Below are 57,671 nucleotides of genomic sequence, written 5' to 3'. Positions count from 1 at the left end.
GCTTGTTCCCGTGCAGTGATCGTAGAAGATGTTTACGATCAAGTATTAAACCGCGCTGTAGAATTAACAAAACAATTAACAGTCGGCAATCCAACAGAAAATCATTTCATGGGACCTGTTATCGACCAGGCTGCTTTTGATAAAATTATGAGCTATGTTGAAATCGGGAAAGAGGAAGGACGCATACTTGCAGGCGGAGAAGGAGACAGCTCAAAAGGCTACTTCGTGCAGCCGACAATTGTTGCTGATGTTGATCCAAAAGCACGTTTAATGCAGGAAGAAATCTTTGGACCAGTTGTTGCTTTTTCAAAAGCAAAAGACTTTGACGAAGCACTTGAAATTGCCAACAATACAGAGTATGGTTTAACAGGTGCTGTCCTTACGACAAACCGCTCTAACATGGAAAAAGCACGTGAAGACTTCCATGTCGGAAATCTGTACTTCAACCGCGGATGTACTGGCGCAATCGTAGGCTATCAGCCATTCGGCGGATTCAACATGTCAGGAACTGATTCTAAAGCAGGCGGACCTGATTACCTTCAGCTTCATATGCAGGCTAAAACAACATCTGAAACATTTTAATAGATAAAGAATCAGAGATTCCATATCCATTCTTACATTATTCATGTAAGACAAATCCAGATTCAATTTGAGGAAGTGACAAAAAAGGTTGCTTCCTCTTTTTAAAAAAAGATATATCTTGGTTCTGAAAGGGGTTCCTCTATGATTGATTACGCATTGGTTTTATCTATAAGCATTTATATGGCAGGCATGCTGATTATCGGTTATTTCGCCTATAAGAGAACGTCGAACTTAAATGATTACATGCTCGGAGATCGCGGTCTTGGAGCTGCGGTTACTGCTTTGAGCGCTGGTGCGGCAGATATGAGCGGTTGGCTGTTGATGGGGCTGCCCGGCGCTATGTTTGCGACAGGACTCAGCTCCATCTGGATTGTCATCGGTTTAACGCTTGGCGCTTATGCCAACTGGCTTTATGTTGCACCTAGATTAAGAACGTATACGGAAGTGGCGAATAACTCGATTACCATTCCGGCTTTCCTTGAGAATCGATTTGCGGACGGAACACGGATTCTGAGATTAATTTCGGCTTTAGTTATCTTAATATTCTTTACTTTTTATGTATCATCAGGGATGGTATCCGGCGGTGTTTTATTTCAAAGTACATTTGGGCTTGATTATCATACTGGATTATGGATTTTAACTGGTGTTGTGGTGGCCTATACATTATTCGGCGGATTTCTTGCGGTAAGCTGGACCGATTTTGTTCAGGGGATCATCATGTTTGTTGCCTTGATTCTTGTACCTATTGTTACACTTATTCATGTTGGGGGTTTTGGACCTTCCATTGACACAGCACGATCGATTGACCCTGCACTTTTAAATATTTTTACTGGAACGAGTTTTTTAGGAGTTATATCATTATTTGCCTGGGGACTTGGCTATTTTGGCCAGCCGCATATCATTGTCCGCTTTATGGCGATTAATTCAGTAAAGGAAATCAAAAAAGCCCGTAATATCGGGATGGGCTGGATGATTTTCTCAAGTATCGGTGCGATGCTGACGGGATTTATCGGAATCACTTATTTTTCTCAAAATGATATGAAGCTAGACGACCCGGAAACGGTTTTCATCGTATTAGGAGAAGTACTGTTCCATCCATTTATTACAGGATTCTTAATTTCTGCTATACTGGCAGCGATTATGAGCACAATCGCTTCACAGCTTTTAGTAACTGCCAGTTCATTAACAGAGGATATTTACAAAACGTTCTTCAGACGCTCTGCTTCAGATAAAGAGCTTGTCTTTTTAGGCAGATTGTCCGTTCTGCTTATCTCGGTCATTGCCCTTATTCTTTCTTGGGAGAAAAACGACACGATCCTTGGACTTGTCGGCTATGCATGGGCTGGATTTGGTTCTTCTTTTGGACCGCTGATTCTGCTTAGTCTTTTCTGGAAGCGAATGACGAAATGGGGAGCATTGGCTGGGATGGTCGTAGGTGCCGCAACGGTTATCTTCTGGTCGATGGCAGGCCTGTCAGAAACTCTTTATGAAATGATCCCTGGTTTTGCAGCAAGCTTACTTGCCGTTATTGTGGTCAGTCTGCTTACTGCTCAGCCTTCAAGAGAAGTAGAAGCACAATTTGAAGAGTTTGAGAAAATTGTAAAAGAATAAGTTTGAAGGGCCGGGGATTTTCCCGGTCCTTTTTTATGCGCTGACAAATCCTGAATGACTTATTTTTGATCTCTAATGCAGCCACTATTCCCTTCCTGCTGTTAAAAGTATTATAATTAGGTTCATCATTTATATTTGAAGCAGGAGGGCCATATATGTTGCTGGAAAAAATTCTGACACTGACAAACATTAATGATATTACAGATATGGTCAGCACTTACTTAAAAAAACCAGTTGTCATTGAAAATGATCAATTCTCGTTGCTTGCCTACAGCTCTTATTACACAGACCATTTCGATCAAGCCAATCAGCAGACCATTTTTACAAAGCATTGGCCAATTCCCATTCTTGAGAAATTCATGGATGAAGGCATTGTCGATCAGCTAAAAACAATTCCTCACCCGTTTCGGGTGAAACAGATAAAAGAAATCGGATTAAATCAGCGGGTTGTTGTAAGCGCAATCTACAGGGAACAGGTTTTTGGCTATATATGGGTTCAGGAAACAGAAACAATGACAGATTCAGATCTGAAATTCCTGCATGAAGTTTCGCGTCATATCGGCAAACTTCTTTATCAGAAAAATCAGATCAGCCTTAGAGAGAATGAAGAAAAAAATGAGTTCTATAAAAAAATCATCGGTGAGGCGTTCCAGACGGAAAATCAGATCAAGTGGGAAGCAGCTAATCACAGTATCCTGATTCCCGAAACGTTTCTTGTTAATATTTTTACTATTTCTCAAAATGATGAAGAACTGTTTGAAGAAGTAACAGAAACGGTTCGATTATTTGCAAATGCCTTAAATCATTTTTCCCAGGTTTTTACGGAACAGCTGAAGATTGTCGTCATAATCGGGAGTAATACAAAAGGCTTAAGCCAGCTTTCGGAAAGCGCAGAGGAATTAACGAATACGGTCCTCTCCCAATTTAATGGCCGAAAGGTGTATGCCGGCATTGGAAATGAGTATTCGTCCATTCTTCAATTGAAGAAATCTTATCTTGAAGCGCTTGAAGTAATCAATGCAGCCAAATTTATCGGAACACCTGAAAAGCTTCCTTTCATATACAGCAAGCTCGGAATTTTCCGTTATCTCGAAACGATCTCCAAGCATCATGGGATAACAGGCTACATCAATAAAAATCTTCAGATTCTGCAAAAAAAGGATCAGGAAAGCCAGACAAAATTACTTCAAACGCTTGAAATCTATCTTCTTAACAACTGCCGCATCAAAACGACAGCCGAACAGCTGTTTATACACACAAACACTTTAAAATACAGAATCAATCAAATTGCTGATCTTACCTCGATTGATTTTGATGATTTTCATGCACGCATCCAGCTTTATATTGATTTACAGCTCATTAAGCAAGAAAGATAATTCGTCTGAAAAAGCAGGGAGGAATCTCCCTGCTTTTTCAGGTGCATAAAGGGGTGGCAAAATGTTTTACACAATCTGTTTATTCTTGCTCGCAGGTCTTGCTGAAATTGGCGGAGGATATTTAATTTGGCTCTGGCTTCGGGAAGGTAAACCCATTTATTGGGCATTTTTTGGAGGTTTGTCATTAGCTCTTTATGGAGTCATTGCTGCCATGCAGACTTTCCCTTCTTTTGGAAGGGTGTACGCGGCATATGGAGGTATTTTTATTGTGCTTTCGGTTCTGTGGGGATGGGGAGTTGACCGGAAAACACCTGATTTCTATGATATATTTGGTGCAATCATTTGTCTTGCCGGAGTGTCAGTTATGCTATTTGGGCCAAGAAATTAGCACCTCGAGAGGTGCTTAATTTCTTTTAAATAAGAAGGTATAGAGTTTTGCGCATTGATGTATGGCTCCATCGCCCATCTCCTTGGCCAGAGCAAATCCTTCATGCCTGCGGTAAACGGGCGATTTCGCTTTTCCTATATCTTTGCATCAACGTCTGATGTATCAACCTGATCGCCAAACCATTCAACAAGCTTTTGTTTAGCCTGATCTTTTATATCCTGATCAATGTACATGGCTACTTGTAAAAGTGCCAGGCCGAGAGCTCCAAGGTCATCTGTGTAGCCGACGCCGACAGCTAAGTCGGGAATGAGATCAAGCGGCAAAATGAAATAGCCGAGGGCGCCGATAATAATCGCTTTTGTTTTTGCCGGAACTTCCGGTTTTTGAAGCGTGAAATATAAAAGCAGCACGGCATACACAACAGAGGATCCTGCCTTTTTTCCATACTTCTTTAATTTGCTCCAGAATTTCGTCTCTGAAAAGTGTTTTTCTGATTCCTTCAATTGCTCGAGTGTTTCCTGTTCCTGCTTTGATGGCATGTATTTCACCTGCTTTTCTTAAGGTTTAAGTAAATTTTTGCATGGATGGCAAGCGGAAGCGCCTAGATTCTCAGTCAGCACGGCTAAGGAAAAAAAGTCAGATCTTGGCGATTCCGCTTTTCTTAGTTGTCTAGCTTTACCTCCTAACTCCTCGATCAGAACAAATTCCCCAAAAAAGGCAAACCCGGCCTTTTCCGGTGAATTCTTATGTGTCTGTCGGAGCTGAACAGTCGGTTCCGCTTTTCTAAGTTGTCTAGCTCCACCTCCTAACTCCTCGGCCAGAACAAATTCCCCGAAAAAGGCAAACCCGGCCTTTTCCGGTGAATTCTAATCTGTCTGTCGGAGCTGAACAGTCGGTTCCGCTTTTCTATTGAACTATACCATTATTTTACTACAATCTCTGCCCTTCATGTTAAGACTTCGATGTTTAATATAAGCTGATAAACAAAATGGTTAAGAATGACTGCAAATTGCACATTGTTCACAAAAAATCCACACTGTCCGGTTTGGCTGGATAGTTTTACAGGGGATAGGATAAAAGGAAGGGGAAAACTAAGAAAAAACGGAACGCAGGAGGGGATCTAAAATGTTTTTTCATCCTATGGATATTTTAGTTTTTGCGGCATTTGGACTGGCGCTTTGGGCGCAGTTTAAAGTGAAAAGTAATTTTAATACATGGTCAAAGGTTCAGGCTTCTTCAGGAATGACAGGAATGGAAGTTGCACGCAGAATTTTGGACCACAACGGGCTTTATCATGTTCCGGTAGAACCTGTTAGAGGAAAGCTGTCTGATCACTATGATCCTTTAAAAAAAGCTGTGCGGTTATCTGAACAGGTTTATTACGGAAACTCCATTGCATCAATCTCAGTTGCTTCACACGAAGTGGGTCACGCCATTCAGCACAAAGAATCCTATGGGGCTTTAACTTTAAGGCACAAAATGTTCCCGGTCGTGAATATTTCCTCAGGTATTGCTCCCTTTTTGCTTATAGGAGGCTTTTTATTAGGGTCCTTCAATCTAATCGGGCTTGGAATTATCTTTTTTTCAGCGGCAGTTGCCTTTCAATTAGTCACACTGCCTGTTGAATTCAACGCCAGCAGAAGAGCCAAGGATTTCATCATTGCAGAAGGCATCATCCGCAATGAAGAAGAGCGCGGCGTAAACAAAGTACTTGGGGCAGCTGCGCTGACATATGTAGCGGCAGCTCTCATTTCCCTGTTTGAATTGCTGAAGTTTATTATGATTTTCAGCCAGGGGCGGGAAGAGTAGAAAAAGACAGCTGACTCATAATTTTGAGCCAGCTGTCTTTTTTGCTGAAATATAAAAGTGGAAAGAGGCATTAACAGAACATGACTCTAAAAAATGCAAACCAGCTTTAGGTGTTTAACAGCAACTGGTACAATAAATTTATTAAATACGACATTCGCAAGAAGACTCGGAAACCCTGGAAAAGCTTTTTTTTCCGGGAATGATACTGTTTTTTGCAAATTAATGAACTGCAAACCATTATAAAAGAATATAGAAAATCTTGGAGAAACAGGAGGAAAAAATTGCTTACTTTAATTAAAAACACAGACGTATACGCACCCCATTATTTAGGCCGCAAGGATGTTCTGCTTGCGGCAAATAAAATAGGCTATATCAAGGATACGATTAAACTGGATTCCTCATCTATTGATGTAAAAATAATTGATGGAACAGGGAAGCTCCTTGTGCCGGGATTTATTGATGCTCATGTACATTTAATCGGCGGAGGAGGGGAAGGGGGCTTTAAAACCAGAACACCTGAACTGAATTTAACAGATGCTACAACGGCGGGGATCACAACGGTAGTTGGAGTGCTCGGAACCGATGGAACAACAAGACGGATTGAAAGTCTGCTTGCTAAGGCCCACGCTTTGGATGAAGAGGGAATCACGGCTTACATCCACTCGGGATCGTATCAGATTCCGGTGAAAACCTTAACAGGGAAGATTGAAGAGGATTTGATTTTTATTGAGAAAATAATTGGTGTAGGCGAGATTGCCATTTCCGATCATCGTTCTTCTGAACCGGCTTTTGAAGAACTGGTTAAAATCGCAGCTGCAGCCCGCAATGGCGGTTTAATTACCGGAAAAGCAGGACTTTTGGAAATACATGTAGGAGATAGTGACCGAAAACTTGATCTTTTATTTGAGATTGCAGAAAAGACGGACATCCCCATACATCATTTTCACCCGACCCACATTAACCGAAACACAGAACTATTTGAAGAGGGCATCAGGTACACGGAAATAGGCGGATATGTGGACTTAACAACAAGCACGATTCCTCAATTTCTTGAGGAAGGAGAAGTGAAGTGCAGCAGAGGCTTGCGGCTGATGCTTGAGAGAGGCGTTTCAATCAATCAGATTACGTTCTCATCAGATGGGCAGGCAAGTCTCCCATATTTTAATGAAGATGGCGATTTTGCGGGTCTTCAAGTCGGAAGAGTGTCATCTCTTTTTAAGGAAGTCCGTTCATCTGTATTGGATGAAGGAGTTCCGCTTGAATCAGCACTTCAGGTCATCACCTCTAACCCGGCACGAATTTTAAAGCTTAAAAACAAAGGTGAAATCAGAGAAGAGAAGGATGCTGATCTCGTTTTGCTGGATAAAGAGACGCTGACGATTGATTCCGTTATTGCAAAAGGGAAAGTGATGGTTGAAGGAGGAGTCCCGATCATTAAGGGGACATTTGAAAACTAAATTACAGGGAGCTATGCTTGAACTGAAGTCAAACAGAAATTAATTATTCTGAACCTTTTAATATCCATTGTTCAATTGAACCAATTCCTATATACTCTAACTATTATTTTAATTTTTTATATTTCTTGTATAATTTCAGTTAAGATGGTCTGATCGTTTCTACCTGGCAGCCGCTAAAATGCCAGACTACAAGAAGGTATGAACAAAAAAAATGAGAAGATGTGAATGGTTTGATATGCTAATCATCGATTATCCTGTTTGCTTATGAGGATTATCTTTGAATTTCGTATTGAAAAGCGATTCCGTATGCACGCTCTTATTTTTTCGTACTTTCTGTCTTGCGGCTGAAGGTGTGAAAGAATAAGGGCTTTTTGGATATTGGAAAAGAATGAATGCCAGCTAATGTATAAATTCTTAACAGCCAGAGGAGAGAGACAGATGGAATTGATAAAAGGAACGGCGCTACTATTAATGGTACTTGGGTTATTTTCTTTATTCAGCTATAAAGCCCCAAAGGGTATGAAGGCGATGGGAGCTCTCGCCAATGCAGCAGTTGCAGCTTTTCTTGTTGAAGCCTTTCAGAGGTATGTTGGAGGAGATCTTCTGAAGATTGAATTTCTGGGAGAAGTCGGGGATGCTGCGGGCGGCATGGGTGGCGTAGCAGCAGCTGCGCTTGTGGCGCTTGCACTTGGTGTGTCCCCGGTTTATGCTCTGATGCTCGGCGTGTCTTGTGCCGGACTTGGTTTGCTTCCTGGCTTTTTTGCAGGGTATCTGGTTGCATTCCTGGTAAAGGTGATCGAGAAAAAAACGCCGGCAGGTCTTGATTTGCTGGTCACCATTATTGTGGCAGCCCCGCTTGTCAGATTAATTGGAAACACCCTTACTCCGGTAGTCGATGCAACGCTTCTGAACATTGGCGGTATTATTACTGAAACAGCCAACAGCAACCCGATTATAATGGGGATTATCCTTGGCGGAGTGATTACCGTTGTAGCAACGGCTCCTTTAAGTTCTATGGCTCTGACAGCCATGCTCGGATTAACTGGACTGCCTATGGCGATTGGTGCATTGGCCGTATTTGGTTCATCCTTCATGAACTATGTTCTTTTCAGCCGGTTGAAATTTGGAGACAGAAGAACGACAATTGCCGTAGCCATTGAACCTCTCACTCAGGCGGATATTATTACAGCTAACCCTGTCCCCGTTTATATAACGAACTTCTTCGGAGGCGCTGCAGCCGGTGTAGTCGTCTCCCTATTCGGACTTGTAAACAACGCAACTGGAACGGCAACTCCGATAGCAGGTCTTGCTGTCATGTACGGGTTTAATGACCCATTAACCGTTACCATTACAGCCGCGCTTTGTGCTCTTGCCGGAGGAATATCTGGACTCCTTGGATCGCTTGTGTTTAAAAATTATAAAATCAAAACGGTTTCTGATATTAGAGAAAGCAGCGATTTTAAGGAAGCTGCATAACGAAAAAAAGCTTCTGGAGAAATTCTTTTCTCAGAAGCTTTTTTCTTTTCTTGCTTCGATATTCAGCTTTTTCATTCTGTATTGCAGACTCTGGCGGCTTAGGCCCGCTTCTTCTGCGGTTTTTGAAATGTTGTACCCGTTCTTTTTCAGCATGACTTTTATATAGTGAGCTTCCGAACGGTCCATGTGTTCTTTTAGCTTGGATGATTCGATTGTTTCTTCATACAGCGGGTCTTGGGCAAAAGAAGCCGTTTGCACTTTTGACTTTGAGCGGAAATGCATGGGCAGATGGTTAAAGCGGATCGTTTCCTCATCGGCCATTAAATTCATTGCTCCCTCAATCATGTGCTGAAGCTCTCGCACATTGCCCGGCCATTCATAAGTATGAAGAGTTTCCATGACCTCCTGATCAACACGCTGAACATCCATATGGAAAAGCTCATTGTATTTGCTGATAAAACGCTGGATAAGAAGGGGGATATCTTCGGTTCTGTCTCTTAGCGGAGGGACAAAAACAGTTACTACACTCAGACGATAGTATAGGTCCTTCCTCATCCGTTCTTTCGTGATGGCTTCAATAGGATCTTCATTTATTGTCGCTATGATTCTTACATCGATTGGCGTATCTTTCGTATCGCCAATCCGCCTGATCGTTCTCTCCTGCAAAGCCCTCAGCAGCTTTGACTGCAAATGGGGATTCAAAGAGTTAATTTCATCAAGCAGCAGCGTACCTCCTTCTGCCTGTTCAAATAAACCCGGATGATCAATTGCCCCTGAAAAAGCTCCTTTTTTGGTGCCGAATAATAAACTCTCAATCAGACTGTCGGGCAGTGCAGCACAGTTCTGAGAAATAAAAGGAGCCGCAGATCGGCTGCTTCCGTTATGGATGCTCTGGGCAAAAAGCTCCTTTCCTGTGCCGGTCTCCCCGACAATCAAGACCGATGAAGCTGTCCGGGTCGCCCGCTTTGCACTTTCAATCACTTCTTTTATCGCGGGACCTTCTCCAATAATGCTTTCAAACGTATACCTTGTTCCTCCCTTTCTTTTAATAGTGTCCTTCATCAGCCTTTCTATCTTTGTAATATCTTTTGCAATCTCAACAGCACCGACAATCTCTTCTCCATCCCTGATAGGGAAAGTATTGTTGACGGTTGTGATTTCTTTTCCTTTGTTGTTGAAATAGGTCTGTTTGATATTCTTTGTTTCTGTACCGTTCTGAAGAGCCTGCACGAGCGTGCTGTCCCCGTCTTTAGAAAACATGAACACATCGAGGAGGTTCTTATTCATGACATCCCGGCTGTCCATTGACTCAATCTGCATCATTTTTTTATTGTAGAGGGATGGTGTGTCCTTTTTTATCAATCACATGAAGACCTACATCGATTTCATCAATGATGGCTTCCATAAACAGATGCAGATCTTCTTTTTTTAGATTCATAGTCAGCCCCCCGTTTTGACTCTTTTATTCTATTTTATCCTGTCGGCCGTATTGAAGGCAAAAAAAATTTGCGTCAAGGGTGCAAAGAAATTATGCATCGCAAAATAATTTTGCATATGGAAGCCTTTTACTGGAGGGATTATATGTTGGCACGGAACTTGCATTCTATATATCTGAAGAATCAAATTAGGAGGAATTGCCATGACCGTTCCATACAAACATGAGCCGTTTACTGACTTTGCAATAAAAGAGAATCATCAGGCCCTTCAAGAAGCACTTGCATACGTTAATACCCAGCTAAATAAAGAATATCCGCTGATCGTCGGCGAAGAGCGAATCACGACAGCTGAAAAAATAACATCGGTTAATCCAGCCAATAAAACAGAAGTAGTCGGAGTTGTATCCAAGGCTACAAAAGAATTGGCAGAAAAAGCAATGGAGAAGGCCGCAGAAGCCTTTGAAAAGTGGAAAAAACAGAAGCCTGAAGCGCGTGCATCCATTCTGATCCGTGCGGCAGCCATGCTCCGCCGCAGGAAGCATGAGTTTTCAGCCTATCTGATTAAAGAGGCAGGTAAGCCATGGAATGAGGCAGATGCCGATACAGCAGAAGCCATCGACTTTCTTGAGTATTACGCACGCCAGATGCTGAAGCTGAAGGACGGCGTTCCTGTACAGAGCAGAGAGGGAGAGCAGAATACGTTCAGCTATATCCCGCTTGGGGTAGGCATAGTCATTTCCCCGTTCAACTTTCCGCTTGCCATTATGGCGGGAACGGCAGCCGCCGCAATTGTTGCGGGAAATACCATCCTTTTAAAACCTGCAAATTCAACACCTGTTGTTGCAGCCAAATTTGCAGAGCTGCTTGAGGAAGCGGGACTTCCTGCCGGTGTCCTGAATTACATTCCGGGAAGCGGTGCTGAAGTAGGAGATTATTTGGTAGATCATCCGAAAACTAGATTTATTTCCTTTACTGGTTCGCGTGAGGTGGGGTGCAGAATCTATGAACGCGCTGCAAAAGTGCACAGCGGACAGATTTGGCTGAAACGGGTCATCGCTGAGATGGGCGGCAAAGACACTGTAGCCGTTGATAAGGATGCAGACCTTGATTTGGCCGCTTCTGCCATCGTTGCCTCTGCTTTTGGTTTTTCGGGACAGAAATGCTCAGCAGGATCACGTGCAGTTGTTCATCAGGATGTTTATGATGAAGTCCTTGAAAAAGCAGTGGAGCTAACAAGAAAACTTACTGTGGGGAACCCGGAAGAAGCAGGTACTTATATGGGACCTGTCATCGACCGGAATTCCTACAGCAAGATTATGAGTTATATAGAAATTGGCAAGGAAGAAGGCAGGCTCATGACGGGCGGAGAAGGGGACGAATCGAAAGGATTCTTCATCCAGCCTACTATTTTTGCAGATATAGGTGAAAAAGGCCGTCTCATGCAGGAAGAAATCTTTGGCCCAGTCGTTGCTTTCTGCAAAGCAGATGATTTTAACCATATCCTTGAGATTGCCAATAACACAGATTATGGACTGACAGGTGCTCTCATCTCGAATAACCGTGAACATATTGAGAGAGCGAAAGAAGAGTTTCATGTCGGTAATTTATATTTTAATAGAGGCTGCACAGGCGCAATTGTCGGGTATCAGCCGTTTGGCGGATTTAATATGTCAGGTACAGATTCTAAAGCCGGCGGTCCAGATTACTTGCTGCTTCACATGCAGGCGAAAACTACTTCAGAGACATTTTAAGGAGGAATACAAATGACAACATTGACAAAATCCCAAGAATTAATACAGCAGACATCCCAATACGGAGCAAACAACTATCATCCGCTTCCAATTGTTATTTCAGAAGCAGAAGGCGTTTGGGTAAGAGACCCAGAAGGCAATCAATACATGGATATGCTGAGTGCATATTCTGCTGTAAACCAGGGACACAGACACCCTAAGATCATTCAGGCGCTTAAAGACCAGGCAGATAAAATTACGCTCACATCCCGCGCGTTTCATAACGATCAGCTTGGATCATTCTATGAGGCTGTTGCAGCATTGACTGAAAAAGAAATGGTCCTCCCGATGAATACAGGTGCAGAAGCAGTAGAGACGGCGATTAAAGCTGCACGAAGATGGGCTTATGATGTTAAAGGAGTTGCAGAAGATCAAGCTGAAATCATCGCCTGTATCGGAAATTTCCACGGACGCACGATGTCTGCAGTTTCCCTGTCTTCAGAAGAAGAATACAAGAGAGGTTTCGGGCCAATGCTGCCTGGAATTAAGCTGATTCCATATGGAGATATAGAGGCATTAAAATCTGCCATCACAGCTAATACAGCGGCTTTCTTGATTGAGCCTATCCAGGGTGAAGCAGGTATCGTAATCCCTCCGCAAGGATTTTTAAAACAGGCGGCAGAGATGTGCAGAGAGAACAATGTTGTTTTCATTGCAGATGAGATTCAATCAGGACTCGGCAGATCCGGAAAGACATTCGCGAGTGACTGGGAAGATGTGAAGCCTGATATGTACATTCTCGGCAAGGCCCTTGGAGGAGGCGTATTCCCGATTTCCTGTGTGGCAGCAGGCAAAGACATTCTCGGTGTGTTTAATCCGGGCTCTCACGGTTCAACATTTGGAGGCAATCCGCTTGCATGTGCCGTTTCTGTTGCAGCCCTGCAGGTTCTCAAGGAGGAAAAACTGGCAGAGCGATCTCTTAAGCTTGGAGCTTATTTTAAAGAGAAGCTCTCTGAAATAAAAAATCCGCTTATTAAGGAAGTGCGGGGAAGAGGCTTGTTTATAGGAGTTGAACTCACAGTGCCGGCACGCCCGTACTGTGAAAAATTAAAAGAAGAAGGACTGCTGTGCAAAGAAACGCATGAAACGGTCATCCGTTTTGCCCCGCCGCTTGTCATTTCTGAAGAAGATCTGGATTGGGCGATTGCTAAGATCACACGCGTTCTATCAAACTGAGAAAGCTTGCACAGGGGTTTAATCTCTCTCAAAAAGAAATTGGTCACTTTTCAAATTAATTCGCGCTTTTCAAAAATAATTCAACATACATGTGAACAAGTGAAACTCACAAGTTAAAGTAAAACAGTTTATTATTCATATCAATGGGGTGGAATCATGGGGATTGTAAAGGACATACAGGCAGATAAAGAAAAAGAAAGCTTAAATTTATTTAAGTCCACGCAGACGATTATTAAAGAAGCATTGAACAAATTAGGCTATTCAGATGAATTTTTTGAGCTTTTAAAAGAACCGATCAGAATGCTCACTGTCCGGATACCGATTCAAATGGATGATGGTTCGGTAAAAGTATTCACAGGCTACCGCTCCCAGCATAATGATGCAGTTGGACCGACAAAAGGCGGCGTCCGCTTTCATCCAGAAGTAAATGAAGACGAAGTGAAGGCTCTGTCAATTTGGATGAGCTTAAAATGCGGAATTGTGAATTTGCCATATGGAGGCGGAAAAGGCGGAATTATTTGCGATCCGAGAGAAATGTCGCTGAAAGAATTAGAACGGCTGAGCCGCGGTTACGTCCGCGCAGTCAGCCAAATCGTAGGTCCTACAAAAGATATCCCTGCCCCGGATGTGTTTACGAATTCTCAAATTATGGCGTGGATGATGGATGAATACAGCAGACTGCGTGAATTTGACTCCCCTGGTTTCATCACTGGAAAACCGCTTGTCCTTGGCGGATCTCACGGAAGAGAAACAGCTACAGCCCGCGGCGTTACCATTTGCATAGAGCAAGCTGCCAAGAAAAAAGGAATTACCCTTGCAGGAGCTAGGGTTGTAATACAGGGTTTTGGCAATGCAGGAAGCTTTTTGGCTAAATTTATGCATGACGCAGGTGCAAAAGTCATCGGCATTTCAGATGCATATGGCGCACTGCATGATGCAGACGGTCTTGATATTGATTACCTGCTTGATCGGCGTGACAGCTTCGGCACGGTCACAACGCTCTTTAACTCAACGATTACAAATAAAGAATTATTAGAGCTGGATTGTGACATTCTGGTGCCCGCTGCGATCTCGAACCAAATAACAGCTGAAAATGCACATCAAATTAAAGCGTCCATAGTGGTCGAGGCTGCAAATGGACCAACAACCATTGAAGCCACCAAAATCTTGACGGAGCGGGGCATTCTGCTTGTACCGGATGTGCTGGCAAGTGCTGGCGGTGTTACCGTATCATACTTCGAATGGGTCCAAAACAATCAGGGGTATTATTGGTCAGAGGAAGAAGTCGCAGAAAGACTTCAAAAAGTGATGGTTGATTCTTTCGAGAATACGTTTCAAACGGCACTTATCCATAATGTAGATATGAGACTCGCAGCATACATGATCGGAAGCCGGAAAATGGCGGAAGCTTCACGTTTTAGAGGCTGGATTTAAGAGGCGGCCGTAACGTTCACAATTGTACGGAATTATTTTGGAAAGTCTCGGAATAAACTCCAAAAGTCTTGGAATAAAGTCTGAAAGTCTCGGAATTAACTCCAAAAGTCTTGGAATAAAGTCTGAAAGTCTGGCTGCCTCTATTTGCGCTATACAGGAAATAGGCATGATATTGAGCACCCCGCTGAAAATAGCCCGCAATCTAGCTGGCATTCGTAGATGTACAGTATTAATGCCAGCTATCCAATACAAAAAGAGCCTGGGGAACTTCTCCGGGCTCTTCTATATTTTAGCTTTAAACTTCAGGGCCACAATACAAATGACAAGCCACGCGCCTCCCGCAGCAAACCCTGCAATCACATCGCTTGGGTAATGCACGCCAAGGTAGATTCTGCTGAAGCCAATTAAAAAAACGATGAAAAAGAACAAGGCCATAATAAGTACCTTAAGGCTCTTCTTTTTGACCATTAGAGTTAATAAGTATGCAAGAATACCAATGAACGAAAAGGAAACCATAGAATGTCCGCTTGGGAAACTATAGCCGCTTTCTGTAATAAGAGGATTAAAAGTGGGGCGGTCTCTTTTAAACATCCATTTCAAATAATAATTCAAAAGAGATGAACCGGTTACTGCCACAATTAAAAACAGTCCTTCCCACCACTTTCGGTTGATGAACAGCAGAATGAGAGCGATAGACATTCCAATCATGATGCCGGTTACTGAACCAAGGGAAGTAATGCCAGACATGATTTGGCCAAGCAGAGGGGTGCGCAATTCGTGTATATATTGCATGATGGGGGTATCAAATGAGCGCAGCTCCATTTCGATGACGTCGTCTGCAAATTCAATAAAGATAAAGCTGAACGCCCCGATCATCAGGATGGAATACATGATAAAAGCCTTTGACATCTTTTCTTGTGAATCTTTCTTCATTGCAAAACTCCTTACCGTATTTAATAAAGAAAATACCACTTTTGATTATACAGCAAACATTATTGATCGTTTCAGGTTTTAAGAAAAAGATTTAAGGAAAAAGAATACTACAATTGGAGGTGTCGCAGATTGATTAAAGAACTTATTAAACGAATACAGCTGCATGAAACAGGAGATCAGGCAGCTGTGCTGTCCCACTTCTTTTTACTATCCTTATTTCCGCTTCTTATTTTCTTGGTCGCATTGCTTCCTTACTTTAATATTGAAACGAGCAGTATGGTTGATATTATAAACCAATATGCGCCTGCAGAAGTAGGAGGAATGCTTTCTGACCATTTAGAAGGGTTAATAAACGAACCTAACGGAGGCTTGCTGTCATTTGGTATTTTGGCTACTATTTGGTCAGCGTCTAATGCAACAAATGCCCTTATCCGGTCGTTAAACAAAGCGTTTATTGTGGAAGAATCCCGTTCTTTCTGGAAAATTCGCCTTCACGCAGTTATTATGACAATCGGTCTTGTCATTACGTTTGCTCTTACACTTGTATTGCCTGTGTTTGGAAGTGCAATTATCGGATTTGTTGGAAATTATTTTTCGTTTGTAAGTGACAATGAAATTATTTTAAATGTAATGAGGTTTTTAATATCTTTTCTAATGATGTGTGCTGTGCTGATGGTTTTGTATTATTTGGCTCCTAATGAAGAGATGACTTTAAAAGGTGTCTACTTCGGGGCAATCATCGCAACTATCCTTTGGCAGCTTGTATCGCTTGGGTTTGCATTCTATGTTTCTCAGTTTGGAAATTTTAATGCTACATACGGCAGTCTTGGCGGTGTCATCGTTCTCATAACCTGGCTTTATTTATCAGGATTTGCGATTTTGATTGGCGGAGAAATCAATGCCATCAAGGTTTGTGAGAGGAACGGAAAGAAATGTGTATAAGCCTTGATGGAAGCCCGACAGCTTTATAAATAAAAAAATAAAAAAACTATTGACATCAAATAATAAATGATGTTAAAATTAAAAATTTGATATATACACCTTCGTGTGGTATACTGTAAATAGATACCATATGGAGGTGTTTTTTTGTTCAAAATAGGCGACAAAATTATGTACCCAATGCACGGAGCAGGAATTATAGAATCTGTAAAAGAGATGGAGATACAAGGCAAGAAACAGGAGTACTTTGTTATTCAGCTGTCCATCGGGAATTTGCAGATTATGATCCCTTTGCAAAAATTGAATAAGCTCGGTATTCGTCCTGTTGAAAATCAAGGAAAGCTGGAAGAAGTATTGGTTGTTTTTCATGACGGAGAATCAGATGAGCTGCTGCCTTGGAAAGAACGATATAAAACCAATATGGATAAAATAAAATCAGGGGAAATCCAGCAGGGGGCTGAAGTAGTAAGAGACCTCATGCGGAAAAGTCTTGATAAAGCCTTAAACACAAGTGAAAAACAAATGCTGAACAACGCCAGGAATATCTTTGTCAGCGAACTTATCTTAATCAAAGGCTGCACGGAAAATCAGGCTAATGAAATGCTGATGACCAGAAAAATATCATAAGCTGTGACCAAAATAGTGAGAGCTATTTTTTTTTGCCTAAAATCAGAAAAAACATTAAAAAAGTGATCTCTCAGTATCACTTTTCCTCTCGGCAGCTTGATTTGAAAAGGCTGCATAATTCTTTTGAAAGAAGCTGATTCACTTCTCTTTTATTAAAAGAATAATAACTCCAGGTGCCTTTTGACTCTTTTAAAATCAACTCTCCGTCCAATAAAATTTTAAGATGATAGGATAATTTAGATTGGGGCATGTTTATCATTTCACTCAAATCGCAAACGCACACGGACTGGTGCTGACAAATGAGATGAAGAATTTCCAGGCGTTTTTGATCAGCAAGTGCTTTGAATTTTTTTTCATAGAGTGCGAATGTATCGTTATTTAGAGCTTGTTCCATATTTATCACCTTTCATCAAGATCGATTATCTTTCATCAAGGATTAAAGTATATTCGGTATGAAACGATTTGACAATATTTTAACAATAAAAGTTGATTAATTGCTCGGTTGAAACGGAAATAGGACAAAAAACGTTTATCAAAGCAGATAGACGTTTTTAATGTTAGATAATGGCTGCGATAACCCGCAGGTTCCGCATTTCTAATTGTTCAGTTCCACCTTTGGTCAAACAAATACCCCCAAAAAGTCAAACCCGGACTAATCGGGGGGTATTTTTATCTGCCTAGGGCTAACGAATCGGTTCCGCATTTATTTATTCCCACTTCACAAAAGCCTCAAGCAAAATTGACAGCAGAATTCCCATCATCAGACCGTTAGATAATAGCGGGGAAATATAGACAGATAAATCCTGAAAGACAGCAGGATCTGTGTTCATGATGCTCACGCCGAGCAATAAAGGAGCTGCAATCCGGAAAATGGTTTTTGAGTCAAAGTTTGTTCCTTGAATGCTTTTAAGTGCTGTGCCGAAAAGCTGCAGATAAGCAACGAAGAGGACAGCGTTTCCGACTGTTATCGGAAGTGTGACAAGAATGGCTACGAGCGGCGGGAAAATGCCCAAAAGGGTAATGAGAGCCCCGCCAATGAGAAAAGGCTTGCGCCTGAAAATTTGAGTGCTTTCTAGAAATCCGATTGTTGAAGTAAAGGGTGCATATGAAACAAGGCCAAGCAGGGAAGCACCTGCAGAATAAGAACCTGTTAAAAAAAACGATCTCCTGAAAGAAGCAGCATCAGGATGATCTTTGTATAGCTTTGCAGCAGCCTGTATTGATGCAATCGTATTGCTGAGGTTCATCATGCCTCCAAGAAAGGCAATCAGGATAATCCCCCATTCGAGATTTGGTTTTCCAAGCGGGAAGAAGATGGAGCCCTGCCCGTTAACTGCTTGCATGGACCCTTCCGAAGGAAATAAAAGCAAATATAGAATCCACCCGACGACAATTCCAAGGAGGATAGAGAAATTGCCCAGAAAAGCATTCCCTTTTATTTTTAACAAGCTGACGAAAAAAACAAGGACAATGGAAAATAAACTTACAGCAGCATTTATTGTTCCATCCGGTTCAATTTTCAGCATTCCTTTGAAAAAGGTTAAAATTAATTGAAAAGCAAGCAGGAAAAGATACACACTGGCAACCATCGGTGTGAAAATCTTCTGCACGGCGGAAGTTAAGTTTAAAGCAGCCAGAACAATCGTTACTATTCCTGCAAGAAGTATTCCTGTAGCAATTCCTCCGCCAATTTGCGAAAAGCTCATGCCGAGTGAAGAGGCTGACATGCCGAGGTTTAAAATCAGACCCCAAATAATTCCGGAATGTCCCTCCATTATAGGGTATCTGTGGCCAATCCACCCTTGAAGAAAGCATGCGAGACCTGTAAAAATCAGAGAGCTTCTGAGGGTTATGGCAATTTGATCTGGTGTAAGTTCAAATGCAGCGCCTACTGAAATAGGAACGACAATCGTATTTGCAAAAATAAAAAACAGCCACTGTATCGAGGCAAGCGGTGTTGTTAATCGGGATAATTTCATTATTTTTCACCTATTTCGATTATGCCTTAGAACAGAATAATAAAAAGAATATATTCTTAGTGGCGATATTTGGAAGACATGTGTAATATTTATGATCATAATAAACGATCCGGAATCAATCAATCCTTTTCATGTTTTTAATAGACTAATTCCCGTCTTCTTCTGGGTAAGTGGGTCGCCTATTGTTCACCTTTAGCTCCTCCCCATGAAGGTCAAAAACCACAAGAAGCATAATGATAAAAAGGATAACGGCAAATAAAAGTGTTTATGCAGCATGGTGTTCTCTCCATTTTTTTTCGTTTCCTATTATGCTATCATACGATTTAGTATATGAAAAATATTTATATAATTAAGAAACTATACGAATTTAATATACCAAAAAGGCAGGTTACATATGGATATCAGACAAATGAAGTATTTTATCGCTATTGCTGAAGAAGGCCAAATAACGGCGGCGGCCAATCGTTTGAGAATGGCACAGCCTCCTCTCAGTCAGCAGCTGAAAGCGATGGAAACAGAGCTTGGTTTACTCTTGGCGGAAAGAAAGGGGAAATCCCTTGAGCTTACTGATGCAGGACATAAGCTGTATCAGCATGCTCTTAAAATAACAGATGCCATGGAAGAAGCCGTGCTCGAAGTGATAGAAACAGGATCAGGTAAAAAAGGAAAGCTTTCAATTGGAGTGAATACGTTATCGAATTATGACTTGCCGAGATTTTTAAAAACATTTCAAAAAAGGTATCCAGGTGTATCTTATAAAATTCAGCAAAATGAATCCGCGCAGCTGTGCAAGCTTCTTAAAGAAAGAGTAATTGATCTCGCAATAGTGAGATTGCCGCTTGAACATGATGAATTTGACGTGATTTCGCTTAAACCGGAGCCTTTTTATTTCGTAACTGCTGATTCATCTAATACAATGTCATCTTCTGTTTCGTTTGAGGAGCTTACTGATGTTCCGCTCATTATCCCAAGTACAGAAGGGCTTGGTTTGTATAACAAAATTTCTTCTGCATTTACAAGCAGAGGGTTAAGTCCTGATATTATGTGCGAGTGCTCTGATATATCCATTCTTTTTGATTTGGTTTCCTCCAAATTCGGATCAACCATTGTCCCCGAAACAGTCGTGAAACTAAATTCGCTGAAAGATTTACATGTTTATCTTGTAGAGAACACAGAAGAGCTAGGGGAATCAGGTGTGATTTTCCTTAAAAATCACTACTTGCCAAAAACAGCTCAAAACTTCATTGAACTTGTACAAGGAGGGTAATGAAATTAGATTTAAAATCGTAAGGTGACTATAGGTTCAAACAAAAGGGAGTGGGAGAATGTTTCCTATATTAGAAACAGAACGGTTAGTATTGAGAGAGCTTATTGAATATGACGCCTTAGATATATTTAATTGTTTCTCTAATGAAGATGTATTACGTTATTATGGACAAAATCCATTAACAAGTCTTGATCAGGTGAAACAAATTGTCAGGAATTTTTCGAAGAATTACGATGAAAAACATGGTATTAAATGGGGAATTGAAATGAAAGGTACGGCTGGTATTATCGGGACAATTGGGTTTCAAGAGTGGTCTCCTGAACATAAGAGAGCAGAAATAAGCTATGCGCTTTTTCCTGAACATTGGGGCAATGGATTTGCAGCTGAAGCTGTTAGTAAAGTGATTTCTTATGGTTTTAAAGAGCTTGGTTTAATGCGTATTGGAGCAGTTGTTTTTGTTGAAAATAAAGCATCTAATAAATTGTTAACAAAATTAGGCTTTATAAAAGAAGGAATTTTGAAAAATTATATGTATCAAAATGATATTCCGTTTGATACGAATATTTATTCTTTGTTAAAGTGAAAACCATTGTGAACTATCAAATTGTAAATCGAACAAGCGGGAAGCCATCGGAAAAGTACCTAACCGTCAAACTTACTTACAAATATTGCAATCCACTGACCTTAAAGAGGTTGAGCTAGATAAAATTATAATGAAACGAAAAAGAGCTTTGATCATTTAGTTGATCACGCTCTTTTTTGTTATATTAGCAATTCCATCAGCTTCCAAAGAAAAACTCCATTCCGTTTTGCTGCTTACAGCTTAACGAAATGGAGCATTACGTAACAACAAAAATAGAAGTAATAAAACTTAAAGTAAAAAAGTATAAAATTTCTCCCTCAAAACGAACCATCCTAAATGGATATTCCTCATGTGAGACATCTCTTTTTGTTCAATTCAAGTTAAATCTCTTTTTAAAATTAAAATCTAATTCAAATAAATTGTATTCATCTGTTAAAAATCTATAATCGATATACGTTTTTTCTTTGTTTGGCATGTTATCGACAAATGGTGAATACGTACGGAAAAACAGTTTGTTTTTCTTTTCATCAAATTCTGCAAGTCTTAGCCAGCCATTTCCCCCTCGATAATTAGATTGGTAATTGACTAGCATTTGAATGACATCGTTCCCTGATGCGTTTTGTTTAACGTGGTGAGCTATTCCAAAATAATGTCCATTTACCGTCATGAACACTTGATTGTAATCATTTACAAGTTCATCCCAAATCAGCCGGCCGTTAGCCGACTCAGCGACAACAGTTTTATTCTTTTGAATCTCAGGATAAATAATATCATGAGAAGCGATAATTGTCGGTTTTTCTTTATGACGATTTAAAACATCTTTTGACCATTCTAAGTCTGTTTGAAGATTTTCCATATCAACTATTAATAATAAGTATTCATAGCTTCCTGCCTTAACTATTGCATAAGAGCCATATCCGGAAGGAGAAGATCCTTTATAGTATTCTTTATTCTCAAAACGCTGCGGTCCGTAATGGATTAAGAATGGATCTCCTTCAGCATAGTCATGATTCCCTGCCGCAATCATATAAGAAATATCTTTTTTATCTAAATACGAAATGGCTTCAAGGGAATTCTGCCATTGCTCTTCTGAATTACTATCGACAATGTCACCAACAAATGTATTCATTACTATATTGTTCTTCTTAGTGTTTTTAGCAATCCAATTCATTTGGCTATAAAAAATCTCTGGATTTTGACTTGAATATTTTTGTGTATCTGGGACAAAAAGAAAATTATAATTGTTTTTGTTTGTTAATAATGGAATGCTCTCGTTAGTTCCTTCGAATGGTTCATCGTCCCGAGCATCTTGCACAAGCCATTCTTTTTCAGGTAAAGGTTCATTAGCAATTCGTATTTCTTGAATGTTACCTGCAAATAGTGCATCTAATTCATTTCCCCACTCAGATGCACCAATGTTCCAGCCTTTACCTTCTAAAGCTGCAATGCCTACGACTTGTTCTGATTTTCCGTAATCGCTAACGCCATTAACAGTTAATGTTGTTGTTTGGCCGTCATTAACAACTGCTAAATGATACCACTCATCAGTATTTAAAGAACGAGACCAGTTGCTTACATTATAGTCTAGATTAGATGGATGGCTTGTCCATTGAATTTCTTGATCACTAGATACAGATAATGTTGTAAGTATTTCTTTCTCGCCTTCTGTTTTATTAAGATCAGCAGCCTGCCCTTGTCTTGTTAAAATTCCCATCCAGCTATGTAAACTACTATTAAAATTACTTGGTAATTTAAAAACTGCTTCAATGGTAAATCCATTTTCAAATTTCTCCGAATTGATCGGTGCATCATTGGTCGTTTTTAAATATCTTCCCGCAGGAGAATTTTTATAATTAGCGAATTGTAAGCTATCTACATTTGCTTGATTATTATCATCATCTTCTGACCATTTCATCATATTTTCCAATTCTGGTGAAGATGGATCTCCAATCGTTACTAGCTCTAATTCATTCCCGTTTTTACTTGCGTCTTCAATAATTAAATTCCCACTTTCAATCGTACCGCTTTTTACATGCTGTTTCGAAAATTTCCAATCCGCCACAATGCTATCGGATTCTTTTTGAACAACCAACCTAGAAGCCTCCGCAGGATAAGCAAAGATTGAAACCATCATACATACGAGTGATAAGGCCATTATTATATTTTTCATCCGCATAAATTGTTTCTCCTTTTTGATATGATATCAATAGGATATAAGTTATTAATTTACTTCATTTATGAAATAGGTAAATTTTATGTAAATCATTAAGATTATTAATCATTTTGCTTCAGCACTAATAATTCATTAAGGGCTTCTTTTTTAATTATTATTTATTCATCCTGGGATGTGACGAATTGCATTATCCTTTAATTTTTCTGTATCAAATGACCGAATGATAGAGAGTTCATCAATGGAAATCGCAGGTGTTTTCTTTTGGGCAATTTCTGACAAGACTTGCCCAACAGCAGGGGAAATTGTAAATCCATGACCGCTAAATCCAGTTGCTAATAAATATCCTGTAATTTCAGGGATTGGACCTAAAATTGGAATATCATCAATGCAGTGAGCTTCTGCACCGTAGTATGTAAAATCTACTTCATAATCTTTAATGGCTGGAATAATGGATAAAACAGTATTTCGTTGTTCTTTAAGACTTTCTTCATTGAATAAACCAGTGTATTTGTTTGGTCCAGGCTTAGTAGAATAACCTCCACCAGCTCTTATTCGTCCATCTATCGTTTGCTTAAGGGATATTTTCGTCCCTTTTGCACTAATCGTGGGACCCGGTAATATTAAAGGAGCAGCAAATGTTGCAGACATCTGATGACAGAAAGGCTTTATTTGTGGAAGGGAGAGACCTAAAGTCTCATGCAATTTTGGCGCCCATACCCCAGCTGCATTAATGACCGTATTACATGGCATAAAGCCAGAACTAGTGTTCACGCCTGTAACTGCATTATTCTGTTTCGCAATCGAGTGTACTTCAATGCCAGTTATTATTTCTGCGCCTAAACGTCGTGCTGCTGATGAAAACGCAATTGTCGTAAGTAACACGTTTGCTTGACCGCCGCTTGGATAAAAAATCCCCTTTGAAATTAAAGGAGAAATGAACGGAATTAAATCTTTTAAACCGTCCCGTTCAACAATTCGAGAGACAATCCCATATTTTTGATCTTCCTTTATCTGATCATAAAGATCCTCTATACTATAGCGATGATCAAATAACATGATTTGACCTGTCGGCAAATATTCTAAATCAGCTTCAAGCTCTTCTTCAAGTGATTCCCACCTAAGGATACTCGCTTTTGCCAATGATAATTCTCTTGGATCACGATTGTTTAATCTAATTCCACCTGCAGATGCCCTAGAAGCAGCACCTTGATTAGCAATGCTGCCCTTTTCTAATTGCTTAACGCTTATACCATCACGGGCTAAGTGATACGTAATGGATGAGCCAACGACACCGCCGCCTATAACGATAACTTCTGCCGACATTTAACCAACACCTTTCAAATATAGTACTATTTATTTCTTATAAACGGGTGGTTTATAGCCAATAGTCTAGGTATATGACCGTTGAAGGAGTAGTAGCAACCATCATAGGAATTAAAACCTGATAAGGTTTTATTCTATTAATTCTATCACTACACGAGAAAGTGCCTGACACTTTACTCTTCGGCGAAACTCTTTCCGTTAGAATAATAAGCAGACTCTAAAAATGCAGTAAATGCAACTTCTACTTCTGGTATACCAAGAGAATGAACATTTCTGGTCACAGCTTTGGCAAATTGATCCTGGATGTCTTGGCCGCGTTCAAACCATTTCACCTCAACAAAAGGATATCCAGGAACTTCATTTTGATCGAACACGAAAGTAGATTGTAATATTTCTAGAGTAAAGTTATCAGTCCCGCAAGTACAGAGTTCAGCTAGCTCCTGTACTAATGATTTACTTATAGTTTTGATCTGCTCAACTGAAATCCCTCTGAAAATTAAGTGGGGCATTTATATTCCTCCAAATTAAGTGTTTTTATAATAAACCTTTGATTAATACATTTCATACTCTCACCCAAATCTGCTAATCGAATACCGATCAATCGGAATAGACGTTTCTCCATCCAAAATTAATTCAGTTATTAGCGTTCCAATTAGAGGAGATAGTGTTACACCGCTGTGTGTAGCTGCAACATAAAGATTTTCAATACCAGGTACTTTTCCAATAATCGGGAAACCATCCTCTGGCATGGCACGAATTCCTGAAAAGGCACGTACAACTTTTGCTTTTTTTAATGAAGGTACATAGTGAACAGCCATATTGGCTGTTTCCTGAATGACATCAAGAGTTGTTGAGCGGTCAAAGTCTGCCTCCTCCATTGAATACCCCATTAATACTTCACCATTATTTGCCTGTCTTAGACCGCTTATCGTATAATTCAGGAATGGTTTTAAAGGTTCCGAAACAAGAATTTGCCCTCTTAACTGATTCACAGGAATATTGATTCCGAGCATACTTCCCAGCTCCTTTGACCAAGTTCCGCCAGCGAGAATGAGGTTTTTACATACATAGGTTTCCTTGTCTGAAACAACAATGTATTTTTCTTCTTGCTTTTGTATGTCTTTTACTTTGTTATAAGTAGAGTAATTAACACCATTTTTCCTTGCAGCTCTCATATACATGTCTATCAATCGAAATGGATTGACGTTTCCGTCGATCGAACTATAAGTCGCTCCTGCGACCTCAGGATTGATTGAGGGCTCCTTCTCCAGTACTTCTTCTCTTGATAGGACTTTAATTTTAATGCCAATCTTCCGGTATGATTCTGCAAGCTGCAATGCTTTTTCCCGGTCTTTCTCATTGAAAAATGGAGATAGGCCGCCTGTCCGTTTATATTCAACATCTCCAATTTTTTTAGATAAGTAGGGATAGAGTTCAGCACTGTACATATTAAACTCGGCATACCAGGAAGGGGTTTTATTATGAACCCACACCCAGGCTTGGGTAGATCCTGATGTTCCTGACATTGGATATTTCTTATCAAGAACTAGTATCCCTTCCTTATAGCGTTCAGAAAGGTGAAAGGCAATTCCATTCCCAACGACTCCTCCGCCAATAACAACTGTTTCGTAACGTGTTTCCATTTATCTCACCTTCCCATCCTCTAATTCCACCTCATCTAAAACAGATTTCACTGCGGAAAACGATGTGCTGTTAGTCGCTAATGTTTCAAGCTTTATGGGGGATAGGGGCATCCGCATCCGAGGTATAGGAATCTCATGAAATGGCCTGCCTGTTTGTTCATGAATCACATTTGCAACAAGGTTTGTGCATATTTTCGCCTGACATGGACCCATGCCGCACCGGGTCAGTCTTTTAACATCATCAAAGGTTCTTGCTCCATGTCCAATGGCTTCCTCAACTTCCTCATAGCTTATTTCTTCACATCGACAAATGATTGTTGTTTTATCCAACTAATTCACCTTCTAGTCACGTATTCAATTTATCTATGAGATAAATTGATCTTTAAGCATAGGGTTTGCAAAATTTTCAATATGCTGATTTCTTTCCTGCAAGATTTCCGTATTTAGTTTTGTTTCGAGTAGCTCTAACTCTTCCCAAAGGGAAAGCCTTATTTCCTCAGCAACCTCTTTGCTTATTGCCTGTAAGGCTTCACATACACTGACACCAGCTATCATACCGGTTACTAGCAGTACTCCTTGTGAGCTGATACCTGCTGCATTTCCGGCTAAAAAAACATCTTCGCGATCTGTTTGGAAACGTTTATTATATTGCGGGATCCAGCCGCCAAGCTTTTCCTGATAACTGAACGAACATCCTAATTGATAAAAAGAATCAAGAATCGGCGTTCTCCCGCCATCGATACAAGCCAAATCGATCTTTTCTGTTAAAATTCCATCCTGGAGCTGAATCTCAATTTCTTCAAGCTGCCCATTTCCTCTCGCTTCTTTTATAGAAGAGGTTAAATAAAATGGAACTCCGCATCTTTCCACTTGCTCTATTTTTTCCTTGTCTCTGGCAGTAACCTGAGGCTGACTTTCAACAATTCCCCTAATGTTCACGCCTGCTTCTAAGAGCTGAAGAGCAACTTCCATCGCAAAGTCACTTGAACCAACAATGACCGCTTCCTTGCCGGGCAGAACAAAGTCCCGGTTGATTAAGGTTTGAGCTGCACCAATAGTTATTACCCCTGGAAGGGTCCATTTCGGAAAAGGAACGGCGCTTTCAGCTGCTCCAGTAGCAACGATTATTTTCTTTGCTTTCACTGGAAAAACATTCTGTTCATCCGTAATACCAACACTTCCATCTGCATATAAGCCAATCACCCTATGTTCGAATAAATAACGAATAGGAAATTCCTTTAAATGTTCTTTTAATTTTTCAGCCAATTCAAAACCCCGCATTGGATGATAAGAGGAGGGCAATGATTGTATGATTTGCGTTTGCTGGATTAGCTGTCCTCCTGCTGAAATGGATTCATCTACGATGGTTACATCAATACCTTTTGATGCCGTTTCGTATGCGGCTGCAAGGCCTGCAGGTCCGGCTCCGATGATGAGAACATCAGTCTCCATGGTCATCACACCTTACCTCTGGGTCCTCTAGATTTGGATATATTTCCATTCCTTCTTCAACCCTTTTTAAGCAAGTGCGTACATGTTCCTCTCCATTCACAGTCATATAGCAGCTGCAGCATCTGCCCCGGGAACAAAAAAGGCCTCTTGCTTGGATTAGGTTTCGGCTTAGACCGAATTTTTTTACTCCATTAGCTATTAAGGCTGCTGCAACCGTCTGCTGTTTATATGCCTTAAATTCTTTATTATTAAAATAGATCGTTATAGGCTTTGTCAGTTGTTTCCCTAATACGGGATGATTTTCAATATGCATAAAAACACCCTTCTTATTGTTTTTTCGATGCAAAGACCTTTCCTACACCTAAAACCCTTTCAATGACAAGCATTAGCACGATGGTTAATAAAATCATAATACTTGATACAGATGTGATGATTGGATCATATTGGTATTGCATGTAAGTATAGATTCGAACCGGCAGCGTAACGACATCGGTACTTACAATAAATAACGCTACTGTTAAATCATCAAATGAAGTGATAAATGCAAAGATGGCACCTGCGATTACCCCGGATTTAATAACAGGAAGAGTAATTTGAAAAAACACTTTAAAATGCCCTGCCCCTAAATTCATGGCAGCTTGTTCTATGGAGCGATCAAAGCCTGCCAAACTTGCAACAACTAACCGCATAACGAAAGGTACTGTTAGAATAATATGTCCTATTATTAAAGCAAGAGGACTTGCGGCCAAACCTATCCAAGAATAAAACTGGAGAAGGGCCACTCCAAATACGACGGATGGTATTAAGAGAGGTGATCCAACTAATTGGACAATGGCTGTTTTCCCTTTAAATTGACGCCGGGCAACAGCGATGGATGCCAGCGTACCGATTGCAGTTGCGATAATTGAAGTGCCAACTGCCACAATTATACTCAGCACCAAAGATTGCATAAATTCGGGATGTTCGACAAGCTCAACATACCACTTGAGTGTTAATCCTTTCGGCGGAAAAACAATATATTCAGTGGTTGTTAACGAAGACATTAATACCACGACAATAGGTGCAAGTAAAAAGACATATACTATGAAACAAACAAAATTAAATAGAAATTTTGGCAGTTTCTTTTTCCTCATTGAATTGCCACTCCTTTTTCCGAACTGGCAAGAATTTTGCTATAAGCGATGATCGTAATCGTCGCAATAATGATTAATAGGAAGCCAATTGATGCTCCATATGGCCAGTTCAGCATAACGGCAACCTGCTCATATGTTAAATAGGACATTACTTTCACCTGTGGACCGCCAAGGATAGCAGGTGTAACAAATGAACTTACGCTTAAACTGAATACCATAACAGATCCGGCAAAAATTCCAGGTAATGTTAAAGGCAGTAAAACCGAAAAGAATGTTCTAAATGAGCTTGCCCCAAGATTTTGTGAGGCTCTTATAACGGATGGATCGATTCTTTCAAGCGAACCCATGATACTTAACACCATATATGGCAATAACACGTGTACCATTCCGATAATCACACTTAACTCCGTATACAGTAAAGTTAAAGGCTGGTCAATCCAACCCAGATTTATCAACGTATTATTCACCACACCGTTATTTGATAGTAAAATAACCCAGCCATAGCAGCGGATGACCATACTAATCAACAGTGGTGATAGTACAAGCAATGTTAAATAATTTTTTATTCTTCCACTTGCTCTTGAAATTTGAAATGCCACGGGGTAAGAAATGATGATTGAAGCCAATGTTGTCAGCAAAGCGATTTTTACTGTTCTCCAAACGACGCCTAAGTAAAAAGGGTCCGAAATGAATTTGATATAATTTTGGAAGGTCCATTCACTTCCAATACCACTGCCGGCATCGAACGTCTTAAAACTGGTGATAAAAAGGAAAAATAAAGGAAGTAAAAAGAAAAAGATGAAGATTCCAAGAGTAGGAACCAATAATAGCCACGTATCAAGGCGTTTCCTGGTTATATTCTTTTTCTTCTGTTTTAGTAATATATCTTGTTCCATTCCGATAGGGGTTTGCATTTGATCTGTCACCTCACCTTTCTGGAAGGTAATAAATCTTCTGGATTCCAAATAGCAAATACGTTGTTTCCCTCCTGAATTTGATTAGGATTTAATACTGTATTTGATATATCTGCAACTAGCTGTTTATCTTGTGCTTTTAAAATATATCTTGTCTTAGCACCCAGGAACATCTTCCTTTCGACTTTCGTCGGAAAACCCGCATTATCAGAGGGAACTACTAAAGAGATTTGTATTTTTTCAGGTCTGATAAAAAACTCAACCTCTGAATTCTTCTTTGAATTGACCGAAACAATCTGTTCATGACCGAAAAAGTGCATTTTGCATTTATTATCTTCATAGATTTCCAGCACTTTTCCCTGAATTTGATTTACTTCTCCAATAAATTGGGACACAAAATCTGTTTTCGGATGATTATATATTTCGGCAGGGGTGTCAACCTGTTCAATTCTCCCTTCATACATAACCGCTATCCGATCCGATATCGCAAGTGCCTCCTCTTGGTCATGTGTAACAAATATAGTGGTAATTCCAACCTTCTTTTGAATATCCACAATTTCTTCACGCATTTCCTGGCGAAGTTTTGCATCGAGATTACTTAATGGTTCATCAAGTAACAGTACTTTCGGCTTGATTACTAAAGCTCTTGCCAAGGAGACACGCTGCTGCTGCCCGCCAGAAAGCTCTTTTGGATAACGTTTTTCAAAGCCTGATAATCGGACCATTTCCAATGCTTCAAACACACGCTTATTCAATTCGCTTTTTCCGACTTTCCGAAGTTTCAGCCCATATGCCACATTATTGAAAACAGTCATATGAGGAAATAAAGCATAGTTTTGAAAAACCATGCCCATTTCTCTTTTATTTGGAGGAATCAGGTGAACGGGTTTCCCATCCACCTTGATCTTTCCGCCATCCACATCCAAAAATCCCGCAATCATATTTAAGGTCGTTGTCTTTCCACAGCCAGATGGTCCAAGAAAGGACATAAGTTCCCCTTTCTGGATCTCAAGACTTAACTTTTTTACCACTTCTGTTTTATTAAATGTTTTTAACACATTTTCAAGGCTTAAATAACTCATCGTATCACCTCTTCGTTAGTGGGCTACTTCAATTTCTTTGTTTGCCTTTTCAGTCCACTCCGCTCTTTTTTTATTAACAACTTCCCAATTCACCTTTATAAGTTTTGCAATTTGGTCTTCGCCATAAATGACCTTATTAGTAATATCTCCCTCTAATTTCACGTTTTTATTAACCGGACCATCAAACAATGAATTAGCAAATAAAGTCTGTGCTTCTTCATCTAAAATAAAATTGACAAATTTCTGCGCAAGTTCTGCATTTGGTGCATCCTTAATTACACTAATAGTTGGCATCAGTGCAGGAACACCCTCTTCAGGTACCACATACTCGATTGGAAAACCTGTGTCTTGCAGAGTGAATACACGGCTGCTGCCCCAAACACTTGCCACAGCCTGACCCTGCATAAAATAGTTGGAAACGTCTGCCGTCTTATCAAATGTGACTGCATTTTTGGCGATTTCTTTTAATTTTTCAAAACCCGGCTCAATATTTTCTTCACTGCCGCCGTTGGCAATAGCGGTCATGAGAAGCATATGAACCCCGTAAGTATTTGCAATCGAAGGAAGTACAAGTTTCCCTTTAAACTTAGGATCAGCCAAATCATTCCAAGATGTTAATGGCTCCCAGCCATTTTGCTCAAAGAATTCTTTGTTATATGCAAGGCCCGTCGAAATGATTCCAAAACCGACTCCAACATTATCTTTGTCCTTTGCGATGTCGTATACATTTTCTAAATTAGTAACTACTTCCTTATCTAAAGGTGCAAGTAAGCCAAAGGCTTTTGCTTGTGCTTGCGGACCATCATCTAAAAATGCAACATCAATTTGCGGATTGTCCTTTTGAGCTTGCAGCTTTGATAAAGTATCAACCGAACTTCCTGTAATATACTTAACCTTTACGTCATGTTCCTTTTCAAATTTAGGGATAAGAACCTCTTTCATCTTTTGTTCATAGCTACCGCCGTAGGCAGCCAAAACTAATGTTTGTCCATCTTTCTCTTTTGAGCCTTTATCTGAGGTTCCTGCTTGACTACTGCAACCAGAAGCTATGGCTAGCAATAAACAAATTAATACAGAAAAAAAGGTTTTTCTTTTCATCATTTTTCCCCCTCAACAATTTAACTTGCATTACCTGCACATAAAAAGCTGATCGTGATGAAGAATGGTAGATTTTCACTCCTTCTTGAAACTATTAATTTATATTATTATAATATTATAAATTATCAGACAATGATGATTAAAAAAATATAATATTATAACTTTATATTTTTGAAAGTGTATGTAAATAGAATTAACTTTTTTAAAAATGGACTTCTGTATAATAAGTTTCCTTATCTTGCCGTATATAAAATTTAGAGTACTCGATAATCTCTTCTTGTTTTGTATAGGTAAACCTTTCCCATTCAAAAACGGCGCTGCCAGGTTCAACATTCAGCAGTTTCGCTTGTTCATTAAGCGCAATGAACGGTTTAATAAAAGCCTTGGCTCTACCTAATGCAATATTAAATTTGCCTTTAAGTAAATTATAAATTAGTTCATTGTTTATATCATCTGGTGTAAGGCCGGGGCATTTTGCTGCTGGAAGATATGTATATTCAAGCGCTTGCGGTTCACTATTTTCGGTTTTTAAGCGTTTTATCTTAATCACTTGTGAGTCTTTTTGGAGATTCATTTTCTCTGCAATCTCGATTCCCGCATCCTCAATAGAAAAACTAATCAATTCATGCGGATGCTCTTCTTCAGAATCAGTTGTTAAAGAAATAAAAGAATTGATATCCTGTTCTTTTACAGCCCCCGAGACAAAAGTTCCCTTGCCTCTTTGCCTAAAAAGATATCCTTTATTTACAAGCTCAATTACGGCCCGTTTAACTGTAATGGTACTAACATCAAAAAGGTCAGATAATTCTTGTTCAGTTGGTAATTGACTCCCGACTTCCCAATGACCTGATGTTATTTTCTCCTCTAAAACGTGTTCCACTTGTTTGTAAAGGGGAATAAGCTGGTTTTTATCTATCTGCATTTTAGTTCTCCTTATAATATTATAACTTTATAATTTAAAAATTATCTCTTTTAAAGATAAATGTCAATATATTTAGAATATTTATTTTATAATTTTTATATAGTCTTTAAAATCGAATACCAATGTTAGGAAGTCTTGGACCAACAGAATATATTTCTGTGTTTGTTGTAATTATTCTTAGTTGGAAAAAGGGGAAAGGCTGGAGATGAGGACAACTTTGTCCTTGCAGAAGCGTCCTGTTCAGCAGAAGCAGTTGCCGGAAGGATAAAACAACGGAAAGCTGTTCTATCCAAAGGCAATATAGTTTCTTGAAGCCTATCAAAACATATTTTTTTAGCTCTTTGCAAAGGTAACTTTATAACATAAAAGAAAAGGAACGGCACTCATTTCAAGAGACATCTATACTTACACAAAAGAAGGGGCAAAGCTGATGATAAAGCATAATTGGATGGAAGAACCACCGCAGTGTTAACGAAAAGCCGCTGGAATGCGGCTTTTATTATTGGAGTTTATTCTAAGCGAATCCTAAAAGGGTGCATTCTTCGTTCTGACATTGGAAAGAAGCTTTTTGACTGTTATGGGATAAAGCGGTTACAATAGTTATCGTGTATATACTGCTTCTTAATAGGAGAGGAAATATGAAATGAATCGAATACTAGCAGCTTTATTTTTATTAGCCGGTGTAATGCTTGCCTCGGCCTGCTCGATGGACTCCGGTGATAACTCAGCTGAAGGTTCTTTAATGGTTAACGCTGATATAAGACTGCCTTCTGAAATCAGCAAAAATAAAGAAGAAACGCTCTCTGTCGCTGTAACACAAGGCGAAGATGCAGTAGATGATGCTTCCGGCGTGGAATTCGAAATATGGAAAGCTGAAAGTAAAGAAGATAGCGAAATGATCAAAGCGGTACATAAAGGCAAAGGCATCTATGAAATCAAGAAAACGTTCAGCGAAGATGGCATATATTTTGTTCAAACACATGTGACCGCCCGTGACATGCACGTTATGCCAAAAAAAGAATTCACAGTAGGGGAAGTTTCTAAAGAAAAGGCTGAAAAAGCGAAAGAACCTGAAAAGACAAAAAATGCAGAAGATGATCATAGTCATCACTAGGAGGCCAGGGCTGATGCTCTGGTCTCTTTTGTATTCTTAAAAAAGTTAAAAAGAGGCTTTTCGCGGTTAACCTTTTTATCATTCAACCTTTACATAGAATTAATAATTATTTGTTATATTATTGTTAAGCAATATCGAAATCCGATATTAAGGAGGCGCATCTTATAATTGCGTGAATTCATTCTTGGAGCCATTAAAATTCACATTCTGTATCATGCGAAAATCGAGCCGATTTACGGTTCATTCATGATTGAGGAATTGCACAGCCACGGCTATGAAATTGGACCGGGCACTCTATACCCGTATCTGCACAACCTTGAGAAAGCTGGATTCCTTACTAGGGAAGATAAAAAAGAAAATGGGCGGATCCGCAAGTACTACAGCATAACAAAAGAAGGGGAGGAAGCATTGGAAAAATCAAAAGTGATGCTGAGAGAGCTTGCCAGAGAAGTCTTAAAGGAGGAATGGTGAAAAAATGTTTAAAACGTGGCTTGAAATCCTGCTTGTGTCTACTAAGCTTGGGCTGACGTCATTTGGCGGTCCTGTTGCACATTTAGGTTATTTCAGAGATGAATATGTAAAGAAGAGGAAGTGGCTTGACGAACGGGGCTATGCTGATTTAGTGGCCTTGTGCCAGTTCCTTCCGGGTCCGGCGAGCAGTCAGGTCGGAATCTCAATTGGCATAGTCCGGGGCGGCATGGTAGGAGGATTTTTATCATGGTTTGGATTTACGATTCCTTCTGTCATTGCCCTTATCTTATTTGCTTATTTTGTAACAGGCTTTCAGGCGGAAGATTCAGGATGGATCGATGGTCTGAAGATTGTTGCCGTGGCAGTTGTTGCGCAGGCCATTTTGGGCATGGGGAAAAATCTGACTCCGGACAGGCCGAGAATTACAATGGCCATTATTGCTGCTGTTTGTGCCCTTTTCTTTCCAACCGCACTTGGGCAAATCGCTATTATATTAATTGCAGGCGCTGCTGGATATATGATGTACAAAAATAAAGAGGTTTCAAAGGCAGAAAAGTTGAATATATCCATAAGCAAAAAAACAGGTATCATAGCCTGGGTTTTATTTTTGGGGCTGCTGATTCTTCTTCCGGTGATCAGGCAAGTGTTCCCCTCTATATGGACGGCTATCTTTGATACCTTTTACCGTGTTGGTTCAATCGTATTTGGCGGGGGACATGTCGTGCTTCCGATGATTGAACGGGAAGTCGTGCCGCAAGGATGGATAAGCGAAGAGATCTTCCTTGCCGGTTATGGAGCTGCACAGGCAGTACCGGGACCGCTGTTTACTTTTGCAAGTTATCTGGGTGCATCGATCAATGGTGTATCAGGTGCAATCGCTGCAACAGCAGCAATGTTTTTACCGTCGTTTCTGCTCGTCGTTGCCATGCTCCCGTTTTGGAATACGCTAAGAGAAAAAAGCAGCGTACAAGCCGCATTAATGGGAGTGAATGCTGCTGTTGTCGGTATTCTGCTTGCAGCGCTTTACAATCCGGTATGGATAAGTGCAATCAAAACGACCGGCGACTTTGCCCTCGCTTTAATAGCATTTGCGCTTCTTGTCTACTGGAAGCTCCCGCCTTGGCTCGTGGTTCTTGCAGGGGCTGCCGGGGGAGTTCTCATTCAATAACCTGGATAATAAATAGAAGAGAGAATAATTGGAGAGGGATGATAAAATGCAAGATTTAAAGTATCCTATTGGTCTTTTTTATGCACCTGAAAAAATAGAAACAATCCATTTGAAAGGCTGGCTTGATGAACTGGCTGCAGCGCCCTCAAGATTAAAAACAGCTCTTTTGGATTTATCAGATTTACAGCTGGATACCCCTTATCGTGAAGGAGGGTGGAGCGTGCGCCAGGTAGTTCATCATTTGGCAGACAGTCATATGAATGCTTATATAAGAATAAAACTTGCCTTAACAGAAGAGAACCCGGTTATTCGTCCATATGAGGAAAAGGCATGGGCAGAATTGGAAGATTCAAAGCATGGGGAAATGGAGGTGTCGCTCGTATTGCTTGAGCATTTGCATAAACGCTTGGTCATGCTTGCATCGTCTCTCTCTGAATCTGATTTAAACAGGACATTTTATCACCCTGCGAATAAAACCTCCGCTACACTGGCTGAAACACTGGGTGTTTATGCGTGGCATGGGAATCATCATATTGCTCATATTGAGAGCCTTAGAAAAAGAATGGGCTGGTAAGTAAACAGGAGATCTCGACTGAGAGATCTCCTGTTTCATTAATCATGTAGATATGGGCTAAACGGGCGGTTCCGCTTTTCTAATTGTCCAGCTCCACCGCCCAACCCCTCGGTCAGAACAGATTCCCCCAAAAAGTCAAACCCCGACTTTCCGGGTGAATCCTTATCTGCCTGTCGGGGCTAAACGGGCGGTTCCGCTTTTCTAGGCAGCAGGATCAACCTCAACTGCTTCATTTAACACTTCTTCAGGAATAGAGAAGTTCTTAAGCTCATTCATTTCTGAGAATTCAGACGTGATCGTTTGCTGCATTTCGATCTTCTGTTCATTTTCAGTAATGAACATTTTAATGTCCATTTTTAATGATTTTGGGAAATAGGTTTCTTTGTCAAGCGTGTACGTATAATCAATTTGCTCAATGTCCATTTGCTCCAATGCTGCCTGCATAGAAGGATCAGAGCCCATCATATTCCCTGTAAGACTCATCAGTTTTTCACCATTGCCTTTAACATTAAATATATATTCACTTTCGGTTTCTTCCATCTGGATATCATCTGCCATTTGTTCCAGCTGTTTGATTTGCTCAGCAGGAGTCATCGTTTTCTGCTGATTCATCATTTCACCCATGCCTGGTCCAGCCTGCTTCATTTTAACCCATCCGCCTGACTGCACATCTTTTATGTAAATGAATTCCTTATCCATATACATATCAATTGTATTCGTTTGTCCTTCTGCTTCCATTTGCATCGTCTGCTGCATGATAAGAGGCTCAACATTTGTTTTTGTCTGCATATCTGCATTTGTCTCCATCGTTCCTTCTTCAGATGTCATAATCATTTTCATTGTGCCGTCCATAGCGAAATTTTTAAGCTCAGCAGATTTTTCACTTGCTGCTGCCAATACTTCCTGAGATGTTGCATTTTTGTCAGTTTCACTTGTTTCTTTGGTTTCAGCTTCCGTTTCAGCAGTCTCTGAAGCTTTATCTTCTTTTTCTGTAGTAGCGGTGCTTTGACCGCATCCAGCTAAAAGCAATGCAAACAATAAACTGATAATCCATCCTGATTTTTTCAAAATTAACGAGCTCCTCTCCAATTTGGTGAATCAAGGTGTACACTTTCTTAAACGATTAAAACTAAATAAAGTTTCACTTTTTTTCCATAACCCCATATTTGTATTTGGAAAACATTTGAACCATCCGTTTAGTATCCAGTTTTAAACGCTTTAAAAAAAATGACAAACAAAAAAAGACCATTTAAAAATGGTCTTCTTTATCTAAGCTTTTATTCAGTTTCATTCATTCCCCATGTTTTCACTCCGTCTGATTCGAAAATGCCAAGTGTGACATCTGCAATATCAGGATCGGTATATAAGTGATCCTTCACCCGGATTTTAATATCATCTGCAACAGCTAGAGATAACCCGGGTTTTAGTTCCAAATAGCTTTCAACATGGTATTTGCGCCCCTCCTGAAGAATACGGAGATTTTTAATGTCTTCAACGTCAGGGTCAGATAGAATCATTTCTGCAATTCGGTCCTCGACATCTTTTGGAGCAGCAACTCCGATTAATCCAATTGTATTTTCATAACCGATTTTAACGGCAATGCCTATCAGCAATACTCCAATCAGCAGAGTACCTACACCATCTAAAACGTAAAGACCGGTGAAATAAGATACTACGATTGATACAAGAGCTAATAATGCACCAAATGTAGCAATGATGTCTTCGTAGAAAACAAGTCTTGTTGGCGGCGAAGCAAGACTTACATTTTTAAATGCATTTGCTGCAACAGCAAATCCTTTTGCTTCTGTTCTTGTCTCATGTGCAATTTCTTTCATTGCTTTAATAAGAATGAGACCGTCAATGATAACGGCGATAACAAGGATTCCTGCATTTAACAGGATATTTGTGGTTGCTTTAGGGTGCTGAATCAGCTCCCAGCCTTTATGAAACGTTTCGTATGCCATAATGGAGATCACGATAACCGCAATCAAGACGAAGAGATTCACCACACGTCCGAATCCGGTTGGAAATCGTTTTGTCGGAGCTTTTTCAGCAAGAGCGCTTCCGATAAAAACAAACCCCTGGTTAATGGCATCTGCTGCTGAATGCAAAGTGGTGGCATACATGGTTCCATTCCCGCTTATAAAAGCGGCGATTCCTTTAATAATCGTTAATGCCGTATTCCCGAGAGCTGCAATGCCTGAAGATTTATTTCCCTTTTTAAGAAGCTGAAAAAACGTCATATGCCCACCTGCCAAATCATGATTATTTTACTGCTGTTACTATCCTTCAAACTGCTGAAATTACTCAATTTCAATGTCGATATTCGTGTTTTGGATTGGATCGAGCCGCTCTTTCCGGAGAAGGTAAAGTCTGTAAGAATGGCTGCATATGACCTTCAATATGGCGTAGGTCGGAACGGCAAGAAGCATTCCAAGCAATCCGCCCATGCTTCCTGCAACAATCAGGAGCAAGATGATAGTTAAAGGGTGAATATCAAGTCTTTTGCCCATGATCAGCGGAGAAGAAACATTGCCGTCGATTTGCTGAACAATAATGACGACTATGAGTACTTGTACAACCATAAAAGGTGAATCCAGGAAGCCTACAATTACAGCAGGGATTACTGCTATAAACGGTCCAAGGAATGGAATGACGTTTGTCAGCATCGCAAACATCGCAAGCAGAATGGAATAATCAAGTCCAATGATTAAGTAACCTATGTACATCATTACACCAACGACAAGACTGACAAGAGCCTGTCCCTGAATGTACGAGCTAAGGGCATGATCCATATCTTTTAAAATGAGCTTCGCTTCGTTTGCCTTTGTATAAGGTAAAAAGCGCAAAACTTGTTTTGGTGCATATTCACCATCTTTCAGCAAATAAAAAACAATAAACGGCACGGTTACAAAGATTGTTGCAATGCTTGTCAGAATGCCGATGAAATTAGAAACACGGCTGCCGATATTGCTTACATTTGCCTGGAAATAATCTGTAACAGAAGCTGTCATCTTTTCAAATGTCAAAATATCATTCTGTTCAAACCGGGCAAACCATTTATTTTCTCTAAGAGCGAGAAGGTTATCCTGCAGGGTTTGCACAATCTGAGGAAAGTTTTTGATCAGTTCTTGAAATTGTTTCTGAATAGCCGGTCCGATCAAGAATACGACCAATGTTCCAAGGCCAATAACGAGCAGATAAATAATGATGATCGAGATGGTATTCGGAACGCCTTTTCTTCCTAAAAATCGCACGATCGGACGAAGTAAATAAAAGATGATCCCTGAAACCAAAAACGGGAAAAATAAGGTCGTGAATATGATTTCAAGCGGTCTGAAAATGAAATCTACTTTAGTCGACAGCAGAATAATCGTTAAAAAGATAATGATTCCATAACCAATTTTAAAAATGCGGTCCTTCGGCAAATGACATGCACCACCTTTTGATGTATTTCTCACTTACATGAGTTTGCGGAGATTTGCCATATGTAGCTTTTCCCATATGGGGAAAAGGTGAAACAAATTGTTTTCATTATATCATGCCATAGCCCTGTCTCACTTACTCGTTACGATAATGCAGCAGGCTTCGCCATGACATTCCAGTATGAATCTGTTATTCCCAAAGTTTGTAATGTTTTTCAAGCTCATTAAGAGATAGTAAGTTTTTCTGCAGGGCTGCGGGACAAGAACGGTTATATTTCATAATTTCCTTATTAATTTGCTCAGCTTCTGTTATACGTTTTTCATCATCAGTGAGTTTCATCAATTTTTCTATGCGCTGCTTAATTTCTTTTTGCATTTTAATCCATGCAGGGAGGTAGTTTGCGTTTTTGACAATTTTCGTGAAAATATCCCCCTCTAGAGCGCTTTTTGGAAGTGGCTTACCCATGCCCGGCAATTTTTCAGCTCCGCCTTTTTTTTCATAATCCTTATATATAGAACTCATTAAATCTCTGTTTGCTATATCCTCATTGCTCTTCTTCAAAAAAAGTTCCCCCTATTGTTTATTTATAAGGATAACTTCTTGATGAATTTGGAAAGTCCTGTAAGGATTTTAGTCAAATTTGTGTAAAAGAAAAACCTATCATAAAAGATAGGTTACAGGGGGGCGGTGTTTAAGATTTGAACATAGGCGACATCATTGTTCAGATGAATTCTGTTTGGATAAAAAGATGTTATTAGTTTTCTTTGTTGTTTCCCTCAGATTCATTCTATAAACCATTATATAGGAGGAAGAAACATCCATGGACTTTCATTCGGAAAATCTTTTTCCTCAGGCCAATTTCTAGACGATAGGCTGAATGCTGAGATAAAATAGACTTATTCCTCTATTAAGTCTCTTCAAAACGTTGTGTCAAAATGAAACTGTGAGGTGATGCAGTATTGTCGTTTTCTGTTGATCATATCATTTTAATTTTAGCTGTTCTTCTAACAATCGGTGTTATGACTGCAAAGTTTTCCTCTCGGCTTGGTTTGCCTTCCCTGGTTTTTTTTATTGTTGTCGGTATGGTGCTCAGCAATTATATTTATTTTGATAATGCAAAGCTTGCCCAGTTATTCGGAATTATTGCCCTGGTGATTATTATTTTTGACGGGGGATTACAGACAAAATGGGTAGATGTCAGAAAAATTCTTGTGCCATCATCCATGCTTGCTACAATCGGCGTTTTTATAACGACGATCATAATCGGCGTATTTGCAAAATTCATTCTCGATTTAACCTGGCTTGAGGGGTTATTGTTTGGAGCAATCGTTGGATCAACTGATGCAGCAGCAGTGTTTGCTGTTCTCGGCAACAAAAACATCAGAAAGAAGTTGACGTCTACTCTGGAGGCTGAATCTGGTACGAATGATCCAATGGCCGTATTTCTGACAGTAACGATCATTCATTTGATTGGGCAGCCAGATACGAGTTTTATTGGACTTGTCTTAAGATTCTTCTGGGAGATGGGCTTTGGTCTTGCAGCAGGTTTACTCTTCGGAAAGCTTGCAGTGTGGACCATTAACAAAATAAATTTGGATTCATCCGGGCTATATCCGGTTTTATCGCTTGCCTTTGCCATTTTAACTTACAGCTTAACCACGTTCGCACACGCAAGCGGACTCCTTGCTGTTTATGTCATGGCTGTCATAGTCGGAAATTCAGATTTAACCTTCCGCCATTCGATCATTCGTTTTAATGAAGGCTTTGCTTGGATGATGCAGATTTTAATGTTTATATTACTTGGCTTGCTTGTGTTCCCGAATCAGCTTTTGGACATCGTTTGGGAAGGTTTGCTGCTGTCAGTGATCTTAATGATAGTGGCGCGTCCAATAGGAGTCTTCATCAGCATGTTTGTATCTAAGTTTTCCGTAAAGGAAAAACTGTTTATTTCCTGGGCGGGATTAAGAGGAGCGGTTCCGATCGTTCTGGCTACTTATCCGATGCTTTCAGGACTTGAGAACAGTCAGCTGATCTTTAATGTCGTTTTCTTCGTTGTCCTGACTTCGGCGCTGCTTCAGGGTGCGACGCTTACCCCTCTTGCCAATAAGCTGAACCTGTCAGAAAGCAAGAAAAATTCAGTGCCCCATACCCTTGAATTAATCTCGATCGGCAAAACTAATAATGAGATGATTGAGCTTGAGGTTGGGGAAGGCGCCACTGTTTCAGGAAAAGAATTAAAAGACATTGAGCTGCCGAATGATGCTTTAATAACGGCTGTTATAAGAGATGAAAAACTTCACACTCCGAGAGGAGATACAAATATTTTTTCAGGTGATACTTTATATATTCTCGTCTCCAAGAAAAACCGGGAAAAGATTAAAACGATTTTTCAGGGAGAAAACGTGGAGAGTGCCAGTAATTTTGAATGAATATAGATGTGGAAAGTGATGCAGCACAAGCTGCATCGTTTTTTTATTGGGTCATTTAAATTCAGGGCAGTTACATCAATACGGTAAAACAGGAGTCGGCAGAATTAAGTCTGCTGCTGAAAAATGAAGGAACAGAAATTCTCTTTCAAAGCATAGTGAAGGTTCGCATGTTCTACATTTATCCAGGAGAAAAGAGAGACTCCTTTGAATTTTATTACATCATTAAAGGGGAAGTTCTCTTTGAGGAGAATAACGAAAGCAAAGTACTGAAGGAGAAAGATTACTTCTATGTTCAGGACTTGAAAAAACCAATCTTTTTTAAAGCTTTAACCGATTTAGAACTGCTTTGGTTTATTACAGAACCGGCATTTGATGATTTAAGCGACGAAATAGAGAAATGGACAAGTATGGTACAAAAAGTAGAACAAAAGGATCGCTACACATATAATCACAGTATGCGGGTTCAGGAGTATTCCATTAAGATTGCCAAAGAGATGGGACTTGATAAGAAGAGGCTTGAGAATCTCTATGTTGCATCGCTGCTTCATGATATCGGGAAAATTAACGTAAGGGCTGAGATCTTAAATAAACCTGACAAACTAACTGATGAGAAATTTTCTAACATAAAGAAGCATCCCGCAGACGGAGCTGATATTTTAAAACATCAGAAAGGTGTAAGTGATATCATTCTTCAGCATCATGAAAAGTTAGATGGTTCAGGCTATCCTTTTGGACTGAAATCGGAAGAAATCCTGCTGGAATCAAAAATCGTGACAGTAAGTGATACATATGATGCGATGACACAGGATCGCGTTTACCGGAGTCCGCTTAGTGCAGCCGAAGCGGTACGGGAACTGAAGAAATGGAGCGGAATTCATTTTGATCAAGGGATCGTGAATACATTCATTTCCATCTTGAAAAAAGACGGTAAAATTGACTAAGGCATCTTTCTATTCTAACGCTTATTATCTTAGTATAATGGAACATACATAAAGATGAAGGCAGTGAGAAAATGGAGATTTCGGAGATACTTGTTTTTATAGAGGAGTATGGCTACCTTGCCCTGTTTGTAATGCTTTCTGCCGGAACCTTTTTTATTCCTCTTCCGAATGAAGTGATTGTTATGATGGGCGGATTTGCTGCATCTCATGGGATTCTGCACCCTGTACCTGCCTTTTTTTCATCCTATTTTGGGATCATGACGGCACTTACCTTCTGGTTTTTAGTTGGGAAAAGCTTTGGGGAACTGGCTCTGTCTTTTTTAGTCAGAAGAAAAAGAGCGCAGCGCAGGTTTATCAAATTTCAGCAATTATTTGCAAGACATGGCGATTATACACTAGGCATGACCTATTTTTTCCCTCTGCTGCGGCATCTCGGTCCAGTCCTCGCAGGCATGAATAAATTAAAGTTCTGGAAATTTGCTCTGCTGGCATATGGTTCATCCTTTTTGTGGGCCATTCTCTTTTTTTGTATGGGCAATAAATTCGGCTCTTCCATTGTAGCAGTAAATGGGTATCTTACTAGATTTGGACCATTTTTTATCGGAGTTGGATGTATTCTTTTTTTGTCGATTATTTTTATTAGATATTACCGAAGAAAGAAATTGAGATCACACTAAAAAGTATGCATTGAAAAAGCCATTCAGACAAGCAATCAAATAAAGAAAGACAAAGACAATCAGTTTTTAAAATAACGATAATAAACAATTGCAGATAACTGCTGAAAAACTCGGGTCGTTGTATTCCCGGGTTTTTTTTTATTAGAAGGGAACATTTTAAAAGGCAGTGTTTAGAAAACTGTCGAATTTCTGCGAAAGGGAAGGTGACGGATCATGTTAAGATGAAATTAGAATGTAACTATAGAAAGGAATAATGATATGAAAAAGATACTCACTCTATTAGGAATGCTCGTTTTACTTATTTTGCCGAATACAGCTTTTGCTCATACACATATGACTTCTTCAACTCCTGAAGAAGGATCAACAGTAACGAAACCAATGAAAGAAATTAAGTTAACCTTTGATACAGCGATTGAGTCATTAAGTACAATTTCATTAACTAGAGATGGTGCTGAGGTTCCTCTGAACGTGAAGGCTGAAGGAGAAACACTTAAAGGTATTTCATCAAGTGAACTCGAAAATGGATTATATACAGCTGACTGGAAAATTATTGGAGAAGATGGACATGAGATGGAAGGCACTCTCGCCTTTACGGTTCAGCAAGAGGTCAAGGAAGAAGAGCCTCAATCATCAAAGGAAGACGAATCAGCTGTAAATGAGGATGAGGATAATCAGAAAGCTGATAATGAAAAGGCAGCACAATCAGATGAACAAACAGAAAATGCGGAATCAGAGCAGGCTATGAACAGCCCGGTCATGACGACTATTCTAGTTGCTATTGGTGTCATTGCCGTTATCGGTATTGTTTTCTTAATGAAAAAGAAAGGCTGATCAGCATGGCTTATCTCATACCGATTGGAGAAGGGATCACGTATGTTCTCTTCTCTTTCTTAATTGGGCATGTTGTCCTGCAGTTTGTCAAAAAAGACAAGAAACCTGATATTCGAATTCCAAAACCATTTTTGCTTCTAACTGTTTTGCTGATCGTTGTTTTTTCATTTCTGCCGGTATTAAAAATTATCCTGAGTTTTTATCATATGGCCGGTCTCAGTCAAACGATACAATCGGTATTGGCTGATTTTCAGGCAGGTCAATCGTGGTTAATGACGGCAGCCGCCGCAGCATGTCTATGGATTGCCATTTATTTGGATGGTTCTAAATATTTTCAGGGTGTACTTTTACTTTTCATGATTGTAGCTTTGGGATATGCAAGCCATGCTGCATCATTATCCTTCTGGCCGGGGATCGCATTTCACAGCATTCATTTTCTTTCCGTCACATTGTGGACGGGAGTATTGCTTCATACAGCTTGGTTTTCAAAAAAAACATCGAATTGGCAGGCTTTACTGAGCTGGTTTACGCCGTTTGCGCTCGTATGTATGACAGTTTTGACTGCAAGCGGGTTGATCGTCATGACATTTGTCGTTGATCTGAATGATTACGTCCATTCATGGAGCTTATCTTATGGACAAGTAATTCTATTAAAACATATAAGTATAGTCCCGCTGCTGTTATTTGCTTTTTTGAATGGCTTTGTAGGCAAAAGAACAGGTCATATCCAGACTCTTGTCTGGGTAAGAGCCGAGAGCATTGTCGTCATGATCATTTTCTTCCTAACAGGAGTATTAGGAACACAGGCTCCGCCGCATGATGTCAACACAACACTTCGTTCAGACGGTGCTTCGCCTTTATTTGAATTCATTAAGGGCTTAAAGATCGAGGCGCCAATTGAAATCGGATTTGCATACTCACTGAATGGAATGCTGCTTTTTGTTTTTGCAGCCCTTTTTCTTGGCATGATCGTGATCAGTTTCATTAAAAAAAGAAATGCATATGCTGCTTGTGCATTTGCGGTATTATTCATTGTTTCTGCTTATCTTGCTTTCATGGCGAATGTTGCTGTGAGTTAATTAAGTATGCCGATCATAAGACAACTTTCTAACGAGGATATACTAAAGTAAAGGAGGGATTCTCATGCCGGAACATTCTTTTCATTTAAAAGCACATTGGCCTGGCCTTAGAAACGACGTCGGAGAAATCGAAAGCGGGAATTTAAAGACACAGGTGTCGATTCCGCCGGAGATGGAAGGTCCTGGTGTTGGAACAAACCCTGACGAAATGCTCCTTGGAGCTGCTGCAACCTGCTATATCATCACACTTGCAGCTATGATGGAGCGCAGTCGATTGGACAAAGAAGACCTTACCATGACATCAGAGGGAATGGTCGATGTAACTAAAGGTGTGATTACGTATAAAAAAATCATTCATCGGCCTGTCATTGTGTTAAAAAGCACAGCAACTGTCAATGATGAAGAGCTTGCAAGAAAGCTTGCAGAGCGGGCAGAGAGCTCCTGTATGATCAGCCGTGCGATTAAAGGCAACGTTGAAATGGGTCTTGAAGTGAGCATTATTAAAAAAGCAGTCACCTCCTAGAGGCAACTGCTTTTTTTAGATTGAACACAAGATTCAAGTGTTGAAGTCAGATTTGTATCTTATATGCAGTTTTTCTGATTAAACGTGTAATCTCTTCTTCTTAAGCGTGGTAATAATGCTGTATGAAACTTCTTTCCACAGCGATTCGTCTTCTTTATAGGATGCTGTTAATGTTTGAATCATTTCTGATTGCTTTGCTTTGAATTCAGGGTCCTCTTTATCCGGCAGCGGTTTTCTTAAACGGTCAACGAGCTGCTGGATTTTTGGAGCGCGGGGTCCCCAGACAGCTTTTTCGTTTCCTTCTTGATCGATGAAAATAAAGATGGGGATTGCACGTGATGTACCGTTTGTTAAATATTGATCCATTAGCTCCAAGTTAGAGTCGCGCAGCAAAAAGCGGACGTCCATTCCTGCCTCTTCTGCAATTTTTAATAGAATGGGGTTGTTCAGCATAGCATCCCCGCACCAGTCCTCTGTCAGAACAATGACGCGAAGGGATTGATTGCGGATGCTCTCAAGAATGGATACATCGTCTTCATCTAATGAAAACTTCTGGTAGATTGCGTTCATTTCTTCTTTATTTACATTCATTTTTTCGATATATTCCTGTGCAGTTAATCCTTTAGCGAACCACGTATTTAGTGACATATTTAAGACCTCTCCCGGGATTGATTTAATGATAACGGTATCAGAATCTCCTGTAAAAATCCAGAAAGTTGAACTGAGAATGTAAATTTACGAGTTATCTTTATAATGGAGCTCAGATTCATGTACAAGAATGACGCGTGAATAGCCTCTTGTTTTTAAAATCTCACAATATCCGCTTTCATATTTATGAAAAATAGTATAGGTTTCATTTTGGTAAATAACGTGGTCATGCATTTTTCTGCCGCCCTTCAATTTGTTTTGTTACAGGAAAGACGAAGGAAATACCCTCAAAGTTACCAGTTTTTATAAAATAATAGGGACCAAAAGACGATGAGGTTTTCGAATAGTTTAGTATAATAGTATTTTGTAAATACATAAGGTATACAGAGTAAGGAGAGAAGTCCATGATTGAAAAATATATGACAACGGAAAGTTTAATTGAAATTGCTGTAAGCATAGGGATTTTCGTGCTGTTTATGGTCCTTCGAAAACTTTTTACGAAATACGTATTCAAAATGATTTTGAAGTTCAGCAACAAAACACCGACTGATATTTTCAGGAATGTCCTGGTTGCCTATGAAAAACCGCTGCGCATGTTTTTTATCCTGATCGGTTTATATTTGGCCATTCTGTATTCGCCTTTTTTAGATAACCAAAGGGACGTTCTTAGTCAATTTTATCGTTCTTCCATTGTGCTGACGCTTGCATGGGGTCTTTACAATCTAACGGCATCTTCCTCGCTTTTATTTGACAAAGTGAATCGCCGTTTTGATCTTGAGATGGATGATATTCTTGGCCCCTTTTTATCCAAGGTTATGCGATTTCTTATTCTTGCGCTGACTTTCAGCATCATTGCTCAGGAATTTAAATATGATGTAAATGGTTTTGTGGCAGGGCTCGGACTTGGAGGCCTTGCATTTGCCCTTGCAGCGAAAGAAACGATCGGCAACTTTTTTGGCGGAATTATTATCATTACAGAAAAGCCGTTTACGCTAGGCGACTGGATTAAGACGCCAAGCGTTGAAGGGGTTGTAGAGGATATCTCATTCAGAAGCACGAGAATCCGGACATTTCCTCAGGCGCTTGTAACCGTGCCAAACTCCACTCTTGCCAATGAACCCATTACAAACTGGACGAAAATGGGGAAAAGGCAAATCCAATTTACTATTGGAGTGACATATGACACAACAGAATCTCAGCTTAAAACATGCGTGAAGAGAATTGAACATATGCTGTCTGAGCACGATGGGATTCATGATGACACAATCAATGTCATCTTTAATGCTTTTGGAGAAAGCAGCCTTGATATTTTCTTAAACTTCTTCACGAAAACAACGGCCTATGCAGATCATTTAAGTGTGAAGCAGGATATTAATTATAAGATCATGGCGATCCTTGAAGAAGAGGGCGTAGGTTTTGCATTCCCAAGCCGCACCATTTATGTGGAAGGCGCTAAGCAGGATGCATTTGAAAAAACAAAGCAGTACAGCTAGGAGCCGGTGTTAAGACACCGGTTTTTTTGTGTTCTCAAGTTTGATAAAATAACGATAGATGATAAAGAGAGGAAGAAGTTTATTGAAAAAAAGCACGATTTTATTTATTGGGGCAGGCCGAATGGCGGAATCCATCTTATCTGGACTTGTACAATCTCCAAACGTAAAAGACATTTACGTTTCGAATCATAGGAATAAGGAAAAGCTGATTTACCTTCAGAAAAAGTATCAGATAATCCCTTCTTTAAATTGGAGGGAAGATATTGAAAAAGCGGATATGGTTGTTCTTGCAATGCCGCCAGAGGTTCATTTGAGTTTATTGCAGGATATGAAGCCTTTCATTCATCATCATTTCGTTGTCACAATAGCTGCCGGGATCGGGCCTTCTTTCCTGGAAGAGCATCTGCCTGAGAATACGCCGGCTGCATGGGTAATCCCTAATACTGCATCAGAAATTGGCCAATCCATGTCACTTGTTTCATATGGAAAGGCTGTTCTTGATAATCATAAAAGCATGCTGAAGCAAGTGCTCGATGCCATTGGAGAAGCTGAGGAGTGTACAGAAGAACAGGTTCATCAATTAACAGCGATAACCGGAAGCGCCCCAGCCTTTCTATATGCATTTTCTGAGAGTCTGATTGAGCAGGCTGAGTCCTACGGCGTCTCGCATGAAACGGCTGTCAGGCTTGTCTCGCAGATGATGGCTGGCTCATCTTCTATGCTGAAAGCAAAGCTTGCGCCAAAAGAACTTAGAGAGCAAGTGACAACACCGGGAGGAGCTACAGCTGAGGGAATGAAAGTCCTTCAAGAAGGCGGGTTTGACGACTTGATAAAAAAAGCAGTCATTGCAACTAATAAAAAAGCAATGGGCAAATGGCAGGAATAAAGGAAAGAAAGAGAAGGTCAGGCGCGTTTCGAATTCTTAATGGTTGTTTCGCGCTTTCCCGTCCCGTTGCAGGCTGGGCAGGCTTTTTTGAAAAATGGAAGCTTTGACCTGATCTTTCCTTTTCCGCTGCATTTTACACAAATATTAATCATTTTCATTCGCATCACCGTCTGAATTTTCTTACTATTTATTTTATCACAAAATATCAGTTTAGAGTTAGTGTCAACCACCCTGAATAAGGGTGTTTTTTTTGTAATCAGTCATTTCAGCGATAGTCTGCACCTATATTTAGTTATAGGAAAGGAAAAAATTGCGCATTGATGTCCAGCTCCAGCGCCTAATCCCCGGTCAGAACGGCTCATCCAAAAAAGTCAAACCCGGACTTTTTCGTCGGATCCTTATCTGATAAACTAAATGAAAAAGAGTGACTAAAAGGAGGAGGATAAATGGAGCCCCATCAAATGTCCGTCATCAAACAGCACAAAAAGCTGCCAAAGGCTGAAATTGGCAAACGCATGGTGCTGATTTGTTTCGGTGCAGTCTTGATGGCAATAGGTCTGGAAATTTTCCTCGTCCCTAATCGTGTGATAGATGGCGGGATTGTGGGAATTTCTATTATCCTTTCTCATCTGACGAAAGTTAAGCTTGGTATTTACTTGTTTTTTCTGAATGTGCCCTTTTTCTTCATTGGGTATAACCAGATTGGAAAGACGTTTGCTCTTTCCACTTTGTTAGGTGTAGGAGTTATGTCTTTTACGACGGCTTTGCTTCATCCTGTTCCTGTTTTGACGGAGGATCTCTTGCTTGCATCTGTGTTTGGCGGAATTATACTTGGCATCGGAGTCGGTCTGGTCATCAGGTACGGAGGATCACTTGACGGTACAGAAGTTCTGGCGATTTTATTTAATAAGCAATCTCCTTTTTCCGTCGGGGAGATTATCATGTTTTTTAACCTGTTTATTTTAGGAAGTGCCGGTTTTGTATTTGGCTGGGACCGTGCAATGTATTCTCTTATTGCTTATTTCATTGCTTATAAAACGATTGACGTGGTCGTACAGGGACTTGATGAATCGAAATCGGCATGGATTATAAGCGAGAATCCGGATGAGGTGGGTCAGGCAATCTTAGCCCGCCTCGGCCGCGGAGTTACGTACTTGAACGGCGAAGGAGCGTATACTGGCGATAATAAAAAGGTCATTTTTTGTGTGATTACAAGACTGGAAGAAGCGAAGTTAAAATCAATTGTAGAGGAATTAGATCCTTCTGCTTTTTTAGCTGTTGCCAATATTACGGAAGTAAGAGGCGGCCGCTTTAAAAAGAAGAGCATCCATTAAAAGACATAGTTTTCAAAAATACTGCAGAATAACAAAAAAATTTACACTGGCAGCTAAGTAAAAAGACCCGAATTCTCTGTAGATTGTTAAATCGTGTCGCGCCGGACTCTTTCCATTACGAGAGTCGAAAATCTCCCTTAAAAGAACGATGTATTTTGCCCTTAACCTAGCTGCGATTAAAAATAAAGTCAAATAAATGGGGATAAATCATTATTTACTAAATTTTCAGATTAATTATGATATCAATAAAGGAGGAGATAAAATGGGTAAAGGAAGAATTCGTGTGGAAGAAAGTATTAAAGTGCAGACGGATGAAGAAATATACGAAGCAACTTTAATTGAAAAAGCGGAAGAGGAAGAAGTTAAACAGTAACCAGCCGTTTTAAGACACCGTGTGAACCCTTGATAATTTTGTCTCTAGTGAAAAAAGTATGGTTTTCTGGAGCTGATCCTGATTGATGGATCAGAGATTTAAGAACGAAGCGAAGAAGAAAGTGAAATGTTTATTACTCTGATCCTAAAGCTGCAGCAATAAAAGCAGAACAGCAGACTCATCATTACAATCGGGATATGAACAACTTTCATGGACAATAAATGGGGAGACTGTCTAGCGGGCAGTCTCTTTTTTAATTAGAGAAAGTAAACTCAAAATATACTGTTTGGGCAAATGAAAGAGAGAGTACGGTACACCGTATCCTCTTTTGATTGTTATTTGCGGCAGGCAAAAGAAAATAGCAGCTTTTCGTAACGATCGTACATGATTTCAAGAGCATCTTTATCTTTATTGCGGATTCTTTCGTACAATAAAGCGTCGTCGTTTCCTGTCATCTCCCAATCTCCTCTAATTTGATCAGACTTTCATAAATTAAAGGATATCATCAATAGCCGCGATTTGAAACGCTGGAGATGTCATTCATCGTATATAGGATAACGGATATAAAATGATTTTGTATCACTTTTTATTTACGGCAAAAAATAAACCGCCTGCAATAGACGGTTCATTCGTTTTGTTATAGGTTACAGGTCATCAAATCCGTTGTCGATGGAGTTAACTTTCGTATACTGCCGTGATTTTTGCTCAAAGAAATCAGACTTTCCGAGATCTACTTCTTCATAAGCTTTAATCCACTTCAGCGGATTGGTCCGGTTTTCCTCAAATGGGCGGTCAAAGCCAAGCTGATTGCACCTGACATTTGCATAAAATTTTATATAATCCTCAACGTCCTTCATATGAATTCCGTCTATTTTATTGCCTATGATAAAGCGTCCCCACTCAATTTCAAGAGCAGCAGCTTCCATAAAGGTTTCTTTGACAAAAGCTGCGAGTTCCTCTGTATGATATTCCGGGTACTCTCGCAGCACTTCTTTGAAGATTTTCACAAACAAATCTACGTGTATTTGTTCATCACGGTTAATGTAGTTAATCATCGTGCTTGTAGCGACCATTTTTTGATTGCGGGCAAGGTTGTAGAAATAAGCAAAACCTGAGTAAAAAAACAGACCTTCAAGAATGACATCATACACAATGGATTTAAGAAGATTGCTGACATTGGGATCCTCGGCAAAGTCCTGATACCCATTCGTGACAAACTCGTTCCGCTTTCTTAAAATAGGTTCGCTTCTCCAATATTCAAATACTTCATCCTGCACGTGCTTCGGAACAATGCTTGACAGAACATAAGAGTATGAATGATTATGGATGACTTCCTGCTGTGCGAGCATAATCATCAATGCGTTAATGCTTGAATCTGTTATATATTCTGAGACCTTTCCTGCATAATCGGTCTGGATGCTGTCAAGCAGTGCCAGCAGACCGATGATTTTCAGAAAAGCATCCTGCTCTTCTTGTGATAATTGGGGGAACTGCTTAATATCGCCGGACATATTAATTTCAAATGGTGTCCAGAAGTTTGCCAGCATTTTTTTATATTTTGCGTAAGCCCAGGGATAGGAAACGTCGTCCCAATTCAATACATTGGAGCTGCTGCCGTTAATAATGGCTGTGGACTTGTTTGGTGCCCCGGCATCCATAATTGACCTTGCTTTCAATGAATGTGTCATGATTTTTCTCTCCTTTTAGCTAGCGCAAGACTCACAGTCTTCTATGGCACTTGAAGTAGACCGGACATAATAGGTGGTCTTTAAACCTGCCTTCCAGGCTGATAGGTGCAAGTTCAGCAATTCTTTTGCTTTTATCGTGTTCTGTACATAAAAATTAAACGAAACCGATTGATCAATATGCTTTTGTCTTGCGGCATTTTGCCTGATGCTCCACATTTGATCAATAAAATAGGCTGACTTGTAGTACCATGTGGTTTCGGCATTTAAATCTGGAGCAGTAACAGGTATTTTATAATCCTTTTTCTCTTCAGAGTACATTTTTTGGAAAATTGGATCGATGCTCGCTGTACTGCCTGCAAGAATGGAGGTTGAAGCATTTGGCGCCACCGCCATTAAGTAGCCGTTGCGAAGCCCTTTTTCCATTACCTGCTGTTTTAATTCATCCCATGGCATATTTTCGGATGTGTAATCTCTGCTTTCGAAATACTCTCCGGTATGCCATTTTGATCCCTCAAAAACTGGATAGGCTCCTTTTTCAGCAGCAAGCTTCATACTTGCCTGGATCGTGTAAAAGGCAATCTCTTCATATAATTTGTCAGCATACTGTACGGCTTCTTCGTCTTCCCATTTCAGACGTTTTAAAGCAAGCAGGTGATGCCATCCGAATGTTCCAAGGCCCACTGCGCGGTATTTCTGATTGGTGAGTTTAGCCTGCATCACAGGTATGTCATTGAGATCAATCACGTTATCGAGCATTCTGACCTGGATGGTAATAAGGCGCTCCAGCACTTCATCACCCGCAGCTCTTGCCAGATTAATAGATGACAGATTACAGACAACAAAGTCCCCCGGCGTTTTAACGGTGATGATTTTGCCGTCTTCTGTGAATTGCTCATCCATAGTCGTTGCACTCTGATTCTGAGTGATTTCTGTACATAGATTGCTGCAATAGACCATGCCTTTATGTGAATTCGGATTGCTGCGGTTTACTTCATCACGATAAAACATGAATGGGGTGCCTGATTCAAGCTGGCCTTTCATGATGCCTTTCATAATTTCAATAGCAGGTACGGTTTGTTTAGATAGATCAGGATGATTAACGCATTCCCAATACTTATCGCGGAACGAGCCGAAGCCTTTTCCTTCATCATAGAAATCTTCTAAGGAATACCCCATCACTTTACGGACTTCATGCGGATCAAATAAATGCCAGTCGCCGCGGTTTTCCGCCTGCTCCATGAAAAGATCCGGCAAGCAGACACCTGTAAATAAATCGTGAGTTCTTAAACGTTCATCGCCATTATTCAGCTTTGAATCCAGGAATGAAAAGATATCTTTATGCCACACATCCAAATAGACAGCGATTGCTCCTTTTCTTTGACCGAGCTGATCTACGCTTACTGCCGTATTATTCAGCTGCTTCATCCATGGGATTACACCGGATGAGACCCCTTTAAAGCCTTTGATGTCACTTCCGCGGCTGCGGATTTTTCCTAAATAAACTCCAATGCCTCCGCCTGACTTTGAAAGATTTGCAATATCTGTATTGCTGTCAAAGATTCCTTGCAGACTATCATCTACTGTATCTATAAAACAGCTCGACAGCTGGCCAACAGGCTTGCCGGCATTTGAAAGCGTCGGTGTAGCAACGGTCATGTACAAATTGCTGAGTGCCCAGTAAGCTTCTTTGACAAGCTGCAGACGATGCTCTGTCTTTTCATTGGCCATTAGTGTCATGGCAATGACCAGATAACGTTCCTGAGGCAATTCAAATACTTTTTTATCAAAATCTCTTGCTAAATAGCGGTCAGACAGAGTGCGAAGTCCAATATATGTAAACAGCTTGTCTTTTTCCGGCTGAATGATGGATGAGAGGCTTTCTATTTCTTCATGTGAATAAGCGTTAAGCAAATGCGGACTGTATATGCCCTTATCAGTGAGTGTTTTGATCAGGTTCAGAAACGAATCATATCCATTATGCTGATTGCGGTTGAATGCAGCTTCCTTATAAAGCTTTCTTAGATAAATGCGAGCACAAAAGTAAGTCCATTGAGGCTCAAGCTCACTAATATTGGAGAGGCCTTCGAGAATAAGGAGATTGGAGATTTGGGATGTTGTGTATTCGCTGCGGCCTTCGATGCTTTGGATGATTCTTGTGCTGTAATCATCCAGGTCAAGCTCTTTGAAGTCGTGTCCGATTTCATCTATGAAGTTCTTAATCCGTATTTCTGAAAATGGGGATTTTTCAAGTGTCAGTTCATTAAAAATAATAGTTGCCATTGTGGTTGCCATTTGACATCCTCCTAAAAAAATAATAAAGAAGCGCAAGCGCCCTTGTCAGCTCCTGGTTCTGAACGGGGAGCTGAATTTTTATGTCTAAAAAAAATCCGCTCATAGGATCATGAGCGGATCAAACGATAGAATAAAAGGGTGCAAGCAGTCCTGTTATTAACCATCGTTTCATCTCCTCAGTCCCCGAAGAATTCGAAACTATCTAGCAATCAAATGGCAGGTCTCCTGACTTGTGATCATTCTGTGCTGAGTCCTTCCCATACTTCAATCTCGTACAGTGGTAATCTCAGTTCGTCACACTTACAGTTGCGGGGACAGTTCCGGATTTGCACCGGATTCCCTTTTAAGCCAATAAATTGGCACCTTTACTTGCTGTTGTTTTTCAATATGTAGTATTGTAGTTTTAATTAAATATCAATATGTTGTGTTTCTGGCTAATTTCATAATAATGGACAGGAAAAGAAATTTCAACTTAAATCTGCTAAAAATTCAAATAAAATTGTAAAACCATTTTACAGACCAGCGTGTTTCATCATAACATAGGGAGAGGAAGTTTTTCATTCAATCTCATTTATTCGATCCGATTTATTTTTGAAACAGCCTTCAATCTAAACAAAGGAGCTTTTATATGTACATACTTTTAAACGGTGAATTTAAACAGAAAAACGAAGTATCTATTGATTTTGAGGATAGAGGATATCAATTCGGGGATGGTGTGTACGAGGTTATCAGAGTATATAATGGCTCATTTTTTGCGATGAAAGAGCACATGGAGCGATTTGTAAGAAGTGCAAAAGAGATTAAAATTGTGCTGCAGAATACAGCAGAGGAATTAACGGTGATGCTTAATGAGCTGCTTCGGAAAAATCAAGTGCAGAATGGTGCGGTCTATATGCAAATTACACGGGGCGTAACAGGGAGGAAGCACCTTTTTCCCGGGCAAGACGTTAAGCCTCAAATTGTGGCCTATCCAATTCCCTGTTCAAAACCTGCAGCAGAGCAGGAAAAAGGAATTAAATTGCATTTGATGGAGGATGTCCGCTGGCTACGATGTGACATTAAAAGTTTGAATTTGCTTGGGAATGTCCTTGCCAAGCAGGAAGCTTTTGAAAATGGGGCATATGAGGCTCTGCTGCACAGGGGCGAGCATATAACAGAAGGCTCTTCATCCAATTTTTACGGAATAAGGAACGGTGTGATTTATACTCATCCTGCTAATAACTTGATTTTAAATGGCATCACACGAATGAAGGTCGTTGAGCTGTGTGAAAAAAATGGTTTAACGCTAATCGAAGAAATGATCGAAGCAGATGATCTTGTAAATCTTGATGAAGCGTTTATTACATCAACAACCAGTGAAGTCATCCCTGTAACGGAGATTAACTCCCTGAAAGTTGGGGAAGGGGTGCCAGGTCCTGTTACGAGAGAACTTCAGAGGCTGTTTGAAGAAATGATCATTGGATAAGATGCCTGTCCAAAATGGAAAAAACCGCTTGAAGGCTCAAGCGGTTTTATTCATTCATTATACTTATGCAGCTAATTGCTTCTCAGGCTTCTTTCTGCCTGGCAAAAAACCAAATAAAATACTCAATATTGGAGACAAGTATAGGAAGAAAGCGAATGGAAGGTACTCTATGACATCAACTCCAAGTGTTTGCGCGAAAAATGCTCCGCTTACTCCCCATGGAATTAATGGATTGATGAGTGTACCGGCATCTTCCAGAGATCTTGATAAATATTTCTTATCAATGTTCATTTTTTCATAAGCATCTTTGAACGATTGACCGGGAATTAAAATGGAAAGGTACTGCTCGCCTGTCACTAAATTTACCCCTATCGCAGAAGAAACTGTTGCAAGGATAAGCTGACCTTTCTCTTTGATCCGCATAATCAGTCCTTTTAAAAGTGTTTGAATCAGCTGCATCGTATCCATTAATCCTCCTAAAGCAAAGGCGATCATGATTAATGAGATTGACCACATCATGGACTGAAGTCCGCCGCGATTCAGCATTTTCTGAACCGTTTCTTGTTTAATGTCAAACGCTGTGCCATTTTGCAGGACATTCAAAAATTGAGCAAAAGAAGCGCCGTCCTGAAGCAGGATTCCTGTTGCTCCTGCAGTCGCAATCCCTGCAGCAAGAGCGGGGATCACGGGAACTCTTGTGATGGCAAGGGCAATTACGATCAGGGGAGATACTAAAGTCAATAGACTAATTTGGACATGCTGTTGCATGACAGAGATAATCTCCTGAATATTTTCAAGTGTTGCAGCGTTTATCGTTAAAGTCGTCCCTAAGTACCAAAAAAGGAATGCCGTAATTAAAAAGGCTGGGATGGTTGTTTTCGCCATATGCCGAATGTGAGTGAAAATATTGACGGCTGCTACACCTGATGCAAAGTTCGTCGTATCAGACATCGGAGACATCTTATCGCCAAAACATGCCCCGCATATTACAGCTCCTGCTGCCCACTCGACCGGAACTCCAGCTGCAATCGCAACTCCCATGAGAGCAACCCCCACTGTACTCACTGTTGTGAAACTGCTCCCTACTAAAGAAGAAATAATTGTACAGCAAATAAGTGTAAGAATGAGCAGGGAACCTGGATCGATGAGATTCAATGCAGATATCATCACAGTAGGAATGGTGCCGCTAAACATCCAGGCACCGATCAGAATCCCTATTAAGGCAAGGATAATTATTGGCTGAACGCCATTTTGGATTCCTTTTACTAAACCGGCTTCAATCTCTTTCCATGAATATCTATAAATGAAGGCAACTCCGCTTAATAAAACGAGACACAGCATCAGCGGCAAGTGCGGTTCTGTTTTTAAGTAAAATAGACTGATAAAAATGATGACAATCATAGATAGAAAAATCATGACTGCAGTTCCAAATGGAACGATTTTGGAATGATTCATAACTTGTAATTCCTTCCTTTTATACTTGAACGCTTTTATGCTTTTGTGCATAAAAGTATTATATCAATCTATTAACTTATGTCAACTGGAGAAAAATAGTAGGGAAAACTTTCAATGAGAAATCTCATTTACTTACCTAAAATGATATTTTACTTGCCGGAATAGCACATTTACTTGCGAGTACCGAACAAATACTGGCCG

The 57,671-nt window shown here is 40.1% G+C and carries 53 protein-coding genes, 1 pseudogene and 2 riboswitches (1 of these 56 only partly in view); of the genes and pseudogenes, 29 read left to right on the top strand and 25 right to left on the bottom strand.

Annotated elements, in window-relative coordinates; all coding sequences use genetic code 11:
* The 4 genes from pruA (QFZ72_RS24660) to QFZ72_RS24645 all read left to right on the top strand — a co-directional run.
* Positions 1 to 582, top strand: partial view of an L-glutamate gamma-semialdehyde dehydrogenase gene (pruA, locus tag QFZ72_RS24660; protein ID WP_307438705.1) — the end only. Its footprint begins 960 nt before the window's first position; 582 of the gene's 1,542 nt are visible here — the last part of the coding sequence; its start codon lies off the left edge, out of view; its stop codon occupies positions 580 to 582.
* A gap of 141 nt (positions 583 to 723) precedes the next feature.
* Entirely contained in the window at positions 724 to 2,193 is a 1,470-nt protein-coding gene (putP, locus tag QFZ72_RS24655) for a sodium/proline symporter PutP (RefSeq protein WP_307438704.1), read from the top strand.
* Positions 2,194 to 2,348: 155 nt separating this feature from the next.
* Positions 2,349 to 3,569, top strand: a complete 1,221-nt coding sequence (locus tag QFZ72_RS24650) for a PucR family transcriptional regulator (protein WP_307438703.1) — start codon at positions 2,349 to 2,351, stop codon at positions 3,567 to 3,569.
* 61 nt (positions 3,570 to 3,630) lie between these two features.
* Complete coding sequence (locus tag QFZ72_RS24645) at positions 3,631 to 3,957, top strand: YnfA family protein (RefSeq protein WP_307438701.1); 327 nt, start codon at positions 3,631 to 3,633, stop codon at positions 3,955 to 3,957.
* 134 nt (positions 3,958 to 4,091) lie between these two features.
* On the opposite strand, the gene QFZ72_RS24640 is transcribed toward QFZ72_RS24645, so the two are convergent.
* Entirely contained in the window at positions 4,092 to 4,496 is a 405-nt protein-coding gene (locus QFZ72_RS24640; protein WP_307438700.1) for a YkvA family protein, read from the bottom strand.
* A 586-nt stretch (positions 4,497 to 5,082) separates the two neighbouring features.
* Between QFZ72_RS24640 and QFZ72_RS24635 the strand changes: the two genes are divergently transcribed.
* The 3 genes from QFZ72_RS24635 to QFZ72_RS24625 all read left to right on the top strand — a co-directional run bounded on the left by QFZ72_RS24635 (position 5,083) and on the right by QFZ72_RS24625 (position 8,699).
* A complete protein-coding gene (locus QFZ72_RS24635; protein WP_373464633.1) occupies positions 5,083 to 5,766 on the top strand; it encodes a zinc metallopeptidase in 684 nt (227 codons plus the stop codon).
* Between the two features lie 281 nt (positions 5,767 to 6,047).
* A complete protein-coding gene (iadA, locus tag QFZ72_RS24630; protein ID WP_307438697.1) occupies positions 6,048 to 7,223 on the top strand; it encodes a beta-aspartyl-peptidase in 1,176 nt (391 codons plus the stop codon).
* A gap of 105 nt (positions 7,224 to 7,328) precedes the next feature.
* A riboswitch (purine riboswitch) is annotated at positions 7,329 to 7,432 on the top strand.
* 229 nt (positions 7,433 to 7,661) lie between these two features.
* The gene (locus QFZ72_RS24625; protein ID WP_307438696.1) at positions 7,662 to 8,699 is read left to right on the top strand and encodes a PTS sugar transporter subunit IIC; all 1,038 of its coding nucleotides are present in this window, start codon (positions 7,662 to 7,664) and stop codon (positions 8,697 to 8,699) included.
* A gap of 30 nt (positions 8,700 to 8,729) precedes the next feature.
* On the opposite strand, the pseudogene QFZ72_RS24620 reads toward QFZ72_RS24625, so the two are convergent.
* A pseudogene (locus QFZ72_RS24620) lies at positions 8,730 to 10,137 on the bottom strand (sigma-54 interaction domain-containing protein).
* Positions 10,138 to 10,338: 201 nt separating this feature from the next.
* Here QFZ72_RS24620 and pruA (QFZ72_RS24615) point away from each other — a divergent pair.
* From pruA (QFZ72_RS24615) to QFZ72_RS24605, 3 genes are all read left to right on the top strand, one after another.
* On the top strand, positions 10,339 to 11,886 hold the full coding sequence (pruA, locus tag QFZ72_RS24615) for an L-glutamate gamma-semialdehyde dehydrogenase (RefSeq protein WP_307438694.1): 1,548 nt from the start codon (positions 10,339 to 10,341) through the stop codon (positions 11,884 to 11,886).
* 12 nt (positions 11,887 to 11,898) lie between these two features.
* Positions 11,899 to 13,101 carry an ornithine--oxo-acid transaminase gene (locus QFZ72_RS24610; protein WP_307438692.1) on the top strand — a complete coding sequence of 401 codons (1,203 nt, stop codon included), beginning with the start codon at positions 11,899 to 11,901 and terminating at the stop codon, positions 13,099 to 13,101.
* A 156-nt stretch (positions 13,102 to 13,257) separates the two neighbouring features.
* Complete coding sequence (locus QFZ72_RS24605; RefSeq protein WP_307438690.1) at positions 13,258 to 14,535, top strand: Glu/Leu/Phe/Val family dehydrogenase; 1,278 nt, start codon at positions 13,258 to 13,260, stop codon at positions 14,533 to 14,535.
* Positions 14,536 to 14,817: 282 nt separating this feature from the next.
* Here the strand turns inward: QFZ72_RS24605 and QFZ72_RS24600 are convergent, their stop codons facing one another.
* Complete coding sequence (locus tag QFZ72_RS24600; RefSeq protein ID WP_307438688.1) at positions 14,818 to 15,468, bottom strand: phosphatase PAP2 family protein; 651 nt, start codon at positions 15,466 to 15,468, stop codon at positions 14,818 to 14,820.
* 129 nt (positions 15,469 to 15,597) lie between these two features.
* On the opposite strand from QFZ72_RS24600, the gene QFZ72_RS24595 reads away from it, so the two are divergent.
* Both QFZ72_RS24595 and QFZ72_RS24590 read left to right on the top strand, forming a co-directional pair.
* Positions 15,598 to 16,410, top strand: a complete 813-nt coding sequence (locus QFZ72_RS24595; protein WP_307438686.1) for a YihY/virulence factor BrkB family protein — start codon at positions 15,598 to 15,600, stop codon at positions 16,408 to 16,410.
* 144 nt (positions 16,411 to 16,554) lie between these two features.
* On the top strand, positions 16,555 to 17,034 hold the full coding sequence (locus QFZ72_RS24590; RefSeq protein ID WP_307438684.1) for a CarD family transcriptional regulator: 480 nt from the start codon (positions 16,555 to 16,557) through the stop codon (positions 17,032 to 17,034).
* A 76-nt stretch (positions 17,035 to 17,110) separates the two neighbouring features.
* On the opposite strand, the gene QFZ72_RS24585 is transcribed toward QFZ72_RS24590, so the two are convergent.
* Positions 17,111 to 17,428, bottom strand: coding sequence for an ArsR/SmtB family transcription factor (locus QFZ72_RS24585; RefSeq protein WP_307438682.1), 318 nt, complete (start codon positions 17,426 to 17,428; stop codon positions 17,111 to 17,113).
* 313 nt (positions 17,429 to 17,741) lie between these two features.
* Positions 17,742 to 19,013, bottom strand: a complete 1,272-nt coding sequence (locus tag QFZ72_RS24580; RefSeq protein WP_307438679.1) for a uracil/xanthine transporter — start codon at positions 19,011 to 19,013, stop codon at positions 17,742 to 17,744.
* A 394-nt stretch (positions 19,014 to 19,407) separates the two neighbouring features.
* On the opposite strand from QFZ72_RS24580, the gene QFZ72_RS24575 reads away from it, so the two are divergent.
* A complete protein-coding gene (locus tag QFZ72_RS24575) occupies positions 19,408 to 20,280 on the top strand; it encodes a LysR family transcriptional regulator (protein WP_307438677.1) in 873 nt (290 codons plus the stop codon).
* 58 nt (positions 20,281 to 20,338) lie between these two features.
* Entirely contained in the window at positions 20,339 to 20,863 is a 525-nt protein-coding gene (locus QFZ72_RS24570) for a GNAT family N-acetyltransferase (RefSeq protein ID WP_307438675.1), read from the top strand.
* A 370-nt stretch (positions 20,864 to 21,233) separates the two neighbouring features.
* On the opposite strand, the gene QFZ72_RS24565 is transcribed toward QFZ72_RS24570, so the two are convergent.
* The 12 genes from QFZ72_RS24565 to QFZ72_RS24510 form a co-directional block, all read right to left on the bottom strand.
* Positions 21,234 to 23,039, bottom strand: coding sequence for a laminin G domain-containing metallophosphoesterase family protein (locus QFZ72_RS24565; protein WP_307438673.1), 1,806 nt, complete (start codon positions 23,037 to 23,039; stop codon positions 21,234 to 21,236).
* 159 nt (positions 23,040 to 23,198) lie between these two features.
* The gene (locus tag QFZ72_RS24560; protein WP_307438671.1) at positions 23,199 to 24,359 is read right to left on the bottom strand and encodes an NAD(P)/FAD-dependent oxidoreductase; all 1,161 of its coding nucleotides are present in this window, start codon (positions 24,357 to 24,359) and stop codon (positions 23,199 to 23,201) included.
* Between the two features lie 173 nt (positions 24,360 to 24,532).
* The gene (locus QFZ72_RS24555) at positions 24,533 to 24,868 is read right to left on the bottom strand and encodes a DUF1904 family protein (protein ID WP_307438669.1); all 336 of its coding nucleotides are present in this window, start codon (positions 24,866 to 24,868) and stop codon (positions 24,533 to 24,535) included.
* 60 nt (positions 24,869 to 24,928) lie between these two features.
* Positions 24,929 to 26,002 carry an NAD(P)/FAD-dependent oxidoreductase gene (locus QFZ72_RS24550; RefSeq protein ID WP_307438667.1) on the bottom strand — a complete coding sequence of 358 codons (1,074 nt, stop codon included), beginning with the start codon at positions 26,000 to 26,002 and terminating at the stop codon, positions 24,929 to 24,931.
* On the bottom strand, positions 26,003 to 26,332 hold the full coding sequence (locus QFZ72_RS24545; protein ID WP_307438665.1) for a (2Fe-2S)-binding protein: 330 nt from the start codon (positions 26,330 to 26,332) through the stop codon (positions 26,003 to 26,005). It abuts the gene before it with no gap.
* Between the two features lie 33 nt (positions 26,333 to 26,365).
* Positions 26,366 to 27,454, bottom strand: coding sequence for an NAD(P)/FAD-dependent oxidoreductase (locus QFZ72_RS24540; protein WP_307438663.1), 1,089 nt, complete (start codon positions 27,452 to 27,454; stop codon positions 26,366 to 26,368).
* Positions 27,444 to 27,767: a (2Fe-2S)-binding protein gene (locus tag QFZ72_RS24535; protein ID WP_307438661.1), complete on the bottom strand. Its 324-nt coding sequence runs from the start codon at positions 27,765 to 27,767 to the stop codon at positions 27,444 to 27,446. The genes QFZ72_RS24540 and QFZ72_RS24535 overlap by 11 nt, the downstream gene beginning before the upstream one ends.
* A gap of 13 nt (positions 27,768 to 27,780) precedes the next feature.
* The gene (locus QFZ72_RS24530) at positions 27,781 to 28,587 is read right to left on the bottom strand and encodes an ABC transporter permease (RefSeq protein WP_307438658.1); all 807 of its coding nucleotides are present in this window, start codon (positions 28,585 to 28,587) and stop codon (positions 27,781 to 27,783) included.
* Complete coding sequence (locus tag QFZ72_RS24525) at positions 28,584 to 29,501, bottom strand: ABC transporter permease (protein WP_307438656.1); 918 nt, start codon at positions 29,499 to 29,501, stop codon at positions 28,584 to 28,586. The genes QFZ72_RS24530 and QFZ72_RS24525 overlap by 4 nt, the downstream gene beginning before the upstream one ends.
* Positions 29,502 to 29,509: 8 nt before the next feature.
* Positions 29,510 to 30,583, bottom strand: a complete 1,074-nt coding sequence (locus QFZ72_RS24520; RefSeq protein WP_307438654.1) for an ABC transporter ATP-binding protein — start codon at positions 30,581 to 30,583, stop codon at positions 29,510 to 29,512.
* A gap of 15 nt (positions 30,584 to 30,598) precedes the next feature.
* Entirely contained in the window at positions 30,599 to 31,681 is a 1,083-nt protein-coding gene (locus QFZ72_RS24515) for an ABC transporter substrate-binding protein (RefSeq protein ID WP_307438652.1), read from the bottom strand.
* Between the two features lie 202 nt (positions 31,682 to 31,883).
* Positions 31,884 to 32,603, bottom strand: coding sequence for a GntR family transcriptional regulator (locus QFZ72_RS24510; RefSeq protein ID WP_307438649.1), 720 nt, complete (start codon positions 32,601 to 32,603; stop codon positions 31,884 to 31,886).
* Positions 32,604 to 33,246: 643 nt separating this feature from the next.
* On the opposite strand from QFZ72_RS24510, the gene QFZ72_RS24505 reads away from it, so the two are divergent.
* The 4 genes from QFZ72_RS24505 to QFZ72_RS24490 all read left to right on the top strand — a co-directional run bounded on the left by QFZ72_RS24505 (position 33,247) and on the right by QFZ72_RS24490 (position 35,930).
* Positions 33,247 to 33,717 carry a FixH family protein gene (locus QFZ72_RS24505; protein WP_307438647.1) on the top strand — a complete coding sequence of 157 codons (471 nt, stop codon included), beginning with the start codon at positions 33,247 to 33,249 and terminating at the stop codon, positions 33,715 to 33,717.
* A gap of 168 nt (positions 33,718 to 33,885) precedes the next feature.
* Positions 33,886 to 34,188 (top strand): PadR family transcriptional regulator, encoded by a 303-nt coding sequence (locus QFZ72_RS24500; protein WP_307438645.1) that lies wholly within the window; start codon positions 33,886 to 33,888, stop codon positions 34,186 to 34,188.
* A 4-nt stretch (positions 34,189 to 34,192) separates the two neighbouring features.
* Positions 34,193 to 35,356: a chromate efflux transporter gene (gene chrA, locus QFZ72_RS24495; protein WP_307438643.1), complete on the top strand. Its 1,164-nt coding sequence runs from the start codon at positions 34,193 to 34,195 to the stop codon at positions 35,354 to 35,356.
* A 46-nt stretch (positions 35,357 to 35,402) separates the two neighbouring features.
* The gene (locus QFZ72_RS24490) at positions 35,403 to 35,930 is read left to right on the top strand and encodes a YfiT family bacillithiol transferase (protein WP_307438641.1); all 528 of its coding nucleotides are present in this window, start codon (positions 35,403 to 35,405) and stop codon (positions 35,928 to 35,930) included.
* Positions 35,931 to 36,131: 201 nt separating this feature from the next.
* Here QFZ72_RS24490 and QFZ72_RS24485 read toward each other — a convergent pair whose 3' ends face one another.
* The 4 genes from QFZ72_RS24485 to QFZ72_RS24470 form a co-directional block, all read right to left on the bottom strand.
* Positions 36,132 to 36,998, bottom strand: coding sequence for a DUF6612 family protein (locus QFZ72_RS24485; protein ID WP_307438639.1), 867 nt, complete (start codon positions 36,996 to 36,998; stop codon positions 36,132 to 36,134).
* Positions 36,999 to 37,207: 209 nt separating this feature from the next.
* Positions 37,208 to 38,173 carry a cation diffusion facilitator family transporter gene (locus QFZ72_RS24480; protein WP_307438638.1) on the bottom strand — a complete coding sequence of 322 codons (966 nt, stop codon included), beginning with the start codon at positions 38,171 to 38,173 and terminating at the stop codon, positions 37,208 to 37,210.
* A gap of 60 nt (positions 38,174 to 38,233) precedes the next feature.
* Positions 38,234 to 39,358 carry an AI-2E family transporter gene (locus QFZ72_RS24475; protein WP_307438634.1) on the bottom strand — a complete coding sequence of 375 codons (1,125 nt, stop codon included), beginning with the start codon at positions 39,356 to 39,358 and terminating at the stop codon, positions 38,234 to 38,236.
* A 187-nt stretch (positions 39,359 to 39,545) separates the two neighbouring features.
* On the bottom strand, positions 39,546 to 39,917 hold the full coding sequence (locus QFZ72_RS24470; RefSeq protein WP_307438632.1) for a DnaJ family domain-containing protein: 372 nt from the start codon (positions 39,915 to 39,917) through the stop codon (positions 39,546 to 39,548).
* Positions 39,918 to 40,315: 398 nt separating this feature from the next.
* On the opposite strand from QFZ72_RS24470, the gene QFZ72_RS24465 reads away from it, so the two are divergent.
* The 6 genes from QFZ72_RS24465 (at position 40,316) to QFZ72_RS24440 (ending at position 45,836) form a co-directional block, all read left to right on the top strand.
* Positions 40,316 to 41,785 carry a potassium/proton antiporter gene (locus QFZ72_RS24465; protein ID WP_307438631.1) on the top strand — a complete coding sequence of 490 codons (1,470 nt, stop codon included), beginning with the start codon at positions 40,316 to 40,318 and terminating at the stop codon, positions 41,783 to 41,785.
* Positions 41,786 to 41,952: 167 nt separating this feature from the next.
* The gene (locus QFZ72_RS24460; protein WP_307438629.1) at positions 41,953 to 42,726 is read left to right on the top strand and encodes an HD-GYP domain-containing protein; all 774 of its coding nucleotides are present in this window, start codon (positions 41,953 to 41,955) and stop codon (positions 42,724 to 42,726) included.
* Positions 42,727 to 42,797: 71 nt separating this feature from the next.
* Complete coding sequence (locus QFZ72_RS24455) at positions 42,798 to 43,403, top strand: DedA family protein (RefSeq protein WP_307438627.1); 606 nt, start codon at positions 42,798 to 42,800, stop codon at positions 43,401 to 43,403.
* Between the two features lie 258 nt (positions 43,404 to 43,661).
* Entirely contained in the window at positions 43,662 to 44,234 is a 573-nt protein-coding gene (locus QFZ72_RS24450) for a copper resistance CopC family protein (protein ID WP_307438625.1), read from the top strand.
* Positions 44,235 to 44,239: 5 nt separating this feature from the next.
* Positions 44,240 to 45,313 (top strand): copper resistance D family protein, encoded by a 1,074-nt coding sequence (locus tag QFZ72_RS24445; RefSeq protein WP_307438624.1) that lies wholly within the window; start codon positions 44,240 to 44,242, stop codon positions 45,311 to 45,313.
* A 64-nt stretch (positions 45,314 to 45,377) separates the two neighbouring features.
* The gene (locus QFZ72_RS24440; RefSeq protein WP_307438621.1) at positions 45,378 to 45,836 is read left to right on the top strand and encodes an OsmC family protein; all 459 of its coding nucleotides are present in this window, start codon (positions 45,378 to 45,380) and stop codon (positions 45,834 to 45,836) included.
* Between the two features lie 78 nt (positions 45,837 to 45,914).
* Here QFZ72_RS24440 and QFZ72_RS24435 read toward each other — a convergent pair whose 3' ends face one another.
* The gene (locus QFZ72_RS24435; protein ID WP_307438619.1) at positions 45,915 to 46,484 is read right to left on the bottom strand and encodes a thioredoxin family protein; all 570 of its coding nucleotides are present in this window, start codon (positions 46,482 to 46,484) and stop codon (positions 45,915 to 45,917) included.
* A 404-nt stretch (positions 46,485 to 46,888) separates the two neighbouring features.
* On the opposite strand from QFZ72_RS24435, the gene QFZ72_RS24430 reads away from it, so the two are divergent.
* The 4 genes from QFZ72_RS24430 to QFZ72_RS24415 all read left to right on the top strand — a co-directional run bounded on the left by QFZ72_RS24430 (position 46,889) and on the right by QFZ72_RS24415 (position 50,570).
* A complete protein-coding gene (locus tag QFZ72_RS24430) occupies positions 46,889 to 47,977 on the top strand; it encodes a mechanosensitive ion channel family protein (RefSeq protein WP_307438617.1) in 1,089 nt (362 codons plus the stop codon).
* A gap of 58 nt (positions 47,978 to 48,035) precedes the next feature.
* Positions 48,036 to 48,863 (top strand): pyrroline-5-carboxylate reductase, encoded by an 828-nt coding sequence (gene proC / locus QFZ72_RS24425; RefSeq protein ID WP_307438615.1) that lies wholly within the window; start codon positions 48,036 to 48,038, stop codon positions 48,861 to 48,863.
* Between the two features lie 446 nt (positions 48,864 to 49,309).
* Positions 49,310 to 50,197 carry a YitT family protein gene (locus QFZ72_RS24420; protein ID WP_252203755.1) on the top strand — a complete coding sequence of 296 codons (888 nt, stop codon included), beginning with the start codon at positions 49,310 to 49,312 and terminating at the stop codon, positions 50,195 to 50,197.
* A 262-nt stretch (positions 50,198 to 50,459) separates the two neighbouring features.
* Positions 50,460 to 50,570: a YhdX family protein gene (locus tag QFZ72_RS24415; RefSeq protein WP_307438612.1), complete on the top strand. Its 111-nt coding sequence runs from the start codon at positions 50,460 to 50,462 to the stop codon at positions 50,568 to 50,570.
* Positions 50,571 to 51,214: 644 nt separating this feature from the next.
* Here QFZ72_RS24415 and QFZ72_RS24410 read toward each other — a convergent pair.
* Together QFZ72_RS24410 and QFZ72_RS24405 are read right to left on the bottom strand one after the other, a co-directional pair.
* Positions 51,215 to 52,258, bottom strand: coding sequence for a ribonucleotide-diphosphate reductase subunit beta (locus tag QFZ72_RS24410; protein ID WP_307438610.1), 1,044 nt, complete (start codon positions 52,256 to 52,258; stop codon positions 51,215 to 51,217).
* Between the two features lie 15 nt (positions 52,259 to 52,273).
* Complete coding sequence (locus QFZ72_RS24405; protein ID WP_307438609.1) at positions 52,274 to 54,550, bottom strand: ribonucleoside-diphosphate reductase subunit alpha; 2,277 nt, start codon at positions 54,548 to 54,550, stop codon at positions 52,274 to 52,276.
* 198 nt (positions 54,551 to 54,748) lie between these two features.
* Positions 54,749 to 54,931: riboswitch (cobalamin riboswitch) on the bottom strand.
* A 247-nt stretch (positions 54,932 to 55,178) separates the two neighbouring features.
* Here QFZ72_RS24405 and dat point away from each other — a divergent pair.
* Positions 55,179 to 56,015, top strand: coding sequence for a D-amino-acid transaminase (gene dat, locus QFZ72_RS24400; RefSeq protein ID WP_307438606.1), 837 nt, complete (start codon positions 55,179 to 55,181; stop codon positions 56,013 to 56,015).
* 63 nt (positions 56,016 to 56,078) lie between these two features.
* On the opposite strand, the gene nhaC is transcribed toward dat, so the two are convergent.
* The gene (gene nhaC / locus QFZ72_RS24395) at positions 56,079 to 57,470 is read right to left on the bottom strand and encodes a Na+/H+ antiporter NhaC (RefSeq protein WP_307438604.1); all 1,392 of its coding nucleotides are present in this window, start codon (positions 57,468 to 57,470) and stop codon (positions 56,079 to 56,081) included.
* Positions 57,471 to 57,671: the final 201 nt, after the last annotated feature.

Origin of the sequence: Bacillus sp. V2I10, from assembly GCF_030817055.1 — a bacterium.
In the GTDB taxonomy this organism is placed as follows: Bacteria; Bacillota; Bacilli; order Bacillales; family Bacillaceae; genus Bacillus_P.
The sequence above is the reverse complement of the archived record's forward strand: the minus strand, read 5'-3'. Positions and strand labels throughout refer to the sequence as shown.

Excerpts from the sequence above, each read along its gene's own strand:
- putP (WP_307438704.1), top strand. The coding sequence starts at position 724 with ATGATTGATTACGCATTGGTTTTATCTATAAGCATTTATATGGCAGGC.
- QFZ72_RS24650 (WP_307438703.1), top strand. The coding sequence starts at position 2,349 with ATGTTGCTGGAAAAAATTCTGACACTGACAAACATTAATGATATTACA.
- QFZ72_RS24645 (WP_307438701.1), top strand. The coding sequence starts at position 3,631 with ATGTTTTACACAATCTGTTTATTCTTGCTCGCAGGTCTTGCTGAAATT.
- QFZ72_RS24640 (WP_307438700.1), bottom strand. The coding sequence starts at position 4,496 with ATGCCATCAAAGCAGGAACAGGAAACACTCGAGCAATTGAAGGAATCA.
- QFZ72_RS24635 (WP_373464633.1), top strand. The coding sequence starts at position 5,083 with ATGTTTTTTCATCCTATGGATATTTTAGTTTTTGCGGCATTTGGACTG.
- QFZ72_RS24625 (WP_307438696.1), top strand. The coding sequence starts at position 7,662 with ATGGAATTGATAAAAGGAACGGCGCTACTATTAATGGTACTTGGGTTA.
- pruA (WP_307438694.1), top strand. The coding sequence starts at position 10,339 with ATGACCGTTCCATACAAACATGAGCCGTTTACTGACTTTGCAATAAAA.
- QFZ72_RS24610 (WP_307438692.1), top strand. The coding sequence starts at position 11,899 with ATGACAACATTGACAAAATCCCAAGAATTAATACAGCAGACATCCCAA.
- QFZ72_RS24605 (WP_307438690.1), top strand. The coding sequence starts at position 13,258 with ATGGGGATTGTAAAGGACATACAGGCAGATAAAGAAAAAGAAAGCTTA.
- QFZ72_RS24600 (WP_307438688.1), bottom strand. The coding sequence starts at position 15,468 with ATGAAGAAAGATTCACAAGAAAAGATGTCAAAGGCTTTTATCATGTAT.
- QFZ72_RS24585 (WP_307438682.1), bottom strand. The coding sequence starts at position 17,428 with ATGGAACAAGCTCTAAATAACGATACATTCGCACTCTATGAAAAAAAA.
- QFZ72_RS24580 (WP_307438679.1), bottom strand. The coding sequence starts at position 19,013 with ATGAAATTATCCCGATTAACAACACCGCTTGCCTCGATACAGTGGCTG.
- QFZ72_RS24575 (WP_307438677.1), top strand. The coding sequence starts at position 19,408 with ATGGATATCAGACAAATGAAGTATTTTATCGCTATTGCTGAAGAAGGC.
- QFZ72_RS24570 (WP_307438675.1), top strand. The coding sequence starts at position 20,339 with ATGTTTCCTATATTAGAAACAGAACGGTTAGTATTGAGAGAGCTTATT.
- QFZ72_RS24565 (WP_307438673.1), bottom strand. The coding sequence starts at position 23,039 with ATGCGGATGAAAAATATAATAATGGCCTTATCACTCGTATGTATGATG.
- QFZ72_RS24560 (WP_307438671.1), bottom strand. The coding sequence starts at position 24,359 with ATGTCGGCAGAAGTTATCGTTATAGGCGGCGGTGTCGTTGGCTCATCC.
- QFZ72_RS24555 (WP_307438669.1), bottom strand. The coding sequence starts at position 24,868 with ATGCCCCACTTAATTTTCAGAGGGATTTCAGTTGAGCAGATCAAAACT.
- QFZ72_RS24550 (WP_307438667.1), bottom strand. The coding sequence starts at position 26,002 with ATGGAAACACGTTACGAAACAGTTGTTATTGGCGGAGGAGTCGTTGGG.
- QFZ72_RS24540 (WP_307438663.1), bottom strand. The coding sequence starts at position 27,454 with ATGGAGACTGATGTTCTCATCATCGGAGCCGGACCTGCAGGCCTTGCA.
- QFZ72_RS24535 (WP_307438661.1), bottom strand. The coding sequence starts at position 27,767 with ATGCATATTGAAAATCATCCCGTATTAGGGAAACAACTGACAAAGCCT.
- QFZ72_RS24530 (WP_307438658.1), bottom strand. The coding sequence starts at position 28,587 with ATGAGGAAAAAGAAACTGCCAAAATTTCTATTTAATTTTGTTTGTTTC.
- QFZ72_RS24525 (WP_307438656.1), bottom strand. The coding sequence starts at position 29,501 with ATGCAAACCCCTATCGGAATGGAACAAGATATATTACTAAAACAGAAG.
- QFZ72_RS24520 (WP_307438654.1), bottom strand. The coding sequence starts at position 30,583 with ATGAGTTATTTAAGCCTTGAAAATGTGTTAAAAACATTTAATAAAACA.
- QFZ72_RS24515 (WP_307438652.1), bottom strand. The coding sequence starts at position 31,681 with ATGAAAAGAAAAACCTTTTTTTCTGTATTAATTTGTTTATTGCTAGCC.
- QFZ72_RS24510 (WP_307438649.1), bottom strand. The coding sequence starts at position 32,603 with ATGCAGATAGATAAAAACCAGCTTATTCCCCTTTACAAACAAGTGGAA.
- QFZ72_RS24505 (WP_307438647.1), top strand. The coding sequence starts at position 33,247 with ATGAATCGAATACTAGCAGCTTTATTTTTATTAGCCGGTGTAATGCTT.
- chrA (WP_307438643.1), top strand. The coding sequence starts at position 34,193 with ATGTTTAAAACGTGGCTTGAAATCCTGCTTGTGTCTACTAAGCTTGGG.
- QFZ72_RS24490 (WP_307438641.1), top strand. The coding sequence starts at position 35,403 with ATGCAAGATTTAAAGTATCCTATTGGTCTTTTTTATGCACCTGAAAAA.
- QFZ72_RS24480 (WP_307438638.1), bottom strand. The coding sequence starts at position 38,173 with ATGACGTTTTTTCAGCTTCTTAAAAAGGGAAATAAATCTTCAGGCATT.
- QFZ72_RS24460 (WP_307438629.1), top strand. The coding sequence starts at position 41,953 with ATGTTCTACATTTATCCAGGAGAAAAGAGAGACTCCTTTGAATTTTAT.
- QFZ72_RS24455 (WP_307438627.1), top strand. The coding sequence starts at position 42,798 with ATGGAGATTTCGGAGATACTTGTTTTTATAGAGGAGTATGGCTACCTT.
- QFZ72_RS24450 (WP_307438625.1), top strand. The coding sequence starts at position 43,662 with ATGAAAAAGATACTCACTCTATTAGGAATGCTCGTTTTACTTATTTTG.
- QFZ72_RS24445 (WP_307438624.1), top strand. The coding sequence starts at position 44,240 with ATGGCTTATCTCATACCGATTGGAGAAGGGATCACGTATGTTCTCTTC.
- QFZ72_RS24440 (WP_307438621.1), top strand. The coding sequence starts at position 45,378 with ATGCCGGAACATTCTTTTCATTTAAAAGCACATTGGCCTGGCCTTAGA.
- QFZ72_RS24435 (WP_307438619.1), bottom strand. The coding sequence starts at position 46,484 with ATGTCACTAAATACGTGGTTCGCTAAAGGATTAACTGCACAGGAATAT.
- QFZ72_RS24430 (WP_307438617.1), top strand. The coding sequence starts at position 46,889 with ATGATTGAAAAATATATGACAACGGAAAGTTTAATTGAAATTGCTGTA.
- proC (WP_307438615.1), top strand. The coding sequence starts at position 48,036 with ATGATAAAGAGAGGAAGAAGTTTATTGAAAAAAAGCACGATTTTATTT.
- QFZ72_RS24420 (WP_252203755.1), top strand. The coding sequence starts at position 49,310 with ATGGAGCCCCATCAAATGTCCGTCATCAAACAGCACAAAAAGCTGCCA.
- QFZ72_RS24415 (WP_307438612.1), top strand. The coding sequence starts at position 50,460 with ATGGGTAAAGGAAGAATTCGTGTGGAAGAAAGTATTAAAGTGCAGACG.
- QFZ72_RS24410 (WP_307438610.1), bottom strand. The coding sequence starts at position 52,258 with ATGACACATTCATTGAAAGCAAGGTCAATTATGGATGCCGGGGCACCA.
- QFZ72_RS24405 (WP_307438609.1), bottom strand. The coding sequence starts at position 54,550 with ATGGCAACCACAATGGCAACTATTATTTTTAATGAACTGACACTTGAA.
- dat (WP_307438606.1), top strand. The coding sequence starts at position 55,179 with ATGTACATACTTTTAAACGGTGAATTTAAACAGAAAAACGAAGTATCT.
- nhaC (WP_307438604.1), bottom strand. The coding sequence starts at position 57,470 with ATGAATCATTCCAAAATCGTTCCATTTGGAACTGCAGTCATGATTTTT.